Below are 54,927 nucleotides of genomic sequence, written 5' to 3'. Positions count from 1 at the left end.
ATGACGCCCTCCTTGTGGCGCAGGACGTCGGCGACGGTGGCGGTGGAGGTGTCCTCCAGGAAGCCGTGCCCGGCCATCCACTCGTCACTGAAGATCTTCGACATGTAGCCGCGGCCGGAGTCCGGCAGCAGCACGACGACGACGTCGTCGGGGCCGAGCTCCTTGGCGACCTCCAGGGCCGCGACGACGGCCATGCCGCAGGAGCCGCCGACGAGGAGGCCCTCTTCCTTGGCGAGGCGGCGGGTCATCTGGAAGGAGTCCTTGTCGGACACGGCGACGATCCGGTCCGTGACGTTCCGGTCGTACGCGGTCGGCCAGAAGTCCTCGCCGACACCCTCGACCAGGTACGGACGGCCGGAACCGCCGGAGTAGACCGAACCCTCCGGGTCCGCGCCGATGACCTTGACCTTCCCGCCGCTGACCTCCTTGAGGTAGTTGCCGGTGCCGGAGATGGTGCCGCCGGTACCGACGCCCGCGACGAAGTGGGTGATCTTCCCGTCCGTCTGCTCCCAGAGCTCGGGACCGGTGGTCTCGTAGTGCGAGCGCGGGTTGTTCGGGTTCGAGTACTGGTCGGGCTTCCAGGCGCCCGGCGTCTCACGCACGAGGCGGTCCGAGACGTTGTAGTACGAGTCGGGGTGCTCGGGGTCGACGGCCGTGGGGCAGACCACGACCTCGGCGCCGTAGGCCCGCAGCACGTTGATCTTGTCGAGCGACACCTTGTCCGGGCAGACGAAGATGCACTTGTAGCCCTTCTGCTGGGCCACGATCGCCAGGCCGACGCCGGTGTTGCCGGACGTGGGCTCGACGATGGTTCCGCCGGGCTTGAGCTCGCCGCTCTGCTCGGCCGCCTCGATCATGCGCACGGCGATCCGGTCCTTGACCGAGCCGCCGGGGTTGAAGTACTCGACCTTGGCCAGAACGGTCGCCTGAATGCCCGCTGTGACGTTGTTGAGCTTCACCAGCGGGGTGTTGCCGACGAGGCTGATCATCGAGTCGTGGAATTGCACCGTAATCTCCGGGGTCTCCGTAATGGTGTGGCCAGCGTATGCGTAGTCGGAGCGGGTTACGGGGCAGTTAGACCCTGAACGGCTTGAAGGAGGTGACGGCCCCCATGTCGAGGGCGAGGGTGGCGCGGCGGATCGCGGCGGGTGCGGCGTACGGCGGCGGGAGCATCGGGCTGATCGGGGTGGCGGCGGTGGGGGTCCTCCTGGCCGAGGCACAGCTGGCCAAGCGCACGGTCTACGGCGCACCGGCGCCGCTGCCGCCGGTGGCGGACGGCCTCTACGGCCGCGCGTTCGGCACGGAGGACCCGCTGCGGCTGGCCCTTCTGGGTGATTCCACGGCGGCGGGCCAGGGCGTCCGCCGCTCGGGTCAGACCCCGGGCGCGCTCCTCGCCTCCGGGCTCGCGGCGGTGGCGGAGCGGCCGGTGGTGCTGCGGAACGTGGCGCTGTCGGGGGCGCGCTCGGACGACCTGGAGCGGCAGGTCTCGCTGCTGCTCGCGCAGCCGCTCGGGCCGCCGGACGTGTGCGTGATCATGATCGGCGCGAACGATGTGACACACCGGCTGCCGGCGACGGAGTCCGTACGGCTCCTCGCCTCGGCCGTACGGCGCCTGCGGACGGCCGGCGCGGAGGTGGTGGTCGGCACCTGCCCGGATCTCGGCACGATCGAGCCGGTCTACCAGCCGCTGCGCTGGCTGGCCCGGCGGGCCTCGCGGCAGCTTGCGGCGGCGCAGACGATCGTGGTGGTGGAGCAGGGCGGGCGGACGGTGTCGCTGGGCGACCTCCTCGGGCCCGAGTTCGCGGCGAACCCGCGCGAGATGTTCGGGATCGACAACTTCCACCCCTCGGCGGAGGGGTACGCGACGGCGGCGATGGCCATCCTGCCGACGCTGTGCGCGGCGCTGGGCGTCTGGCCGGAAACGGACCGGCTGGAGCCGGAGCGGCGGGAGGACATGCTGCCGGTGGCGAAGGCGGCGGCGGAGGCGGTGAAGGAGGCGGGGACGGAGGTCACGGGGGCGCGTGCGCCGTGGGCCCTCCTGAAGCACCGGCGGCGTCGCCGGCTCCCGACCGCGGAGACGCCGGCCCCGACCCCGGAGGACGCCCAGACGTGACCCGCCGGGGCGGTGGCCACCCCGTTGTGGGCATGCGTTCCGCCGGGGCGGAACGGGTGGGCACAACGGGCCCGCGCCCTGCCGGCGCCCGAGGCTTCAGGGCCTGGACCGGCACCCTTTGGCGCGGCACGCTGGGGGTGCGGGTCAGGGCGCGGAACGCGGAGGCGCCGCTGAGGGCGCCGTCCCGTGTGCCCACCCTCCCCCAAGCTCTCGGCTTCGCTCGAGCAGGGGGGACCCCCATCGCCCCAGCGGGACGATTGCCCACACGGGCGTGGGCACCGCCCAGCGCGCGCGGAGGCCCGTCGACTGAGCGCTCGCTTAGAAAAGAGGTCCGCATCACATACCGGCAACGGTGACCCCGGCGGTACGTACGGGTAACTTCCCTTTCAGTCCGCCCACTCCGCACCCTCATGGAGCCGTGATGCCCGAAGCCGTGATCGTCTCGACCGCCCGCTCGCCCATCGGCCGGGCCTTCAAGGGCTCCCTGAAGGACCTGCGGCCGGACGACCTCACCGCCACGATCATCCAGGCCGCGCTGGCCAAGGTCCCGGAGCTGGACCCGCGCGACATCGACGACCTGATGCTCGGCTGCGGCCTCCCCGGCGGCGAGCAGGGCAACAACCTGGGCCGGATCGTCGCCGTGCAGATGGGCATGGACCACCTGCCGGGCTGCACGATCACCCGCTACTGCTCCTCCTCGCTGCAGACCTCCCGCATGGCGCTGCACGCGATCAAGGCGGGCGAGGGCGACGTCTTCATCTCGGCCGGTGTCGAGATGGTGTCCCGCTTCGTGAAGGGCAACTCGGACTCGCTGCCCGACACGCACAACCCGCTCTTCGCCGACGCCGAGGCCCGCACCGCGCAGGTCGCCGCCTCCGAGGGCTCCAACTGGCACGACCCGCGCGAGGACGGCATCGTCCCGGACGCGTACATCGCGATGGGCCAGACCGCCGAGAACCTGGCCCGCTGGAAGGGCATCAGCCGCCAGGAGATGGACGAGTTCGGCGTACGGTCGCAGAACCTCGCCGAGCAGGCCATCAAGAACGGCTTCTGGGAGCGCGAGATCACCCCGGTCACGCTGCCCGACGGCACGGTCGTGTCGACGGACGACGGCCCGCGCGCCGGCGTCACCCTGGAGGGCGTGCAGGGCCTCAAGCCGGTCTTCCGCCCCGACGGCCTGGTCACCGCCGCCAACTGCTGCCCGCTGAACGACGGCGCCGCCGCCCTCGTGATCATGTCCGACACGAAGGCCCGCGAGCTCGGCCTGACCCCGCTGGCCCGGATCGTCTCCACCGGCGTCTCCGGCCTCTCCCCCGAGATCATGGGCCTCGGCCCGGTCGAGGCCTCCAAGCAGGCCCTCAAGCGCGCCGGCCTGACCATCGGCGACATCGACCTCGCCGAGATCAACGAGGCCTTCGCCGCCCAGGTCATCCCGTCCTACCAGGACCTGGGCCTGGACCTGGACAAGGTGAACGTCAACGGTGGCGCCATCGCCGTCGGCCACCCCTTCGGCATGACCGGCGCCCGCATCACCGGCACGCTGATCAACAGCCTCCAGTTCCACGACAAGCAGTTCGGCCTGGAGACCATGTGCGTCGGCGGCGGCCAGGGCATGGCCATGGTCATCGAGCGACTGAGCTGAGCCGTAGCGGAGGGTAGGGGTCGCCTGAGGGACGAAGGCGGCACCTGCCCGCAGCGGTGGCGAAGCTCGGTGCGACCGAAGAAGCGAGCGACTGAGCCGACGCCCTTGCACTGAGCTCCCGCTCTCCACGCGCCGAGCGCGTCAACCACTCCGCGTCCGAGCCGTGACCGAATCTCCCCCAGGATGTGACCTACGTCCCGGGGGAGTTCGTTTTCCCAGGTCAGAGTGGTTTCGGGACTAAACGCCTGGCTGAAATACCTGTCCAATTCGTGACGTAATGCACTGACAGCGGGCACCACCCCAGGACAAGCTGATGTAGGAAGTCGGGGGATCGACTCGGAATCGGGAGTACGTCAGTGAGCGCCATGTCTCTTGCCCTGCTGCTGACCACGGCCGCTGCCACGGCCGTGGGCGCTGCTGCCCTGCACGCCGTCCACGGTCTCCGCAAGGAGGTCACCGCCCTCCGGGGCGAGCTGGCCGCCGGTCACGGCGCCACGGTCCCCGCGGCCCGCGCCACGCCCGCCGCCGAGATACGGGCCGCGGTCGCCGAGGCGCTGGCCGAGGAGCGTGAGCGCGAGCTCGCCGAGGCGCGCGCCTTCTGGGCCGCGCAGGAGGCCCGTGACGCGGCCGACGCCCCGTCCCTGCTGGGCGGTCTGGGCGGCCCGGTCGACGACGGCACGATGTTCGTGCCGCGCCAGGCCGACTTCGTGGGCCTGGAGGCGATGGCGCTGGAGGCCATGGAGGCGGAGGCCGCCGCGATCGACGGTCCCGACCCGCTGGACGCCTTCGACACCTTCGACGAGTACCCGGAGGACTCGGCGGAGCTCGCCGCGGCCCGCCGCCGGCACCCCTCGCACCCGGACTTCGTGCCGGTGCAGACGCCCGTCGTCACCGACCACGAGCGGACGGTGGCCCGCCTGGAGGAGCTCGCGGACACCCGTACCGCGCTCACCGACGTGCGCCCGGGCCCGCTCGGCACCCTCGACGTGTACGTCTTCGCGGACGGCACCACGCTCTGCATGACCCCGGGTCACCGCGAGACCGCGGAGCGCCTCGCGGAGGCCCTGCGTTCGGGCCGCACCCCGGTCCTGCTCGGCGGTTCGGGCGTCTCGGGCGCCTTCGCCCTGACCTTCTCGTACGGCGACTCGGACGAGGAGAACGTCTACATCCTCGCGGACCGCGTCATCGCGTCCCTCTAGAGCCGTACAGGGGCCCTCCTGGGCCCCGGAGGCGGCCCGTCAGAGCCCCGCGCGCTCCGCCGCCTCCCGTACCAGCCTCACGGCCTCGTCCAGCTCTCCCCCGGTGGAGCCGGCCGGGGCCGTTCGCAGGATTTCGGCCAGATCGTTCCCGGCGACGGCGAGCTGGTCCCCGACCACGAACAGACCCGCGTCCGGCATGGTCCTCGGCTCCCGGTCCGGGTCCTCGGCACGCTGGGCGCGCACCGCCAACTCCCTGGCCAGGGCGAGACCTTCGGCCGCCGCGGCCTGCTTGAGGCGGCTCTGCGGGGCCGCCCGCAGCCGGTCGGCGAACCGCTCGACGGCGGTGGTCAGCTCACTCGTATCGCGCACCCCGCGACCCTACGCGCCCTCCCGGGCCCCTTGCCAACGGCCGAAGGCTTCGGCACGGTGACGGGAACGAGTACGGGAAGCACACGGTACGAAGCGTCCGGAGGCGCCGATGTCCCACACTTTCTCCGAAGAGACCCACCGCAACCTCTTGGCCCGGATCCCGCGCCGCACCGGTCGTGAGATCGCCGACTGGATGCGCACCGTCGAGGAGGGCCCCTCCCTCCTCCGCTTCGAGGAGCGCGTCAGCTGGCTCCGCGGGGCGCACGAGCTGGCGTACGGCCATGCGAAGGCGATCATCCACGAGTACGACCTGCGGCGGGCGGCCCGCAGACTGCTCTGAGACCGGTCGCCCGTCACTTCACGTGCCGGCCGAGGAAGTCGCGGACGAGTGCGGCGATCTCCTCGCCGTGCGTCTCCAGGGCGAAGTGCCCGGCGTCCAGGAGGTGGATCTCGGCGTCCGGCAGGTCACGGGCGAAGGCCTCCGCACCGGCCGGCCCGAAGATCTCGTCGCCGCGCCCCCAGGCCGCGAGCAGCGGCGGCCGGTGGGTGCGGAAGTACTCCTGGAAGGCCGGGTAGCCGTCCAGGTTGAACTGGTAGTCCCAGAAGAGCTGGAGCTGGATCTCCTTGTTGCCGGGCCGGTCGAGGCCGGCCTGGTCGAGGGTCCAGGTCTCGGGGCCGATCCGGTCGAGCCGGTCGGCGGGGACCCCGTGGGTGTACTGCCAGCGGGTGGCCTCGGCGGTCAGCAGTTCCCGTACGCCGGCCTCGTTCGCCGCCCGGTCCTCGGCGTGGGCGAAGAGCACGTCCCAGAAGGGCGTGAACCCCTCCAGGTAGGCGTTGCCGCTCTGGCTGACGATCGCGGTGACGCGCTCGGGGTGGCGGGAGGCGATCCGCAGGCCGATCGGCGCTCCGTAGTCCTGGATGTAGAGCGCGAACTTCTCCACGCCCAGCCGGTCGAGGAGTCCGAGCGTGATCTCGGTGAGCCTCTCGAAGCTGTACGCGAAGTCCTCGACGGCCGGTGCGGCGGAGGCGCCGAAGCCGATGTGGTCCGGGGCGATCAGGTGGTACGCGTCGGCGAGCTCGGCGATGAGCCCCCGGTACATGTGCGAGCTGGACGGGAAGCCGTGCAGCAGGACGAGGGTGGGGTTCGCCGGGTCGCCGGCCTCCCGGTAGAAGACGTCGAGCCCGTCGACGGTGACGGTGCGGGCGCGCAGGGCGTATGCGGACATGGCTGACTCCCCGTTTCCGGTTTCCGATCGAGAGAACGAGCGTTCTCCCGATGCCCTGTAGACTACGAGAACGATGGTTCTCCACGCAAGGGGTGATCGGACGATGGACGCGGAAACCGCCGAGCTGAAGCTGCTCGACACCGCGGAGCAGCTCTTCGACGAGCGGGGGGTGCAGGCCGTCGGCATGGACGCCATCCGCACCGCCTCAGGGGTCTCCCTGAAGCGGCTCTACCAGGTCTTCCCGTCCAAGGAGCTGCTCGTCGAGGCCGTCCTGCGGCGCCGCGACGAGGCCGTCCGGGCCGCTCTCGCCGGGCATGGCGCACGGGCCGCCGACGGGCCGTACGAGCGGGCCCTCGCGGTCTTCGACTGGCTGGCCGGCTGGTTCGCGGAGCCCGGGTTCCGCGGCTGCGCGTTCATCAACACCTTCGGGGAGCTCGGCGGGGTCACCCCGGCGGTCGCCACGATCGCCCGCGACCACAAGGAGGCCCTGCGGGCCTACTTCGCGGAGCAGACGGACGCCCTCGGCGCCCCGCCCGTCCTCGCCGACCAGCTGGCCCTGCTCGCCAACGGCGCCATGGCCGTCGCGGGCATCACCGGCTCCCCCGAACCGGCCGCGCAGGCCAAGGCGGCCGCCCGCGTCCTCCTGGACGCCCGCTAGACATACGGAAGGGCCCGCCCGGCACGAAGCCGGACGGGCCCTTCCCCCCGAGTCAGGGGATGCGTCAGTCGTCGCCCTGCAGGATCGACAGCAGACGCAGCATCTCCAGGTAGATCCACACCAGCGTCATGGTGAGACCGAAGGCGGCCAGCCAGGCCTCCTCGCGCGGCGCGCCGTAGGTCACGCCGTCCTCGACCTGCTTGAAGTCGAGGGCGAGGAAGCAGGCGCCCAGGATGATGCCGACGATGCCGAAGGCGATGCCGAGGCCACCGCTGCGGAAGCCGAGGCCGTCACCGCCGGCGAAGACCGCGAACAGCAGGTTGGTCAGCATGAGCAGCGTGAAGCCGATCGCGGCGGCGATCACGAAGCCGTAGAAGCGGCGGGTGACGCGGATCCAGCCCATCTTGTAGGCGATGAGCACACCGGCGAAGACCGCCATCGTGCCCAGGACCGCCTGGATGACCACGCCGTCGGCGATGTACGTCGAGACGGCGGCCGAGATGACGCCGAGGAAGACGCCCTCGAAGGCCGCGTAGGCCAGGATCAGCGCGGGAGACGGCTTGCGCTTGAAGGACTGGACGAGCGACAGGACCATCGCGACCAGGCCGGCGCCGATGGCGATGCCGTAGGACTTGCCCAGGTTCGCCGGGTCGACCGGCAGCAGCAGCCAGGACAGGACGGCGGTGAGCACGACCGTGCCGAGCGTCATGGCCGTACGGCTCACGACGTCGTCGATCGTCATCACATTGCCGCGCACCTGCTGCGGGGCGCCGAGCTGGACGTCCTGCGGGGCGTACGGGTTGGTCGCGTACGGGTTCGTCGCACCCTGGGCGTACGGGTTGCCCTGGGCGTACGGGTCGGTTCCGACGGCGGGGCCCCCGGCCTGCGGCTGCTGCGCGTTGAAGCCCGCGTAGCCGGCGTCGCGGCTGAACCCCCGTCGCGAGAAGACCGGGTTGCTGCTCCTCATCTCACTCCTCCATGGCAAGACCGCGCGGCGCGGTCTTGCGTCAAGAGTAATGGGTAGGCAAAAGAAACTCCCTAGTGCTCGGGGAGGATCTTTTCCCGTAAGTTTTCGATCTTCGTCGGTGCCGGAGGTCCCCGCTCCACCAGGCTCACCCCTGTCAGGAACCACCCCCTCCACAGGAGAGCCCCATGGCCGCCGAACCGAACGAGACCTGGACCCTGCGCCACGCGACCGCGTGGGTCTTCCTCGCGGACAAGAACCTCACCAGGCCCGTGCTCCTGGTCGGCGACGCCGGCGTCGCACTCGCCGAGCTCGCCGCGGGCGCGGACCACGGCTCGTACTCGCTCCTCGCGGAACTGACGGCGCGCGGCCACGATCTGATCCTGCTCGGCCTGCCCGACGACGGCTCCATGACCGGCGACGGCGGGACCGTCCAGAACACCGTGACGCGGGCGCTCGCGCAGAGCGCGGGCGAGGCCCGGCTGGCCGTCGGCGGCACCGGGCAGGGCGCCCTCGCCGCCCGTTACGCCCTCGCGGGCATGGAGTACCAGCGGATCGACCACCGGACGGGTGTCTTCTTCTCCCACAACGGCGCCGCTCCCGAGCTGGAGGACGAGGCCGAGCTGAGCCGGATGGGCGGCAGGCCGCGAACCCCCGTGTTCCTGCGGCTGGTCGACAGCGGTGTGGACGACGGCCTGGACGAGGGGACTGCCGACGGGACGATCAGCGGCGGGGCGGGCGGGACCGGCCCCCTGCTCTCCAAGGAGTACGGCTCCTGGCTGCTGGACCGTCTGCCGTAGGAGACGCCCCAGGGATGCCGTAGGGATGCCGTAGAGGCGAAACCGTGGTGCCCGGAACCGGACTCGAACCGGTACGGCCCGAAGGCCAGCGAGGTTTAAGCTCGCCGTGTCTGCATTCCACCATCCGGGCGTCGCCGCGAAGCTCCGCGTTGGCACATGAGCCTATCGGGACGGTTTCCCCCGATCAGCGGAACGTCGGCCCGATGTTGTCTTATTTTATTGACGTCTGAGGGTGCGTCAGTGCAGGTGGGGGCCCTTTCGCCAAACTGTGACGGGGGTCGCAGGCGCAAAGCGGCACCCCCCGGAATGACGAAAAGTCGCCGCACTTCTGTCACGTCGACGCGACGGCGCCTCTCAGGGGCGCCGTCATACCTCAGGAGGACTCGACGGCCCTCCGGTCAGACTCGAGACTGCCCTGGGAACGGGCATGTGGACGGACGACCGGGGCCACAACGCTCGACACGATGGAGGGGTTCCCGAATCGCCGTCGCAGTGACAGGAGTCCTCCCGTGACCACCACCCCCACCGTGTCCCGCGCCACCGCGGTGGCCGCCCGCGCCACGGATCTCACGAAGGTCTACGGACACGGCGAGACCCAGGTGGTCGCCCTCGACCATGTCACTGTGGACTTCCGCCAGGGCGAGTTCACCGCGATCATGGGCCCCTCCGGCTCCGGCAAGTCGACGCTCATGCACTGCGTCGCCGGCCTGGACTCCTTCTCCTCCGGCTCGGTCCGCATCGGCGAGACCGAGCTCTCCACCCTGAAGGACAAGCAGCTCACCCAGCTGCGCCGGGACAAGATCGGCTTCATCTTCCAGGCCTTCAACCTGCTGCCGACCCTGACGGCCCTGGAGAACATCACGCTGCCCATGGACATCGCCGGCCGCAAGGCCGACAAGCAGTGGGTCCAGCAGGTCATCGACATGCTCGGCCTCTCCGCCCGGCTCAGCCACCGCCCGTCCGAGCTCTCCGGCGGCCAGCAGCAGCGCGTGGCCGTGGCCCGCGCCCTCGCCTCCCGCCCCGAGATCATCTTCGGCGACGAGCCGACCGGAAACCTGGACTCCCGCTCGGGCGCCGAGGTCCTCGGCTTCCTGCGCAACTCGGTACGGGAGCTGGGCCAGACCGTCGTCATGGTCACCCACGACGCGACGGCCGCCTCCTACGCGGACCGCGTGATCTTCCTCGCGGACGGCCGGATCGTCGACGAGATGCTCCGCCCGACGGCGGACGGCGTCCTCGACCGCATGAAGGCCTTCGACGCCAAGGGCCGTACGAGCTGACGCGGCTCCGAGCCGCTCCCGTCCGCCGCCTCCTCGAACTTCAGGACCCACCCATGTTCCGTACCGCCCTGCGCAACGTCCTCGCGCACAAGGCGCGGCTGCTGATGACCGTCCTCGCCGTGATGCTCGGCGTGGCCTTCGTCTCCGGCACCCTCGTCTTCACCGACACCCTGTCCCAGGCCTTCCGCAACCAGTCGGCCAAGAGCTACGACGACGTCGCGGTCGCCGTCGAGATGTACCCGAACCCCGAGGAGGCCCGGAAGACCCCCGGCCTCTCCCAGCAGGTCGTCGACAAGGTCGCGAAGCTCGACGGGGTCGCCTCCGTCTCCCCGCGCGTCGACGGCTTCGCCGGTGTGCCGGACAAGGACGGCCAGCTGATCGGTGCCGGCTGGGCCAACAAGGGCGCCAACTTCTCCCCCGGCAAGGACGGCAAGGACCGCGCGTACACCTTCGTCACGGGCAACGGCCCGACGCAGGACACGCAGATCGCGCTCGACAAGGACACCGCCGACAAGGGTGGTTACCAGGTCGGCGACACCGTCCGCGTCGCCACCAACGGCCCGGTGAAGGAGTACGAGCTCGCCGGTGTCTTCACCACCGAGGACGGCGCCGTCAACGCGGGCGGCAGCCTGGTCCTGTTCGACGCGCCCGTCGCGCAGAAGCTCTACCTGAAGCCCGGTTACTTCCAGAACCTGACCGTCACCGCCGCCCCCGGCGCCGACGCCGGCAAGCTCCTCGACGAGGTCCTGACGGTCGTCCCGAAGGCCGCCACCGCGCAGACCGGCACGGCCCTCGCCGACCAGCAGGCCAAGGACATCGAGGCCGGCATGGGCGCGCTCAACCAGATCCTCCTGGGCTTCGCCGGCATCGCGCTCTTCGTCGGGATCTTCCTGATCTCCAACACCTTCACCATGCTGGTCGCCCAGCGCACCAAGGAACTGGCCCTGATGCGCGCGGTCGGTGCCTCGCGCAAGCAGATCACCCGCTCCGTCCTCGCCGAGGCCGGGCTGGTGGGACTCGTCGCCTCCGCCGTCGGCTACGTCCTCGGCATCGGCCTCGCGGTCGGACTCCGCTCGGCCATGAGCGCCTTCGAGCTGAAGGTCCCGGACGGTGACCTGGTCCTCGGCGCCACCCCGGCCCTGGCCGCGTTCGGCGTCGGCGTCCTGATCACGATGCTCGCCGCCTGGCTGCCCGGCCGCCGCGCCGCGAAGATCCCGCCGGTCGCCGCGATGAGCAGCGTCCACGCCACCGCGAGCACCAAGTCGCTGGTCGTCCGGAACTCCATCGGTGCCGCGCTCACCGCGATCGGTGTCGTCCTGATCGTGCTCGGCGCCGGCCAGGGCGGCGACGACGGCCGCATGCTCATCGCGGGCGGCGCCTTCCTCACCCTCATCGGTGTGATCGTCCTGATCCCGTTCCTGTCCCGGCCCGTGATCGCCGTGATCCGCCCGCTCTTCGTGAACGTCTTCGGCGTCTCCGGCAAGCTCGCCGGCCTGAACGCGGTCCGCAACCCGCGCCGCACCGGCGCCACCGCCTCCGCCCTCGCCATCGGTCTGACCCTCGTCACCGGTCTCTCGGTGCTCGGCGCCACGGTCGGTACGGCCCTGGACAAGGCGACGACCGACCAGATCAAGGCCGACTACATGGTCACCATGGCCAGCGGCAACAGCCTCAGCAAAGAGGCGCTCACCGCCCTGGAGAAGGCCCCCGGCGTCACGGCGGTCTCCCCGCAGCAGGCGGGCGCCCTGGAGATCAAGGGCGACTACGTCTCGGCCTCCGGCGTCACCCCCGGCGACATCGAGAAGGTCCTCAAGCTCGACGTCGTGAACGGCTCGATGGCCTCGCTCACCGAGGGCAGGATCGCCGTCGACGAGAAGACCGCCACGAAGCGCGGCCTGAAGGTCGGCGACACCGTCCCCGTCGAGTACCTCGACAAGCAGAAGGGCGAGCTGACCGTCGGCGCCGTCTACGAGGCCAGCGACTTCGTCTCGCCGGTCCTCATCGACCACAAGCTGATCGACGCGCACGAGGAGCAGTCGGAGATCCGCCAGATCTTCGTCTCGACGGACGGCGGCGCGAGCGCGGCCCACGAGCGCGCCCTGTCGAAGGCCATGGGTGACAACCCGGCGATCACCGTCATGGACCACAAGGAGATCCGTGACTCCTTCGGCGGCCCGATCAACATCATGCTGAACATCATGTACGGCCTGCTCGGCATGGCCCTGATCATCGCCGTCCTCGGTGTGGTCAACACCCTCGCGATGTCCGTCTTCGAGCGCCAGCAGGAGATCGGCATGCTGCGGGCGATCGGTCTCGACCGGCGCCGGGTGAAGCGGATGGTCCGTCTGGAGGCCGTCGTCATCTCGGTGTTCGGAGCGGTCGTCGGCATCGGCCTCGGCTCGTTCCTCGGCTGGGCGATCGGCGAGACCTTCAAGAGCAGCCTGCCGGGCTACGCCCTGGTCCTGCCCTGGGACCGGATCGGGCTCTTCCTGGTCCTGGCCGCCCTGGTCGGCGTCCTCGCCTCCCTGTGGCCGGCCCGGAGCGCGGCGAAGCTGAACATGCTCTCCGCGATCAAGGCCGAGTAGTCCCCGTACGACAGGAAGGGCCGGTCTCCCGCACGGGAGACCGGCCCTTCGCGTGCGTCCGTCAGACCTTCTCGTTCCAGACGCGCGGCCGCAGCGCCGTGCCGCTCGCGCCCGACACCGGGGTCTTCACGGCGAGGAACTGGTTCACGCCGATCCGGTTGCGTTCGAAGGAGACCGCCGAGGCCGCCATGTAGAGCCGCCAGATCCGGGCCCGGCCGGGCGAGGTGAGCCGGACCGCCCGGTCCCAGTCCGCCTCCAGGTTGGCCACCCAGCGGCGCAGCGTCAGCGCGTAGTGCTCGCGGATCGCCTCCACGTCCCGGACCTCGAAGCCGGCGTCCTCCAGGGTCGTCAGGGTGCGGCCCATGGGGGCGAGTTCGCCGTCGGGGAAGACGTACGCGTCGATGAACGCGTCGACCTCGTAGGCCTCCTCGTCGGGTTCGGGGCGCCGGGAGATCTGGTGGTTCAGGAGCCGCCCGCCGGGCTTGAGGAGGGCGTACAGGTCGTCGGCGTACTCCCGGTACTGCGCGGCGCCGACGTGCTCGGCCATGCCGATCGAGGAGATCGCGTCGTACGGGCCGTCGGTGACGTCGCGGTAGTCCTGGACGCGGATCTCGATCAGGTCGGTGAGGCCCTCGTCGGCGATCCGCTTGCGGGCGTAGGCGGCCTGTTCGCGGGAGAGGGTGATGCCGACGACCCTGGCGCCGTACTCGCGGGCCGCGTGGAGGGCCATGGAGCCCCAGCCGCAGCCCACGTCGAGGAGCCGGTCGCCCTCCTTGAGGTTCAGCTTGCGGGCGATGAGGTCCAGCTTGTCGCGCTGGGCGTCCTCGAGGGTGCCCTCCTCGGTCCAGTACGCGCACGAATAGACCATCGAGGGGCCGAGGACCAGCTCGTAGAAGTCGTTGCCCACGTCGTAGTGGTGACTGATCGCCTGCTTGTCACGGCGCTTGGTGTGCCGGCTGCCGTGACGGCCGCGCATCTCCTCGACCGGGGGCTTCGGCGGCGGCAGGGGCCCGGCGAGCCTCAGCAGGGATCGGGCGGCGGCGCGGAGCCTGGGATCGCGTACGGAGTCGAGCAGGCCCCTGGTCTCCTCGCCGCGCTCCCACAGGAGGCCCGAGAGGCGGTCCAGGAGCGCGTAGAGGTCGCCCTCGACGTCGATCTCGCCGGCCACCCAGGCGCGGGCCAGGCCCAGTTCGCCGGGTTTCCAGATCATCCTCCGCAGGGCCCGGCGGTCGCGGACGATCAGGACGGGGCCGCCCGCGGGGCCGGCCTCACTGCCGTCCCAGGCTCGCAGACGGACCGGGAGCGGTCCTCCGAGGAGTTCCTCGGCGAGAGTCGTCAGCCGCGACGCGGCGTCGGCCATGGTGCACACCTCCGTGATCTCGTGCCCCAGAAATGCTCGTCACCAAGGGAACACCGTCCGTAGGCGTCGCAGTCCCGCCGCCGCGCAACAAGTCGGCAAAACACGCGAAGGGCCGTCCGCACCACGGATGGCGGACGGCCCTTTTACGGCCTTGCGTGTACTGCTGGTACTGCTTGGTACTGCGGGTGGTGCGGGCGGTGCTTAGGAGGCCTTGGCCTTCTCCTGCGCCGGGGCGGCCGGCGCCGGGGCGGGCTTGGCCGCCTCGTAGAACTCCTCGCGCGGCGTCTCCATGGCACCGAGCGACACGACCTCGCGCTTGAGGAACATGCCCAGGGTCCAGTCGGCGAAGACGCGGATCTTGCGGTTGAAGGTCGGCATCGCCATGCCGTGGTAGCCACGGTGCATGTACCAGGCGAGACGGCCCTTGAGCTTGATCTTCACCTTGCCCATGACGATCATCGCGACGCCCTTGTGCAGGCCGAGGCCGGCCACCGCGCCCTTGTTGGCGTGGCTGTACTCCTTCTGCGGGAAGCCGCGCATGCCGGCCACCACGTTGTCGCCGAGGACCTTGGCCTGGCGCAGGGCGTGCTGGGCGTTCGGCGGGCACCAGGCGCGCTCGCGCGGGACGCCGGCCTTGATCGCGGCCATGTCCGGAACCTGGGCGTTGTCGCCCGCGGCCCAGACGTAGTCCATGCCGTTGACCTGGAGCTTCTCGTTGCAGTCCACGTGGCCGCGGGGGCCGAGCGGCAGACCGAAGCGGGCGAGCGCCGGGTTCGGCTTCACACCGGCGGTCCAGACGATCGTGTTGGAGTCGACCTCGAGGCCGTTCTTCAGCACGACGTGACCGTCGACGCAGGAGTCCATGGAGGTCTCGAGGTAGATCTCGATCCCGCGGGACTCCAGGTGCTCCTTGCCGTACTGGCCGAGCTTGGGGCCGACCTCGGGAAGGATCTTGTCGGCCGCGTCGACCAGGACGAAGCGCATGTCCTCGCGCGACACGTTCTGGTAGTACTTCGCGGCGTCGCGGGCCATGTCCTCGACCTCGCCGATCGTCTCGGCGCCGGCGAAGCCACCGCCGACGAAGACGAAGGTCAGCGCCTTGCGGCGGACCTCCTCGTCGGTGGTCGAGTCGGCCTTGTCGAGCTGCTCGAGGACGTGGTTGCGCAGGCCGATGGCCTCCTCGATGCCCTTCATGCCGATGCCCTGCTCGGCGAGGCCGGGGATCGGGAAGGTGCGCGAGACCGCGCCCATCGAGATGACCAGGTAGTCGAACGGCAGCTCGTACGCCTCGCCGACGAGCGGCGCGATCGTGGCGACCTTGCGGTCCTGGTCGATGGTGGTGACCCGGCCGGTGAGCACCTCGGCTCCGCGGACGACGCGTCGCAGCGGGACGACGACGTGACGCGGAGAGATGCTGCCGGCGGCGGCTTCGGGGAGGAAGGGCTGGTAGGTCATGTACGACCGCGGGTCGACGACCGTGACGGTCGCTTCCGCGTAGCGCATCTTCTTGAGGATGCGCCGAGCTGCGTACAGGCCTACGTACCCGCCGCCTACTACGAGGATCCTGGGACGCTCCGTGGTGCTCATGGGATCGAGTATCCCCCCCTCCTCAGGGGGGTGCTCGTGCGCCCCTTCACAAGCTCTCTGGACACCTCTGCTACACTCCGCCGCCCACGTGATCCACGTCATGGTCCTGCAAAGGAACCGGGGTGCACTGGTGAACGTTGTTCACCCCCCGTGAACTGGCCTGGAGAGCGGCCGTTAACGCTGAACCGGACTCCCGCTTCACACGATGGAAACATCGAGCGAATCGGCCTCCGCGCCTGCGAAAGGGCCCCGAGGCGCCCCTCGGAGGGCCTCATGACCTTCCTCGGGCACCATCGGGGCCCTTTTCCTTGTGAAGAACTTCACGAACCTTTTCCGACGGGGTGTCGCCGGAGGGCTCGATAGCCGCCCGCTATGCCACGGATAGGGCGATCCCATCGAGAATGTCGTGCTCGCTGACGACGACCTCGCGGGCCCCGACGCGCTCCACGATCTCCCGCAGGACGAGGGCGCCGGCGATGATCACGTCGACCCGGCCGGGGTGGATGACGGGGATCGCGGCCCGCTCGGCGTGGGTGGAGGCGAGGAGCCGCTCGGTCACCTCGGCGACCTGCTCGGCGGAGATCCGGGAGTGGTGGACCTTCTCGGAGTCGTACTCCGGGAGCCCGAGGGCGATCGCGGCGACCGTGGTGACCGAGCCGGCGAGCCCGACGAGGGTCTCGGCCGCGTCGATCGGGACGGTCTCGGCGGCCAGGTCGAGCGCGGTACGGACGTCGGCGCGGATCGCGGCGACCTCCTCGGCGGTCGGCGGGTCGTGGCGGACGTGCCGCTCGGTGAGCCGGACGCAGCCGATGTCGACGGAGCGGGCGGCCTCGACGTGCCGGTTGCCGACCACGAACTCGGTGGAGCCGCCGCCGATGTCCACGACCAGGCGCCGGTCGTCCCCGTGCAGCTCGCCGGTGGCGCCGGTGAAGGAGAACTCGGCCTCCTGGTCGCCGGTGATGACCTCGGGCTCGACGCCCAGGATCTCCACGACCCCGTTCACGAAGTCCTGGCGGTTCTCGGCGTCGCGGGAGGCGGAGGTGGCGACGAAGCGGAGCTTCTCGGCGCCGAGCTCCTTGATGACCTCGGCGTACTCGCGGCAGGCCGCGAAGGTCCGCTCCAGGGCCTCGGGGGCGAGCCGGCCGGTCTTGTCGACGCCCTGGCCGAGCCGGACGATCGTCATCCGCCGGTCCAGCTCGATCAGGTCACCCGTCGACCCCGCGCCGGAGGCGCTGTCGGACACAGCGACGTCGGCGACGAGGAGGCGGATGGAGTTCGTACCGCAGTCGATTCCGGCGACCCGGGTCACTTGTCCTCGCCCTCCTTCTTCTCCGCGCACGGGTTCACGCACGGGCCCTTCGCCCACCACTCCGGCAGCATCGCGAGCGCCTCGTCGCCGAAGGGGTTCACGCCCGGGCCCGCGGCCAGCGAGTGGCCGACGAGGACGTGCAGGCACTTGACCCGGTCCGGCATGCCGCCGGCGCTCGGGAAGCCCTCCAGGACCTCGATGGCGTCACGGCGGGCGATGTAGTCCTCGTGCGCGGCCCGGTAGGCGGCGGCGAGCTCCGGGTCGGTGGCGAGCCGGGCCTGCATCTCCTTCATGACCCCGTTGGCCTCCAGGGTGCCGATGGCCGAGGCCGCCCGGGGGCAGGTCAGGTAGTACGTGGTCGGGAACGGCGTGCCGTCGGGGAGCCGGGGCGCGGTCTCGACGACGTCCGGGTTGCCGCACGGGCAGCGGTGCGCGATGGCGCGCAGGCCGCGGGGCGGGCGGCCGAGCTGGAGCTCGAAGGCGGCGATGTCCTGCTCGGTGGGCTCGGTGCGTTCGGTCTGCGGAGGGGGCGTTTCCATGTCTGCCTTGCTCGTCAGGTCGTTACGGGCGGTCGGCGTGGTCGACGCCGTCCCAGAGGTTGTCGTACCAGGGGCGGTCGGCCGCCCCCTGGTCGGCGCGGGGCCGTTGCTCCGCGTCGGGGTCGTTCACGGTGAAGCCGGTCTCGCCGGGGAGCAGGTAGTGCAGGTGCTCGCGGGCGAGGCGGCGGACGTAGGCCGGGTCCTGGAGGCGGGCCTTCTCGTCCTTCAGTTCCTCGACCCGCCGGGCGGCCTCGGCGGCCCTGCGCTCCTGCTCGGCGATCTCGCCCTGCTGGGAGACGTAGCTCCGCATCGGGTAGGCGAGGGCCACGACGAGGGAGCAGACCACGAGGGCGAGGAAGGCCGCACGGCCGGTGAGCCGGGAGCGGCGGGCCTGGCGGCGGGTCTGGGAGCGGTAGACACGGGCGGCGGTCTGCTCGCCGAGCAGTCTGATCCGGGTCGCGGTCGAGAACCGGTCCCGGTCCTTCGCGGCCATGTCGTGTCGCCTCCCCTGTTCAAACGTGCGTCCCCGCACACGGTACGGGACCGAGTACGGGGACGGACGGAAGCTGCCTTACGGGGCCGGTGTCAGCCCTTGAAGCGCGGGAAGGCGCTGCGGCCGGCGTAGACCGCGGCGTCGTCGAGGATCTCCTCGATGCGCAGGAGCTGGTTGTACTTGGCGACGCGGTCCGAGCGGGCCGGGGCGCCGGTCTTGATCTGACCGCAGTTCACGGCGACGGCGAGGTCGGCGATGGTGACGTCCTCGGTCTCGCCGGAGCGGTGGGACATCATGCACTTGAAGCCGTTGCGCTGGGCGAGTTCGACGGCGTCCAGGGTCTCGGTCAGCGAGCCGATCTGGTTGACCTTGACCAGGAGGGCGTTCGCGGTGCCCTCCTCGATGCCACGGGCCAGGCGCTCCGGGTTGGTGACGAAGAGGTCGTCGCCGACGATCTGGACCTTGGCGCCCAGCTTGTCGGTGAGGACCTTCCAGCCGGCCCAGTCGTCCTCGAACAGCGGGTCCTCGATGGAGACCATCGGGTACGCGGAGACGAGCTCCTCGTAGTACTCGGTCATCTCGGCGGCCGAGCGGGACTTGCCCTCGAACTCGTACGTGCCGTCCTTGTAGAACTCGGACGCGGCGACGTCGAGCGCGAGCGCGACATCGGAGCCCGGGGTGTAGCCGGCCTCCTTGATGGCCTCGACGATGAGGTCGAGGGCGGCGCGGTTCGACTCCAGGTTCGGGGCGAAGCCGCCCTCGTCGCCGAGGCCGGTGGAGAGGCCCTTGCGCTTCAGCACGCCCTTGAGCGTGTGGTAGATCTCGGCACCCCAGCGGAGGGCCTCGGAGAAGGACTCCGCGCCGATCGGGGCGATCATGAACTCCTGGATGTCCACGTTGGAGTCGGCGTGCGACCCACCGTTGAGGATGTTCATCATCGGAACGGGCAGCAGGTGCGCGTTCGGGCCGCCCAGGTAGCGGAAGAGAGGCAGGTCGCTGGCCTCGGAGGCGGCGTGCGCGACGGCGAGGGAGACGCCGAGGATGGCGTTGGCGCCGAGCGAGCCCTTGTTCTCGGTGGCGTCCAGGTCGAACATGGCCTGGTCGATCAGGCGCTGCTCGGTGGCGTCGTAGCCGACGAGCTCCGGGCCGATCTGCTCGATGACGGCGAGGACGGCCTTCTCGACACCCTTGCCCTGGTAGCGGTTGGGGTCACCGTCGCGAAGCTCGATGGCCTCGAACGCACCGGTGGAGGCGCCGGACGGAACAGCAGCACGACCGGTGCTGCCGTCGTCGAGGCCGACCTCGACCTCGACCGTGGGGTTGCCTCGGGAGTCCAGGATTTCCCGGGCTACGACGACGTCGATGGACGGCACGAGCATCTCCTTCTGGGATGTGACGCTGGATGTGACGCAAGGTCGTGCAGGGTCGCGTGGCCTTGCGACAAGAGCCTAACCGGCTCGGGGGCTCCGGCCCGCCGTGCGCCCGCCCCCTGGGACGAAAAAGGACCCAAGGGCACGCATCCCGGGACGAAGGACCCCAGATCTACTGGACGGTAACCGTGGAGTGCTCCCGGAAAAGGGGAAACCCCGGTCCGGCGCGCACGGGGGAAGGGGCACGCCGGACCGGGGTGGTCACCGCGGGAGGGTCGTCGGGGCCGCGTGAGCCGCCGGACTCACGCGAGCCGCCGGGCTCACTTCAGGTGGAGCTGCTGACCCGGGTAGATGAGGTCGGCGTTCTCGACGACGCCCTTGTTCAGCTCGAAGAGCTTGGCCCAGCCGCCCTTGACGCCGTGCGCCTGGGCGATCTTGCTGAGGGTGTCGCCGGCGACGACCTTGTACTCGCCGTCACCCTTCTTGACCTTCTTGCCGGTCGGGGTGGTGACGGTCTTGGGGGCCTTGCGCTGCTCGCTGCGGGTGGTCGGCTGCTCGGCGCGACGCTCCTGCTGCTTCGGGGCGGCCTGCTGCGGGGCGGCCTGCTGGGGCGCGCTCTGCTGCGGGGCGGTCTCGGCGGCGCCGCCGTCGTAGGAGGCGCTGGAGAGGCCGACGCCGCAGCTCGGCCAGGCACCCTTGCCCTGGCCCGCGAGGACCTTCTCGGCGATGGTGATCTGCTGGGCCTTCGAGGCCAGGTCGGCGCGCGGGGCGTAGGCGGTGCCACCGAAGGCGGCCCAGGTGGAGTTGGTGAACTGCAGGCCGCCGTAGAAGCCGTTGCCGGTGTTGATGGACCAGTTGCCGCCGGACTCGCACTGGGCGACGGTGTCCCACTCGGCGGTGGTGGCGGCCGAGGCGGTGCCCGCGGTCAGCAGCGGGGCGGCGACGGCGACACCGGTGACGCCGACGAGCGCGGCGACCTGGGTGGCCTTGGAGGGACGACGGTGTTTGCCCTTGGCGGAAAACAGCATGGGGATTCTCCTCACCGACGCCTGTGAGGTGAGCTGTCGGGTTCGGGCCGGAAAGTTGCCCGGCCGCGTGTCCTTGCACGCGGCTTCACCCCAAGCCGATCGTCGGCCGTCTGTCTCAACGGCCGGGACCGGCACTTACCTTGGGTCCCCCACTCCTGCCTTCGGCGCTTGCGCGACGACTGTTCCCATCGGCCGACGGCAGGATTCGGCGTTTCGGTCGACGGGGCCCGCGGTGGCGAGCGGTGACGACCGTAGACACAGACCCACCGGAAGTTCAAAGAGGCTCATTGCGGAAAAATCGCCCCTACTTGCCCTCCGGTGGGCGGTGTTTGCGCAGGTGAGAGGTGACAGAAGCAAAGTTTGCGGACGTGACACGCCAGTTGGGACGAAGAGACCCATGTCTCACTTGCCCAGAACCGGACATAAGCCCGCGAACTAGCCCGCCGTCGCCGTCGAACCGGCCGTCAGGTCGAGGCTCTGACCAGGCAGGATGAGGTTCGGATCGGTGCCCACCGTGTGCTTGTTGGCGTCGTAGAGGGCGGTCCAGCCTCCGGGGAGTTCGTTCTCCTCCGCAATTCCGGACAGGCTGTCACCCGGCTGCACGGTGTACTCGCCCGAAGTGCCCTGACTGTCCGTTGCGCCCGAATTCTTCGCTTCGTCAGTCACCGGCGTGGCGTCGACCTCCTCCCCGGACTTGTCCACACCCGAAGCGTGTCGACCGGTTTCGGACGAGCCGCCCGTTGTGTCGGATTCCTCCGGGGCGGCCTCGCCCCGGTGCTTACCGGTGCCGGGCATGGCCGACGGCACGTCACCCTTCGGCGTCTCGGACGAATCCGGCGTACCGGGCGTAACGGACGCGTCGGGGGTGACCGGGGTCGCGGGAGTGGTGGGCGTCGCCGGGGTGGCGGGCGTGGCGGAGGTCGCCGGGGCGGTCGGCGTGGCGGGCGTCGCCGGGGTGGCGGGCGTCGCGGACGCGGCGGACCGGCCCGCGGCCGAGCCTTCGTTCCCCGTGGTGCGGTTGGACTCGGGGAGGGGGCCCGTGGGGGTGGTCGGGACGGCGGCCGGGCCGGGGTTCACGCCGGTGGCCTTGCCGTCGTTCTTCAGGCCGGCGATCGGCGCGCAGGTGGCCCACTCGTCGCTGCCCTTGGCGAGCGCCTTCTCGGCCATCGCGATCTGCTGGGCACGGCTGGCCAGGTCGGGGCTGGGCGCGTACGTGAGGCCGCCGTTCCGCTCCCAGCTGTCCTGGGTGAACTGGAGGCCGCCGTACATGCCGTTGCCGAAGTTGGCGCTCCACTGGCCGCCGGACTCGCACTCGGCGACCCGGTCCCAGGTGGCGGCGTCGGCGGCGGAGGCGGATCCGGTGGCGAGCAACGGCAGCGCCATGGCGGATCCGGTCACGCCCGCGGCGACGACGAGGGCGGGGGCCTGACGGGGGCGACGGTGTCGTCCGTTCCCGGAGCGCATAGGAACGCCTTTCACGTGACGGCTGAGACTGCCGGGAAACGTAGCGGCATTCGAACGCCCGTCACAAGTCGATCGCCCCCCGATCACGTAAAGATCACATTCCTGATGGTCCGTCAGTAGCCAAGAGCGGTACGGAAGGGGAGAACTCCACCGGAAGCGTGCGCAATCCACGCATGATGAGCCCGCCGCGCCACCGGAGTTCGGACGGATCCGCGGCAAGTCGCAGGTCCGGCAGGCGAGTCAGCAGGGTCGCGAGCGCGGTCTGCCCTTCGAGGCGGGCGAGCGGCGCGCCGAGGCAGTAGTGGATGCCGTGCCCGTATCCGAGGTGCTGGTTGTCGCGCCGGGCGAGGTCGAGGGTGTCCGGCCCGTCGAACCGCTCCGGGTCCCGGTCGGCGGCGGCGAGCACCACGAGCACCGGGTCGCCCGCCGGGATCCGCTGCCCGCCGATGGTCAGCTCCCGCGTCGCGTACCGCCAGGTCGCCATCTCCACGGGCCCGTCGTACCGCAGCAGCTCCTCGACGCCGGTCTCCAGGAGCCCCGTCTCCCCGGCGGCGAGCGAGGCCTGGAGCCGGGCACGCTGCTCGGGATGCCGGAGAAGCGCGTAAAGTCCGTTTCCGACCAGATTGACGGTCGTCTCGAAGCCGGCGAAGAGAAGGATGAACGCCATCGCGGCGGCCTCGTTCTCGGTGAGGTGCTCGCCGTGGTCGGAGGCCTTGATGAGCCCCGAGATCAGGTCGTCCCCCGGCACTTCGCGCTTGCGGTGGATCAGCTCGGCGAGATAGCCGCGCATCTTCTTCACCGACCGGGCGACCCCGCCGCGCGGCCCTCCGCCGTGCCGGATCATCATCCCGGCCCAGTCCCGGAAGTCGTCCTGGTCCTCCGCGGGCACGCCCAGGAGGTCGCAGATCGCGTAGATGGGGAGCGGGAAGGCGAACTCGTGGATGAGGTCGGCGCTCCCCCGCTCCACGAAGGAGTCGATGAGCCGGTCCGTCAGCTCCTGCACGCGCGGCGCGAACTCGGCGACCCGGCGCGGGGTGAAGGCCTTCGACACGAGCCGCCGCAGCCGGGTGTGGTCCGGCGGGTCGATGTTGAGCAGATGCGTCATCAGCTCGGCCTTGCGCTCGCCCGGGATGCCCGTCTTCCCCTTCGCGTGCGGCGACTCGTCGTGGTGCGCGGGGTTCTTGGAGAGCCGCTGGTCGGCGAGGGCCTGCCGGGCGTCCGCGTACCGCGTCACGAGCCAGGCCTCGACCCCGCTGGGCAGCGTCGTCCGGTGCACGGGGGCGTGCTCCCGCAGCCAGGCGTAGGCGGGATACGGATCGCTCGCGAACTCCCAGGTGAACAGCTCGGGCGCGGGGGTGGGGCCGGGGGTCGTACTCACGGCACGACCGTACAGGGCGGGCCCGGGCGGCACGTTCGTGGAGAACCTGTGATCAAGCGGTACAGGCTGTGCCTTAGATTCTTGTCAGTGGATCCTCAACTGCTCAGAAGTACGTTCGCGGTCGTCGAGAGACGTGCCGAGCAAGCCGTCACGTTCTTCTACTCGCACCTCTTCTGGCACAACCCCGGCGTGCGCGAGCTCTTCCCCGAGGACATGCTCCCCCAGCGGGACCGGCTCTTCGCCGCGCTCACGCATGTGGTGACCCACCTGGAGGACCCCGGCCTCGCGACGTACCTGGGGCAGCTGGGCCGCGACCACCGCAAGTTCCTCGCCTCCCCCGCGCTGTACGCCGCCGTCGGGCAGAGTCTGCTCGCCGCGTTCGCGCACGCCGCCGGCGCCGTCTGGACCATCGAGGCGGAGAAGGCGTGGTCCGAGGCGTACGGCCTCGTCGCCGACCTGATGCTCGCGGGCGCCGACACGGCCGCCGGGGCCGGGGAGCCCGCCTGGTGGGACGCGGACGTCGTCCGGCACGAGCGGTACGGCGACGACCTGGCCGTCCTCACCCTCCGCCCCCGGCAGCCGCTGCCGTTCCGCCCCGGCCAGTACGTCAGTGTCAGCTCGCTGCGGGTCCCGCGCGTCTGGCGCACCTACTCCCTCGCCGACGCGCCCCGCCCCGACGGCACCGTGGAGCTGCACGTCAGCCGGGTCGCGGGGGGCGCGATGAGCACGGCGCTCGTGGAGGAGACGGGCCCGGGCGAGGTGCTGCGGCTCAGCGCCCCCGGCGGCGGGCTGACCGCGCGGACACCGACGGGCGGACTCCGTACCTATATATGCGGGGGTACGGGCTGGGCCCCGGTGCGGGCGCTGCTCGCGGAGGCCGCCGGGACCGAGCCGGAGCTCGAAGGCCGGCTGTTCGTGGTGGCCCGCGCCAAGGAGTACCTGTACGGGCGCGAGGACGCCGAGCTCCTGAGGGCGCGCCTCCCCAAGCTCAGCGTCACCTACATCACGGCCGCGCCCCGGCAGCGCAGGGACCAGGCGACCGAGCGGTTGCTCCAGGCCCTGCGGGCCTGCGTCCACTGGGCCGCGCACGACGTCTACCTCGCCGGGCCGCCGGCCTTCGTCACGGAGGTCCGCGAGGTCCTGGAGGAGCTGGGCACCGACCCGGCGCGGATCCACCACGACACCCTGCCGTCCGTGGGCCGCTTCGCCACCCGCCCGAACACCGCCGCCGAACGCCTCCTGGGCCCGCCGGCCCCGCTCTGGCACAACCCGGAGGCGCGTGCGCCGCGGGAGGGGTAAGTCGTAGGCCATGCGGCAGAGGGCACGCGTGTCCGGTCCGGCCGGGCCGTCGGCACGGGCCACGCTCGGGCCATGACACCCCCTCGGATGCGCGCGGCCGTGGTCACCGCCCTGGCCGCCGCGGTACTGGCGGTCACCGGCACCGCCCCGGCCCAGGCCCAGCCCCGGCCCCTGACGAAGGCCGCGGTCCCTCCCGCGGACCACAACTGCATCAGTCCCGACGGGACCAACCTCAACACCTTCCTCGGGATCAGCGAGCGGATCATCGGCCCGCCGGCCTGCCGCGAGGCGTTCGTCGGCGAGCGCTGGGTCCGGTCCATCCCGTCCTGGGGCACGGCGCCCGACGGCGACGGCGCCCACTACCCGCGGGACTACACGCCCACGCTCTTCGACCCGATGGACGACTTCGTCTCGAAGTTCCAGGGGATCCGGGTCGTGAGCGACCTCGGCACGGCCCGGGAGCAGAGCCGGACCTTCGGTCCCGAGGTGATCCGCCGGATCGCGCCCTTCAAGGGGAATCCGTTCGCCTTCTTCGCCTCCGACCCGCTCCCCTCGCTCACCGCCGGGGACCACACGTCGACGGTCTACATGCGGCTGAGCGCGCGACACTGCGACGGCCTCGGCCCCCGCCCGGCCGTGAACTGCCTGCCCGCGGGCGAGTTCGTGTACTCGGGTCCGACGCCGATCCGGTTCTTCCTCCGGCCCGCGTGAGGCCACGGGCCGGGCGTACGGCGTGACGCGGTGAGCCGGGCGTACCGCCTGACACGGTGGGCCGGGGCGTCAGCTCCGGTCCGCGTCCCCGCCCCGGGCGCGCCACACGGCGAACCGCACCAGCGACACGGCGCTCGCCAGCGCGATCAGCGCGGAGACAATCCGCATCCACACCGGGGTTCCGCCGCTCGCCGCCTCCCACCCGGAGAAGAGGAACAGGAGGGCCGTCACGCCCGGCGCTTCGGCGGCGCTCGGCCTCCGCCGACGCGGTGCCCGGCTCACAGACCCTCTGCCGCGCGGATCGCGTCCCGGTACGTGCGGGCCGCCGCGCGCAGGGCCGCCTCCGGGTCCACCCCGGAGGCCTCCGCGCGGGCCGCGAGGGCGAGGAGTTCGTAGCCGATGCCCTCGCCCGCCGGGAGCTTCACGTCGAGGTCGGACGCCCGGGCCCGGCCCGCGAGCTTCGCGGCGAGCGCGAGGCCCGGCTGGCCGAGCGGCACCCCGTCGGTGACGGACTCCCGCTGCTTCTCGATCGCCTTGGTGCGCAGCCAGTGCGCGTGGACGTCCTCGGGGGTCTCGGCGGTCGCGTCCCCGAAGACGTGCGGGTGCCGGTGGATCAGCTTCTCGACGAGCGTCCCGGCGACGTCGTCCACGGAGAACGGCTCCTCCGGGTCCTCCTCGGCGATCCGCGCGTGGAAGACGACCTGGAGCAGGACGTCCCCGAGCTCCTCGCGCAGCTCTTGCCGGTCGCCCTCCTCGATCGCCTCGACGAGTTCGTACGCCTCCTCGATGGCGTACTTGGCGAGCCCCTGGTGGGTCTGGCGCGAGGTCCAGGGGCACTCGCGGCGGATGCGGTCCATGATCTGCACGAGGTCGAGGAGGCGGGCGCCGGGCAGGTCGTACGAGCCGGGCAGCAGCTCCAGGTCGGGCATGGAGACGCGGCCGGAGCCGGCGAGCCGGGCGAGGCCGTCGGTCAGCGCCCTGTCCCCCTCGCCGGAGGGCAGCAGCAGGACCGTGCGGCCCCCGGCGCAGGCCTCGACGAGCTCCTGGGCGGTGGGCCGGGCGTGCTCGACGGCGACGCCGGCCTCCCGCAGGTAGGGCAGCTGGGGGTGGTCCTCATCGGGGCAGAGCACCCGGTCGGCGGCACCCAGCGCCTGCCAGGCGGGCCAGGACAGCAGTCCGGGGGCCACGCGGTGGCTGGCGGTGAGCAGAACGATGCGGCCGGGGCTCTCAGAAGTCACCCCTCGAACCTACCCCGGGTCACGCTCCGGACGGGACGGCCGCCGGGTCCTGGCTGATCTGGCGGAGCCAGGGCGCCGTGGTGTCGGAGAGCCGGACCTGGGTGTCGTCCCAGCGGCCGTAGCGCGGGTTCACGTCGACGGCGAGGTCCTTGGAGGCGGCGGAGAAGACCTCCGTCAGCTTCTTCTGGCCCGCGGCGTCGTTGGTGGCGCCCAGCTTCGTCGCGATCTTGTTCATGAGGACGTTGCGGCGGACGAAGGCGTCGATCTGGTCGGGCGCCACTCCCTGCTCCTGGAGGAGGACGGCCGCGAGCTGGTCCTCGCCACCGGCCTGGCGGACGAAGGAGGCCCGGGTCTGCTGGAGTTCGGCGCGGGTGGCGGTGACGCCCTGGTCCCGGGCGACCTTGTCGACGACCCGGTCGAAGATCATGACGTTGAGTTTGCGGCGGCCGAGGTCGCCGGTGGCCGCGACCAGCTGGGCGGACTGCGGCGAGGCCGCCTGCGCGGCCCGCACGTCCGCGACCTGGGCCTGGACGCTGGAGACCTCGATCCGTTCGCCGCCGACGACGGCCGCCGCTCCTGGGTGGGCGTCACTGCCGCAGGCGGTGAGCAGCGGGGCCGCGGCGAGCAGGGCGGCGGACACGGTGAGCGCAGTGCGGCGGTGCAAAGGAGCCTCCCGGGCTGGTCGTGCGTCAGTTGAACGACCTTGCGGTGATCGATGGTAGGGAGTCGCCGGGGCCGGAGCCACTACTTCGGAGCGACTGTTTCCCACAACGACTCACCCGTCACCCGGGTGTCGGCCGCCTGCGAACCTCCGCTCGTCTCCTTGAACAGGTAGTGCGGCCGCCGCTTCACCTCGTAGTAGATGCGTCCGACGTACTCGCCGATCAGTCCGGCCATCACCATCTGCACGCCGGCGAGCGCGGTGACGGCGACGAGGAGGGTGACGTAGCCGGGGGTGTCGACGCCGTTGACGAGGGCGTCGCCGACGATCCAGGCCGCGTAGCCGAGGGCGACGACGGTGAGGAGAAGGCCGAGGTGGACGGCGGCCCGCAGCGGCTTGTTGTTGAAGGAGAGGAGCCCGTCGAGGCCGTAGTTGAGGAGCTTGCCGAAGGACCACTTGGAGCGGCCCTGCTCACGGACGGCGTTCTCGTAGGAGAAGGTCGTGGTGCGGAAGCCGACCCAGGAGAAGAGGCCCTTGGAGAAGCGGTTGTACTCGCCGAGGCCGAGGACGGCGTCGACGGTGCGCCGCGACAGGAGCCGGAAGTCGCCGACGCCGTCGACGAGCTCGACGTCGACGAGCCGGTTGATCGCCCAGTAGTAGAGGCGGGCGGTGAGGGTACGGGTGACCCGGTCGCCCTCGCGGGTGCGGCGGGCGACGACCTGGTCGTACCCCTCGGCGTACAGGGCGACCATGCGGTGCACGAGCTCCGGCGGGTGCTGGAGGTCGGCGTCCATGATGACGACGGCGTCGCCGGCGGCGTGCCGGAGCCCGGCGAGCATCGCGGCCTCCTTGCCGAAGTTGCGGCTGAAGGAGAGGTAGCGGACCCGGTCCGGGTCACGCCCGGCGAGCTCCCGGAGGAGCGGGAGGGTCCCGTCCCGGCTTCCGTCGTCCACGTAGACGAGCTCGAACTCTCCGTCGAGACGGGCGAGTTCGGCGGTCACACGGTCGTGGAAGCGGGCGAGGACGTCCTCCTCGTTGAAGCACGGGACGACGATCGAGAGCAGCACACGGACCACGACAACGGAGCCCGGTGTCCCGGCCGGTCCGGGTGGATGGCGAGCAGGCGACCATCACGTGAACTGGCCCGCCGGACCCGTCGTTTCCCGCTCCTTCGCTGTCATATTCGATCCGCCATGCCGAAAACCAAGCACTCCTGTCTGCTCGCCGCCGTGCTGTCCGCCGTCGCCGTCTGCGGCGGGGACGCGGTCGCCCGGGTCTTCCCCTTCGGGCCGCGCCACCGGGCCGTCAACGACCTCGCCAACCAGTTCGTGCCGTTCCACGCGCACCTGTGGGACCTGCTGCGGGGCCGGGCGGACGGCGGGCTGCTGCTCGACTGGCAGGGCGGCCTGGGCACGAGCTTCCTGCCCGACTACGGCACCTATCTGTCGAGCCCCTTCGCCCCGCTGGTCGCGCTCTTCCCGCGCGGCGACATCGAGTACGCGGTGTACGGGATCACCGTCCTGAAGACGGCGCTCGCGGCGGCCGCGATGACGTTCCTGCTGCGGCGGACCGGCCCGGGCGGCGTGTGGTGGTGGGCGTCGGTCCTGGGCGCCTCGTACGCGCTGTGCGGCTGGTCGCTCGCGGAGGGCACGTACAACCCGATGTGGCTGGACGGCCTGATCGCCTTCCCGCTGCTCTGCCTGGTGGGCGAGTGGGCACGGGAGGGCCGGCGGCCGCTCCTGGGCCCGCTGGTCGTGGCGGTCTGCTGGCTCGCGAACTTCTACACCGCGTACATGGCGACCCTGGGCGCCGCCCTGGTGCTCCTGGTCCGCCTGGCGCTCACCGACTCCTTCCGGTGGCGGACGCTGCTCAGGGCGGCCGTGACGACGGCCCTCGGGATCGGCCTCGCGGCCCCGGTCCTCGTCCCGGTCTTCCTCGGCTCCCGGCACGCCTACCCGGGCGTGGTCCGGGACTTCGCGCCGGCGGCCGGTACGGACGTGCTTGCCCGGCTGCTCCCGGTGACGTACAGCTTCGCGACCCCGGCGGCCTTCGTCTGCACGGCGGTGCCGCTGCTCGCGGGGGCGCTGCTCTTCCGCCGGGACGCGCCGGGCCGGGAGCGGTGGCTGTGGGGCGGCCTGTGCGCGGCGGTGGCGCTGTCGATGCAGTGGACGCCGACGCACCTGCTCTGGCATGTCTTCGCCACCCCGAACGGCAGCCCCTACCGCCAGACCTTCGTCCTCTCCGGCGTCCTCGTGCTCGCCGCCTGGACGGGCCTCGCGCACGGCCTCCCGGACCGCAGGTCGCTCCTCGGCGGGGCGGCGGTCGTCCTGGCCCTCACGGCCGGGGCCCTGCCGAGCGACCTCCTCACCCCGTGGGCGCTGCTCCTCGCGGGCGCGGGCCTCGCGGCGGTGGCGGGCGCGCTGCTGCTCCCCCGCCGGGGCCGGTACGGACTCCTCGCCGCGCTCCTGGTCACGGCGACGCTCCTCGGGCAGGCGGCGGCGACGACGGCGTACGCGGACCGGGAGCGGCTCGCCCGGCTCGACGACTACCCGCCGTGGGGCGCGGAGCACGAGCGGCGGGCGGCGGCGCTCGCGGCGGCCGACGGCTGGCCCGCGTACCGCACGGACTCCGGCCTTCCCCGGGTCGCGGGCAACGATCCGCTGCTCCTGGGCGGCCAGGGCGCCGCGTACTACAGCAGCCACACCCCGGCGGTCCTGACCGAGACCCTGGCCGCGCTGGGCGGCGGCTGGACCTCGCGCGGCCGGAACCTGCTGAGCCTGGACAACCCGGTGACGGACGCGATGTTCGGGGTGGGCGCGCGCTGGCGGGACGGCGAGGTCGTCCGTACGGACGCGTACCTGCCGCTGGTGACGGTACGGCCCCCGGGCCCGCCCCCGGTCTACGGCCCGTCGCCCTTCCGCAACCAGGAACTCCTCCTCGGCGCCCGGGTGTACGAGTCCCCGCACGCGGGCGCGTGCCCGGTCGGTACGGAGGTCTTCCTCTGGTCCCCGAACGCGACGGGCACGGCACGCCTGGGCGACCACGAGACCCACCTCCTGGGCGGCCGGCCGAAACGCAGCGCGGCCCTGACGTCCCTGGGCGTGCAGCGGACACCCGGCCTGAAGCCGGTCCTGCCGGGTCGCGGCGAACTCGGCTGCCTGAACCACGACCGCCTGGACGCGGCGGTGGCGGCCCTCCGCGCGCGTGCGGCGACCTCGATCGAGGTCACGGCCTCCGGCATACGGGCCGCCCTCCCGCCCGGCTCCACGGGCGCGACGGTCGTGGCGACCCCGCACATCGCGGGCTGGCACTGCGAGGACGCCGAGCCCACCTCGTACGGAGGCCTCCTGGCCGTCCCGGCCCGGGACGGCCGACTCTCCTGCGCGTTCCGGCCCCCGGGACTTCGGGCGGGTCTGGCGATGGGGGCGGTGGCGGCGCTGCTGCTCGCGGGCGTGGTCGTGGCGCGTGTCAGGAGCGGGCGATCGCCTCGTCGACAGCCGCGCCCGTCGCGGGGATGACGAGCGCCGCCTCCCGGAGGCCCGGTGGAAGATGGTGCCGCTGGTCCTCGTGGAAGAGGAGCGCGGCGCCGCCCACGGGAAGGACGACGGCCCCGAGCGCCTCCGCGAGCCGGGCGACGACGTCGAGCATGGCGCCACTTGAGACGTGCATCGCCGTCAGGGAGGTCGGTCCGTCGGCGCCTCCGCCGCGTACGAAGAACTCCGCCGTCCCTCCGTCCTCCGCGCGCAGGACGACCTCACCGAGCTCCGGCGCCCCCGCCACCACGTACGGCTCGACCTCCCGGCGGAACCGCTCGACGTCCAGCTCCGCGAGTTCGCCGGCCACGAACCGGAAGAGGAACGTCTCCGCGCTCACGCCCCCTCGATCCCGAAGAACTCCTCGCATCCCTTCACGCCGTCCACGGTCACCGGCAGGTGGTCCTGGGCGGCCCAGTCCTCCCGGGAGAGGCGGAAGCGGAGGGATTCGACGACCTCGCCGTGGAGGACGTCGCGGGTGATGCCGTCGGGGCGGTAGCCGAGCTTGCGGGAGACGGTCGCCGAGGAGTGGTTGTCGGTGAAGGACAGCGACGTCGCCGAGACCGTGCCGAGCTCCGCGAACGCCAGGTGCAGCATGGCGACCCGCATCTCGGTGCCGAGGCCCTTGCCCTGGTGATCGAGGCCGAGCCACGAGCCGGAGACGATCTCGCGCCGGACGCCGAAGTCCACGGCCCGCACGTCCTGGATGCCGATGGGGCGCCCCTCGTGGAAGGCGACGAGGTTCAGTGCCCAGTCCCGCGGGGTCCACCGCCCGAGGCGGCTCCAGTGCAGCTGGATCACGTGCCGGGCCCGCTCGGCGGGCGGCAGGTCGGTCCACGGTGTCAGGAACGGCCGGGCGCCCGGGGCGTGCACGCCGCGCGCGGCGACGTCGGCCACCTCGGCGAGCTCCTCCTCGGAGGGGAGCCTCAGCTCCAGGCGGGGGGAACGGACACGGAGGGCCAGGAGCGGCCAGTGGTCGGTGAGCACGGGGCGAGTCTGCACAGCCGACCCGCCCGGCCGCACCTCGTTTACGGGGCGGTCCGCAGCTCCCAGCGGACCTCGCCGTCCTGCCGCTCGTCCGTCGGCGCGAGGCCCGCCGCGCGGGCCACGGCCGCCGAGGCCGTGTGGTCGGGGTGGACGTGGGCGACGACGGTACGGACGCCGCGGTCGACGAGCAGTCCGACGAGCGCCTCGGCCGCCTCGCGGGCGATCCCCCGCCCCTGCCACCCGGTCCCGATCACCCACGCGACCTCGGCGGTCCGCCCGCCCCCGGTGACCGTGGCCTGCACGGTCCCGGCGAGCCGGTCCTGGGCGCGGAGCCGCACCACCCAGTTGCACCAGACGACGGCCGGGTCCGGCGATCCGGCGACCAGCCGCTCGTACCGGGCCCGCAGTTCGGGCTCGGTCAGCGGGGTGCCGCCGATGAAGGTGTGCAGGGCGGGGTCGGCGAGGACCCCGGCCATCTCGCCGGCGTGCGCGACGGCGAGCGGGACGAGGTCGAGCCGTCCCGTACGTACGGTCGTCACGAGGTCTGTCCGTGCTGTGTTCACGCGTCGAAGTCCCAGATCGCCTGTCCGTTGTCGTTGCCGCTCATCGTGGTCCCTCCCCGTCCTCTCGAAGCCTGCCGGACGGCTCCGAGCCTAGGAACGCGGGCGCCCGTCCCGCTGTGCGTCAGGCGCGGGCCTCCTTGACGCTCAGCGCACGGAACTCGGTGGGGCTCAGTCCGTACGCCGCCCGGAAGGCGCGGCTGAAGACCGCCGGGCCGCTGAACCCCCACCGCGCGGCGACGGCCTGCACGGGACGCCCGAGGAGTTCGGGGCGGGCGAGGTCGGCACGGCACCGTTCGAGGCGGCGGCGCCGGATGCGGGCGTGGACGGTCTCCCCGTCGCCGTGCGCCTGGAACAGCTGGTGGAGGGTCCGTACGGAGACGTGGTGGGCGGCGGCGACCGCGGCCGGGGTGAGGTCGGGGTCGCCGAGGTGGGTGTCGACGAAGGTGCGGATCCGCTGGAGCAGCGCCCGTGCCCGGGCCTCGGCGGGGAGCTGTTCCTCGGCGTCGAGGTTCTGGGCGAGGCAGGCGGCGACGAGGTCGACGACGACGGAGCCGAGGCGTGGCAGGTCCTCGGGCGCGCACTGTCCGGCGTGGCCCTCCAGGGAGCCGAGGAAGGAGGCGAGGACCGCGCCGAGCCCGTGGCCGCCGGGGATGCGGCTGGCGAGCAGCCGGTCGATCCGCCGGGACCGCAAGGGCAGGACGTCACGCGGGAGTTGGAGCATCAGCAGGTGCACGGGCCCCGCGTCGGTGGGCATGGCCGCGTCGGAGGGCCGCGAGGTGTCCCAGAAGACGAGGTCGCCGGCGCCGACGCTGCAGTCGTTGCGCTGCTGGGACAGGACGGTGGCGCCCCGCCGCATCAGGCCCAGCTGGTACTGCTCCGGGTCGCCGCGCCGGATCAGCGCGGGCGTACGGCGGGAGCGCAGGGGCGAGAAGGCGAACCGCGCGACGCGGACGGTCTCCAGGTCGAGGACGGCCGCCTCGGCCTGGAAGTCGGCGGGCCGCTCGACGCTGAGCGCGGTGGGCATCACCTCCCGCGTGACCAGGTCGGCGAACCAGTCGAAACGTTCCCGCGCGGGCAACTCCCCTGCCGAGACCACGGACCACATCGCACGCTCCCCCGTCGATCTTCCTGTCGGCGGCCAGAATGCAGCGGCGGGAACGCGTTTGTCGCCGGGTTCCGCGATCGGCGTGGCGCGCCCGGGGACCCGCGGTGCGACGCTCCTCCGTCAGACGGTCACGGGGCCCCGAGGAAGCCGGGGTCGACGCCGTCGAGCTGCAGGGCCGTCTCGCGGCCGAGGCCGAGGAGCTGCTCCAGGGGGACGACCGCGCGGCTGGTCCCGGCCAGGTCCTGGTGCGCCTCGGCGGACCAGAGGGGCGGGTAGAGGCTGAGCCCCTCCCCGCCGGTCAGGCTCGGCACCTCGTCCCGCCAGCCGGGCCAGCGCAGCCCCTCGTAGAACTCCTCGACACCCCCGGCGAGCACCCACGACAGCCAGGCGCCGTACCCGGCGCCGATGGCGTCCCAGCGCAGCGAATCGGGCGCGAAGTAGACCATCTCGCCGGGGCTACCCGGGAGTCCGGTCTCCTCCTCCGTGCCGCCCTGGATCGCGAAGGCCCCGCCGAGCACGTCGTGTGCGACGACGAGCCCGGCGGCGGGGCGCCAGTCGGGGTCGGGCTCGGCGGGGTAGCCGTTGAGCCGGGCGAGGCCGGGCAGGCGCCGGTCGTTGTGGGCGGCGGGGCTTCCGTACACCCGCAGCCAGCCGTCGTCGACGAGCACGCCGCCGGTGTGGAAGAGGAACGCCCCCAGGTACGAGCGGACGGTGACCTGCGTCTGGAGGAGGGTGGCCGCCGCCTGTCCGGGGTCGGGGTCCAGCACCTCGACGGGCACCTTCGCGGCCCGCAGCTCCTCTTCGAGCAGCGGCCACGCCGGCTCGTCGACCCGGGTCAGCTCGTTCAGTCCACGCAGTTCTCGCACCCGGGCATCGTCGCATGCGGCTCTCCGTCGAGCGGCGGACGTTGATCGGCGGCACACTCGGGGGTATCTTGCATTACATGGTTCCTGGCGAAGCAAGATCCGAGGCGGCCGGAAAGGTCGCCAGTCAGCTGCGCAAGGGCGTACTGGAGTACTGCGTCCTCGCCCTGCTGCGCGACGGCCCGCGCTACGGCGTCGAGATCCTCGACGAACTGGCCGCGGTCAGCGTCATGACCACCAGCCAGGGCACGATCTACCCCCTGCTGTCCCGGCTTCGCCGCGACGGACTCGTCGACACCGAGCTGCGCGAGTCGGCCACCGGCCCCGCCCGCCGCTACTACACCCTCACCGCGCCGGGCAGGACCGCGCTCACCGAGTTCGCCGAGAGCTGGCCGCGCTTCCGCGACGGCGTCGACCACTTCCTGACCGCATCCCACGGAGGCTCCGCATGACCGGCACCGAACACCCCCTCGTGACCGACTACCTGGCCACGATCGAGCGGGATGCGTCCTTCCTGCCCGCGGGGCGCCGCGAGGAACTCCTCGCCGACCTGCGCGAACACCTCGCGGTCGCCGTCGGGGACGAGGAGGACCCGGAGGCCGTCCGCGCGGCCCTCGAACGGCTCGGCAGCCCCTCCGCGATCGTGGCCGCGGCCCGCGCGGAGGAGCCGGAGGCGCCGGCCGCCCCGGAGGCCCCGGAGGCCCCGAAGACCAAGACCCCGACGCGGAACGTCGTCACCGCGGTCCTGATCGGCATCACGGGACTCTCCGGCCTCGGCGGCTCCCTGCCCGCCGTGGCCGCCCTGATCGTGGGCCTGGTCCTGCTGTGGACGTCCGACGCGTGGGACCGGGCCACCAAGGTCCTGACGACCGCCCTGACCCTCGCGACCCCGGTCGTCGTCGCGCTCGGCGCCGTCCTCCTGGCCGCCCGCTTCGGCCCGACGGAGCTGCTGGTCGTCCTCGCCGTGGGCATCACGCTGCCGGCCGTGGCCGCCGTGCGCCTGCTCCGCACCCGGCCCAAGGCGGCCTGACCAGGCCCGGAGCGCGAGGGACCACCCCCCTCGCCCGACCAAGATCATCATGGGTACAGAATGACCCGTATGCCCATAGCAAACACACCGAAGACGGCCACGATCGACGACGCTCGCATGGTCGGCCACACCCTGGCCTCCGCCTTCGGCGACGACCCGATGATGCAGTGGTTCTTCCCCGACGCCGCCACCCGCGAGACGGGCCTCGTCCGCTACTTCACGACCCTCTTCACCCGGCAGTACGGCCTCCACGGCGTCTGCGAGCGGACCGACGCGGCCGCCGCCTTCTGGGTGTCTCCCGAGGGCGCGGACAAGGCCGTCCCCGACGCGGAGACCATCGGGCAGCTCGTGGAGATCCTCGGCGACCGCGCCCCGGTCTTCCAGCAGGCCGTCATGGCGGCCGCCGAGCACGGGCCGACCGAACCCCACTGGTACCTCGCCGTCATCGGCGCCGGCCCCGCCGCCCGCGGCCTGGGCCACGGCTCGGCCCTGCTCCGCTCCGGCCTCGCCAAGGCCGACGCGGACGGCCTGCCGGTCTACCTGGAGTCCTCCAAGCCGGACAACCTGCCGGTGTACGAGCACTTCGGCTTCGTCGTACGCGACGAGTTCGAACTGCCGGGCGGCGGCCCGACCCTGTGGGCCATGAAGCGGGACCCCCGCGGCTGAGGGTGGTCCGGAGTCACCAGCGCTGCGCGGGGCCGGTGACCTGTCGGCCGATCCGTTCGGCGAGCCACTTCGCATGGCGTTCCGCGTAGGGCATGCGGCCGTCGCGCATGTCGGTGGCACGAACATGGACGAGGACCAGGTGCGTGTCGGCGGGGACGGTGAGTTCGCGCGAGCCGTTGTTGAGGACGAGCGTGACCTCGGCGTGCGTGGCCTCCTCGCCGTACACCCCGTCCTCCGGCGCCGCCGGCCAGACCAGGTGCTCCCAGCGGAGCTCGGCCGGGGCGGCGCCGGCCGCGCTCACGAAGCGGTCCTCGACGCTACCGAGGGGCTGTTCGTTGATCGCGAAGGCGAGCGGGAGGTACGGCTCCGCGCCGGTCAGGTCGTCGGGTAGTTCGTGGGCGCGGAGCGGGTGCGTCAGGTCCGGGAGGCCCGGCGGCGGCTCGGCGGGCGCGCCCCTGTCGTCCCAGCAGATGACCCACGCGTCCGGCAGTTCGCCACGCAGCCGCTTGAGCTCGTCCAGGGTGTGCGCCTCGGCCTCCACGCTCACCTCGCACCCCGGCTGCAGGCCGACGGCCACCATCTCCCGGGCCACGCGCAGGGCTTCGGAGCGTCGGAGCTGCGGAAGATCGGATACGCGACGTCATTGGACATGCCCCGACACTGCCACGCCCCGGGCCGCCCGCTCCTCCCCTCTTTGCGGCCTCCCTTCAGGGATGGTCCTCGCGTGGGCGGCGTTCGTCGGCGGGGTCACGTGCGCTGCGCGGGGCCGATGATCCCGTGGCCGATCCGTTCGGCGAGCCACTTCGCGTGGTGGTCAGAGTCGGGCATGCGGCCGTCGATCACGACGCTGCGGACGTGGACGAGTACCAGGTGGGTGTCGGCGGGGACATCGAGTACGCGCGAGTCGTTGTTGAGGACGAGCGTGACCTCGGCGTGCGTGCCCTCGCCGTAGATGTCGTCCTCCGGCGCCGCCGGCCAGAGCAGACCCTCCCAGCGGAGCAGGGCCGGGGAGGGCCCGGCGGCGTCGACGAAGTGGTCCTCGACGGTGCCGACCGGCTGCTCCTGGACCTCGAATTCGAGCGGGAGGTACGGGTCCGCACCGGTCAGGTCGGCGGGTAGTTCGTGGGCGCGGAGCGAGTGGGTCAGGTCCGGGAGGCCGGGCGGCGGCTCGGCGGGCGCGTGCCTGCTGTCCCAGCAGGTGACCCACGCGTCCGGCAGCCGGTCGCGCAGCCGCTTGAGCTCGTCCAGGGTGTGCGCCTCGGCCTCGACCGTCACACAGCTGAACGGCTGGAGGCCGACGGCGGCCATCTCCCGGGCCACGCGCAGGGCTTCGGCGCGGTCGGAGCTGCGGAATATCGGATACGCGACGTCGACGGACATGCCCCGACACTGCCACGCCCCGGGCGACCCGGTCGCCCCGTTTTCCGGCGGCGGCTCAGCGCCTGAACCTTCGGACCAGCACGAGGTCGCCCGCTGTACTGAGTACATCGAGCCGCCCCCCATGACCGGGCATCCTGAACGAGCCGCAGCCCGTCACAGCAGTCGGGCGGCCGGCGATTCGTGTACATCTGCATGCGCACTAAGCCGCGTCGGCGACGAGCCCGGCCCTCGCCGCCGCCTCGTCCGCGTCCGCGTCCGCCTCGCAGTCGGGGCACCGGCCTGGTTCCCAGGCGCGGAAGGCGACCTCCTCGCAGGTGACGCAGGTCTGGATGGGCGGCGGGCCCTGGGCGGGGATCACTCTGGGGAGCGGGGGCGGCAGCAGAGTGTTCAGGCGGTGGGAGAGCAGGCCCGCCGGGTGCTTGAGGGTGTCCGGGAGGGCGGCGAGGAGCGTGCGGCGGATGGCGTCGGGGGTGGCGCCCCGGGCGAACCAGGCGTCGACGGCCGGGGCCAGGTGCCGGATGTCCCGTGCGGAGAGCAGGAAGCGGGCGTCGTGGCGGCGGAGTTCGAGCAGCAGCTCGGTGGCCGGGTTCGCGGGAATGGCGGGGGTCTCGTCCCGTACCGGCTCCGGCGTCGGGTCCGCTTCCGGGCCTGCTTCCGGGTCCGGGTCCGGCTCGGGGTCGGGGTCGGGGTCCACATCCGGCTCCGGAGGCTCGACCGCGCCCGGATTGTTGTACGAGACCGTACGGGTCACGATCCGGCCGCTGGGGAGGCGCTCGCGGGTTCGGGACAGGCAGCCGTGGGCCTCCAGTTCGCGGAGGGCGGCGGCGATGCGGATCTCGCCCTCGGGGAAGCGCCCGGCGAGGGTCTTGATGCCGATGCACGTACCGGCGGACAGCGACTGGATGTGGGCGGCGAGGCCGATCGCGGTGAGCGAGAGGTGCTCGTGCTGCGCGAGGTGGTTGCCGACGACGGTGTAGCGCGTCGTGTGGGTGACGTTGGCGTGGATGACGCCCGCGACGGGAAAGGGCGCGCTAAGGTTCTGGACATCCATGGGGAAGGTTCCGCTTCCTCGTGGCCAGGCCCCCGTCGTGGATTGCGAGTCCCGTCGGGGGCCGAGCATTTTCAGTTCGGGTCGCCGCGAGCATATGCCAAGCAACCACCCTGAAATCCACCCGAGTTGGCACAGTCCCCTCGTGTGGGTGACCCCCTCGCGCGACGCGCGCCCTCAGCTGTGACCACCTAGAACAGGTGGGGTGGGGTGGGGTACTTGCCCTCGGTACTTAAGGGACGTCGGCGCCGGCCGGTTCGTGGAACCGGGCGACCCGGTGCGGGGGTTGCCCATGGCAACAACCTGCGACACCCCAGCCCACGCACGCCCTGACGCGCCGACTTAACTCCCCCCAGCGGCAGAGGGGCTCGCGAGCGAGCTGCGGCAGGCCTGGTTCAAGGGCCCTCAGTCACGCCCCGCCTGGGCGGCCAGTCCGGCGACGACGACGTCGAGGCCGAAGTCGAAGCGTTCGTCGGCGTCGCCGGTCATCAGCGTGCCGGCAAGGGCCACGAGGTGCGGAAACCGTTCGGGAGGGAGCGAGGCGAAGTAGGCCTCCATCTGATCGCGCTCCGCGCCCTCGCCCTCGTCCTCGCCCTCACCTTCGCCTTCGCCCGAGGAACGGGAGTGCCCCTGGGCATGGCTTTCCTCGAGGATGCAGGCCGAGACGTAGTTGCCGATCACGTCGGCCCCGTAGGCCGCAGCGCGGTCGGACAGGCCGCCGGCCCGGAGGATGCCGAGCAGCCCTTCCAGGACCATGATCGCGCTGGGCCCGACCGGGATCTGGCCGAGTGCGATGCGGGCCATGTCGCGGTGGGCGAGCATCGCCCGCCGGGACTCCCGGCAGAACTCCTTGATCTGCTCCTGCCAGCGCTCGGGATCGGGCGCGGCCGGCAGCACCTCGCCCGACACCCGGTCGAAGAGGAGGGCGAGCAGCTCTTCCTTGTTCGCCACGTGTGCGTAGAGGGAGGCGGCGCCGGTGCCCAGTTCCTGGGCGACCCGTCGCATGCTCAGCGCGTCGAGCCCCTCCTTGTCCACGAGGGCCAGCGCCGCGTCCACGATCGCCTCGCGGCTGAGCGGCTGCCGTACCTGCACCTTCTTGGCGGGTCGGGCCCAGGGCAGGGGGGGCAGGTCCGCGGGATCGCGGGGTGCCTGTTCGGCCTTCGTCATTCTTCGCCGCCTCCTTCGTCTCGAACATCGTACTTGACGCGAACGCTGTTCGTCACTAAAACAGTGTTCGCGAACGAACGCCGTTCGTCGCGAGAACGTCGTTTCTGCGATCGCGTCCCGTCCGCCCAACCGAAGGGATCCGCCATGACCACCGTCCTCAGCCGGCCCGAACCGGCCGCCGAAGGCCCTGCCTCCACCTCGGCCCTGCGCCGCTGGCTGATCCTTTTCGTCGTCCTGTCGGCTGACTTCATGGATCTGCTCGACGGCTCGATCGTCAATGTGGCGATGCCGTCCATCCGCGACGATCTGGGCGGTGACTACGCGTCCTTCCAGTGGATCTCCGCGGGCTACATGCTGTCCTTCGCGGTGCTGCTGATCAGCGGCGGGCGCCTCGGCGACGTCTTCGGACGCAAGCGGATGTTCCTCGCCGGTGTCGCCGGGTTCACCCTGTTGTCACTGGTGTGCGGACTGGCCACCTCGACCGAGATGCTGATCGCGGGCCGGGTGCTACAGGGGGCCTGCGCGGCGGTGATGGTGCCGCAGGTCCTCGGCATCATCCGGTCCGCCTTCCCGGCCAAGGAGACCGCCGCCGCGTTCGCGGCCGTCGGCCCCTTCATGGGACTCGCCGCGGCGAGCGGGCCGGTGCTGGGCGGCGTACTGATCAACGCCGACCTGTTCGGTCTCGGCTGGCGCACGATCTTCCTCGTCAACATCCCTCTCGGACTGCTCGCCCTGGGCGCCGCCGCCAAGCTGCTCCCCGAATCGCGTTCCGCCCAGGCCTCCCGCCTGGACTGGACCGGCATGGCGCTGGTGTCAACCGCCGTGCTGCTGCTCGTCTACCCGCTGGTGCAGGGCCGTGAGCAGGGCTGGCCGACCTGGATGTTCGGGATGATGCTCGCTTCCGTGTCGGCCTTCGGGCTCTTCGCCTGGCAGCAGTACCGCAAGCAGGCCGCGAACGGCTCGCCGCTCATCGTCACGAGCCTGCTGCACAAGCGGCCCTTCGTGGCCGGTATCGCCGTCGCCGTGCTGTTCTACTGCGCCATGGCCGGGTACTTCCTCATCTTCACGCTCTACATGCAGATCGGGCTCGGCTACTCGGCCATCCGTACCGGCCTGACCACCGTGCCCTGGGCCGTCGGCATCGTCGTCGGCGCGGGCATCGGCGGAGGCTTCCTCTCCGGGAAGATCGGCCGCAAGGTCATCCACATCGGTCTCGTCATCAAGTCCGTCGGTGTGCTGGGCATCCTGTGGGTCATCAGCCACTACGGAACCGACGTCACCTCGCTCCAGATCAGCCTCCCGATCTGGGTCTGCGGCGTGGGCATGGGCTTCGTCGTCGCCCCGCTGTTCGACATCATCCTGGCCGGTGTGGACGACGCGGAGGTCGGTTCCGCCTCCGGTCTGCTGAGCGCCACCCAGCAGCTGGGCAGTGCCATCGGCGTGGCCATCCTGGGCAGCGTCTTCTTCGGCCTCCTCGGCGGTGCGTCGGGACCCGCGGCGGACTCGGTCACCCCCGCCCTGCGCCACGAACTGACCGCAGCCCACGTGGCCGGCGCCGACCAGGACCGCCTCATCGGGGACTTCCGCTCCTGCCTGCACGACAGCACCACCTCGGAGGACGAGAAGGCCACGCCCGCCGGCTGCGGCGATCTGGAGAACACCGCGCGCCAGGTCGTCACCTCGGGCGAGGCCGGGCAGCAGGTGGGCAAGGCGATCGGCGAGTCGGTGTCGACCACCGGCAAGAAGGCGTTCACCCACTCGATCCAGTGGGTCGCCTGGATCACGGTCGGCCTCTTCGGCGCCACGTTCCTGCTGGCCTTCCTGCTTCCGCTGCGGGCCAGGGACGAGGACGAGGTACTGGAGCTGGTCGCGACAGGCAGCTGGAGCTAGAACCCGGTACGCCGAAGCGGCCTCCGCCCAGCAGGGCGGAGGCCGCTTCGTACCGTCTCGAACGATGCTCAGTCGAGGCAGAACTCGTTGCCCTCGATGTCCTGCATGTTGATGCAGGACTCGTTCTCCCCGTCGGCGTACAGCGTCTTCAGGTGCGTCGCGCCCAGCCCGACCAGGCGCTCGCACTCGGCCTCCAGCGTGGCGAGGCGCTCGTCACCCACGAGTCCGGTGCCGGCCCGCACGTCGAGGTGCACCCGGTTCTTGACGACCTTGCCCTCGGGAACGCGCTGGAAGAGCACGCGCGGGCCCTTGCCCGTGGGGTCGGTGCACGCGAAGTAGCGGTCCTGCTCCTCGATCGGCACCGAACGGCGGTACTCCTCCCAGGTGTCGAACCCCTCCGGGGCCGGCGGCAGGACGTACCCCAGGACCTCGCACCAGAAGGTGGCGAGGCGCACGGGCTCCGCGCAGTCGAACGTGACCTGGAATTCCTTGATCGATGCCATCCGGTCACCGTAGCAAGGGGCTCCTCGGCGGCTCATTCCCTTTTCGGGAACGCCCGTCAGGACGTCAGGACCACCAGGCGCTGGGTCGCGCGGGTCATCGCGACGTAGCGGTCGACCGCGCCCTCGACGCCCTCGCCGAAGGAGTCCGGGTCGACCAGGATCACCAGGTCGAACTCCAGGCCCTTCGACAGCGAGGGGGTGAGCGAGCGGACGCGGGGGCGCTCGCGGAAGGCGGGCGCGCCGATGACGCAGGCGACGCCCTCCGCGTTCTCGTCGAGCCAGCCGCCGAGGATCTCCTCCAGGTCCGCGACCGGGCCGCGGGTGACCGGGATGCCGTTGCTGCGGATGGACGTCGGCACGTTGGCGTCCGGGAGCGCGGCGCGGATGACCGGCTCGGCCTCCGCCATGACCTCTTCCGGCGTGCGGTAGTTGACGCTCAGGGACGTCATCTCGATACGGTCGAAGCCGGCCCGCTCCAGGCGCTCCCGCCACGGCTCGGTGAAGCCGTTCCGGGCCTGGGCGCGGTCGCCGACGATCGTGAAGCTCTTCGAGGGGCAGCGGAGGAGCAGCATCTGCCATTCCGCGTCGGTGAGCTCCTGCGCCTCGTCGACCACGATGTGCGCGAACGGGCCGTCCAGCGGCTCCAGTTCGGCCGTGGGCAGGGCACTCTCGTCGATCAGGCTGTCCTGGAGGTCCTTGCCGCGCAGCATCGTGACCGCGCCCTCGCCGTCCGCGTCGGCCGCGACGATGCTGTCGATGACCCCGGCCATCCGCTCGCGTTCGGCGGCGACCGTGGCCTTGCGCCGGAGCTTGAGCCGGGCGGTCTCCGGGTCGCCGAGCCGCTGCCGGGCCGCGTCCAGGATCGGCAGGTCCGACACCGTCCACGCCTGGGCGTCCGCCCGCCGCAGCCGCTTCACCTCGTCGGGGGTCAGCCAGGGCGCGCACATCCGCAGGTACGCGGGGACCGTCCACAGGTCGCCGACGAGGTCGGCCGCCTCCAGCATCGGCCACGCGCTGTGGAGGGCCCCGGTCAGCTCCCGGTCCTGGCGCAGCGACTTCCGGAACTGCTCCTCGGGGACCTCCTCGCCGTCGTACTTGTCGAAGAGGATCGAGACCAGGTGCTCCCAGATCTGCTCGCGCGCCTCGTTGTGCGGGGTGCCGGGCTCCGCCGCGTCGAAGGCCTCCGCCCAGTCGGCGGCGGTCAGCGGGATGTCCGACCAGTGCGTGGAGACGGTCATGCCCTCGGTGGGCGGCTCCTCGTAGAACGCCACGGCCTTCTCGATCGCCCGCACCATGTCCGCGGAGGACTTCAGGCGGGCCACCTCGGGGTCGGTCTCCGCCGGCGCCTTCGCGCCCTCGGCGACCAGATCGCGCACGGTGCAGGTCCGTACGCCCTCCTCGCCGAGGCTGGGCAGCACGTCGGCGACGTAGTTCAGGTAGGGCTGGTGCGGGCCGACGAACAGCACGCCGCCCCGGCGGTGGCCGAGCCGCGGGTCGGAGTAGAGCAGGTGCGCGGTGCGGTGCAGGGCGACGACCGTCTTTCCCGTACCGGGGCCGCCGTCGACGACGAGGGCGCCGCGCGAGCCCGCGCGGATGATGGCGTCCTGGTCGGACTGGATCGTCGCGAGCACGTCCCGCATCCGGGGCGAGCGGTTGCCGCCGAGGCTGGCGATGAACGCGGACTGGTCGTCGAGCGCGGCATGCCCTTCGAGGCCCTCGGCGGTGAAGACCTCGTCCCAGTAGTCGGTGATCCGGCCGCCGGTCCAGCGGTAGCGCCGGCGGCTCGCCAGGCCCATGGGGGTGGCGTGCGTCGCCGCGAAGAAAGGTTCCGCCGCGGGGGAGCGCCAGTCGATGAGCAGCCGGCGGCCGGTGCTGTCGGTGAGGCCGAGGCGGCCGATGTACACGGGCTCGGGCTCGTCCGTGCCGACCACGCGCCCCAGGCACAGGTCCAGGCCGAAGCGGCGCAGTGTCCGCAGGCGGCCGCTCAGCCGGTGGATCTCCGCGTCCCGGTCCATCGCCTCCCGGCCGACGCCGCCGGGCGCCTTCCGCTCGGCGTCGAGCCGCTCGGACAGCTCGGCGATCGTCTCGTCGAGGCAGCGGGCGATGGCCGCGAAGTGCTGCTCGTCGGCGGCGATGAGCGCCGGGTCGGCCTTGGGAGAGAGGTTGCCGGAGAGGTCGAACACACCGGCAATGAGGGACGTCATGTAGTGAATCGCTCGCTTTCGCATCTGCTGGCTTTCGAGGAGCGATTCTGTGCCACGACGGGGGCCTTGCCGCAAGCCCCCCTGTGCGCTATACGTTGAAAGTGCGAGAGGTGCGTACTCCCTCTCACTCTCCCTCCCTCTCCTGGCAGTGCCTGATCGCCTTGTCGCAGGATCAGATGTCGCCTTGGACGAGAGCGTGCAGGTGCTCGTCGTGCCATCCGTCGGCATGCAGCAGCGCGCTGCGCATGGTGCCTTCGAGCGAGTATCCGGCCTTGTCGGCCACACGGCAGGATGCCGGGTTGGCCACCGAGTGGCACAGGCGCAGGCGATGCAGGCCGAGATCGTCAAGGGCCCACTCGCCGAGGCGCTTCGCGGCCTCGACCGCCGATCACCTCCGGGTCGGTCTTCTCGTGCCCGGTGGATGGGCCGGCCGCCGCCGCTCCTCCCACTCCCGCGCCTTCCGCGGTCTCCGCCTGTATCTGGTGTGCACGCCGACGGGCATGCCGAAAGATTTCCGACGCCAGCCGCAACCTCGGGCGGTGCCGCACGTCTGGTGGGTTGAAGGCGCCCTTCAGCTGATGTTCCAGACCGTGTTTCCGACACTTCCTCGGGAGAGCCCCATGTACAGCCACGCCAAGCGGAACTACCGTCCCCGTCCCCGGATCCTGGGCGTCGTCACCGGTGCCGCGCTGCTCCTCGGCGGCGGCTTCGCCGCGCAGGCCGTCGCCGACTCGGGCCCGAAGCCGGCGGTCGTCGCCCCGGAGTCCGCCCCCGTCGCCCCGAAGCCGGAGGCCGCGCCCAAGCCGGTGGCCCAGCCTGTCGCGCCCAAGGTCGTGACCGCACCGAAGTCCGCGCCCAAGCCGGTTCCCGCCCCGGTCCCCTCCACCGCCGGCGACGCGCCCCGCGTGATCGCGCCCGGTAGGTAGCAGCGCCGGGCGAGCGGGCGGGTCCGCTTCTCCGGGTCCGCCCGCTCGCCCGCTCGCCCTCCCGCCCCTCCTCCCTCCCCCAACGGATCGAGGCCCATGCCGTACGCCCTCACACTGCCCCTGGCGCCGCCCTGGTGGTCCCGGCTGCTCGCGCGGGTGTCCCGTGCGGCCCGGGACGAGCGGGTGCCGGTACGGGAACGTCATCTGCGCGTCGTCGGGGCTCCGTACGGCGACAGGTCCACGCCCACCCTCACCGAGCTCTACCTCGCGCGGCGGCTCGACATGGTGCGGCTCGCGCTCTTCCTGGTGGACGACCTCCCGACCGCCGAGGACGTGGTGCAGGACGCGTTCGCCGCCGTGTGCCGTGCCTACGGCACCTCCCTCCACGGGCTCCAGGACCCCGGGGCGTACCTGCACACCGCCGTCGTCAACGCGGCCCGCTCCGTGCTGCGCCGGCGCCGTACCGCGCGCGCGTACACCCCGCCCCACCCGGGCGTGGGCGCTCCCGTCGACGAGGGGCTGCTGCTCGCCGAGGAGCACCGGCAGGTGCTCGACGCGCTGGCGGAGCTGACGCGGCGGCAGCGCGAGGTGCTGGTGCTGCGCTACTGGTCGGAGCTGACCGAGGCGCAGATCGCGCAGACGCTCGGCCTCTCGCGCGGCACGGTGAAGTCCACCGCGAGCCGCGCCCTCGATGCCCTGGAGAAGAAGTTGGAGGCGGGTCGATGAGATCCCCTGCCGAGGAACGACTGCGCGCCGCGTTCGCCGCCCGCGCCGCCCTCGTCACCCATCGCGACCTGCGCCGCGACGCTCCTCCGCAGGGGCGCCGCCGGGGCACCCGCCGGGTCCGGGCGCTCACCTTCGCGGCACTCGGGGCGGCGGCCGCCGTGTGCGTCCTCGTTCTGCTCCCGGACGGGCCCGTGCCCCCCGCCCCGGTGCTGCCCGCCCGTACCCCGGCGCACACCCTGGTGCCGCCGGTGCCCACGCCGGCCCCGGTCGCCCCGTCTGTCGCGGTGCCCAGGCCGGTGGAGTCGCCGTGACACGGAGAAGGGCCGGAACCTGTCGGTTCCGGCCCTTCTCGGAAGTGCGGCGCGCGCGATTACTTCGCGACGACCTCGTCCAGGCAGAGGACGAACTTGTCCGAGCCCAGCTGCTGGGCGAGCGCCGAGAGCTCCTCGCCGCACTTGTTCAGGTCGAAGGTGTTGTCGACGACCTTGACGACCTTGAACAGGTCGGCCTTCCCGGAGGAGCAGTCGACGGTGTCGACCTTCGGGTCGTTGTCGGGGCCGGTGACGGTGACGCACTCGCCGGCCTCGGCGTGCACCGGGGCGTCGCCCGTGAGGTGCGGGAGGCCGAGCTTCACCGCGACGGCGACGACGATCGCGACGACGATGCCGCCGACCTTCTTCAGGAGGGCGCCACCCTTCTTGGCGGGGGCGGCGGGCTGCTGCTCGGGGGTGAGGGGAGCGGAAGGCGTCGTCATGGGAAATTCCTTGAGGGCCGCGGACATGATCAGACGCGAACGTTACATGTGCCAAAACGGTCAAAAAGGATCATGAAGATCCACTACGTGATCAGTTGCCGAGTCGTGACCCTGCCACCCCGTCAGGGCCGCTGCCCCAGCTGCCGCTGATGGTCCAGCGCCCGCCGCAACTCCACCGGAAGCGGGTGATACGGCCCGTACGCACGCTCCGCGTCGAACAGCAGCCGCTGGAGCTCCTCCTGACCCGCCGCGTACTCGCCCGCCGCCAGGAGCAGCAGCCCGATCCGCTGCCGGATGTCGAAGGCCCGAGCCAGATCCCGCTCGTAGTACGGCAGGACCGCGCGGAACTCCGCGAGCGCGGCGGCCGTCTCCCCCAGCTGCTCCAGGCACAGCGCCGCGTCGTAACGGAACTGCAGGAACTGCGGATCCGCCGGGCCCGCCTCGGCCCCGCGGTCCTCCGCGAGCCGGCGCAGCTCCGGCAGCGCGCGCCGGTACTGGCCGTCGTCCATCAGCGTCGACGCGTACTGCTTGCGCAGGATCCGGACGACCGGCGACCCCTCGCCGTGCTCGGCCGCCGCGGCCGGCAGGATCCCGCCGAGCATGTCCACGGCCTGGGTGAGCGAGCCCTCCCCGAGCAGCCGCTTCACCTCGTCGACGGCCGCGGCCACGTCGGGACGCGCGGGCGGCGCCCCGCTCGCGTACACCCGGGGATCGGTACGGGGATCGGTACGGGGATCTGCCGGCGCGGACGGCGGCGCCACAGGGACCGGCGGCATCGGGACCGGCGGGACGGGGACCGGCGGCAGGGGCACGACCCGGTCCGTCGCCCGGTCCGGCCAGGGCGCGTGCGGGCGCAGGAACGGCCGGGTCGGGTCCATCGGCCCCGCCGGGGCACCGCGCGCCGGGAGCAGCGGCAGCAGGTGCTCGTACACCTCGTGCGCGCCGGACGGACGTGCCTGCGGGTCCTTGGCGAGCAGCCGCAGGACCAGCGCTTCGAGCGCCTCGGGGACCTCGGGGCGCAGCTGCCGGAGCGGCGCGGGCGGCTCGTGCAGGTGGCGGTGCAGCACGCCGAGCGCGGTGGAGCCGGCGAACGGCACGTTCCCGCTGAGGAGTTCGTGGAGCAGGACACCCAGCGCGTACAGGTCGGTGGACGGGCCGACGGCGCCGCCCATGGCCTGCTCCGGCGCCATGTACGCCGGGCTGCCGATGGGCGAACCGGTCTGCGTGAGCCGGGTGGTGTCCGTGTCCAGGACGGAGGCGACGCCCAGGTCGAGGACGGTCAGCGCCCCGTCCGGGCGGATCATCACGTTCCGCGGCTTGAGGTCGCGGTGCACGATCGGCACCGCGTGCACGGCGGCGAGCACCGCGCAGAGCTGCGCGGCGACGCTGACCGCCCACTCCCAGGGGTACGGGTCGTGCTCGGCGAGGTGGTCGGCGAGGTCCGCGCCCTCCACGTACTGCATGACGAGGTACAGGTCGTCGCCGTCGCTGCCCGCGTCGTGCACGGTCACCAGGCCGGGGTGGTCGACCTGCGCGGTCACCCGGCACTCCCGCACGAAGCGGCGGCGCAGCTCCTCGGCTGCGGTGGCGGGGCCGGTCATGGTGGCGGGCCGGAGCAGCTTCACCGCGACCCGGCGGTCGAGCCGTCCGTCGTACGCCGTCCAGACCTGGCCCATCCCGCCCTGGCCGATGACGGTGGCGAGCTCGTAACGCCCGCCGATGACCCGCCCGTTCATCTGCCGCCCGCGCCTTCCCCGCCGTTCCCGGTGTCCTTCCTGAGCAGGTCGCTGAGCTCGTCGAGCTCGGCGCGGACCTGGTCGATGCGGGGCGCGGGCGCGGCGGGCGGCGCGACGACGGGGCGGGTGTACGGATTCGGGTTCGACAGCGCGCTCGGGACCGTGACGGCGGTGGCGTGGCCGTGGTCCGGCGGGCGGAACGCGGGAGCCGCACCGGGCCGGTCGAGCCGGCGGATCTCCGTCACCAGGTAGTACGTGATCGAGCCCGCCACCAGAAGCACCATGACCCCGACGCCGATGAAGGACTCGGCGGTGGTCGGCTCCTGGTCGCCGGTGACCCCCGCGTACGTGAAGAGGCCGCCCGCCACCAGGAACGTCAGGCCGAACAGCGTCCAGTCCAGCGCCCGGCGGGTGACGCTCGCCAGGTGCAGCATCGGCGCCCAGGCCAGCAGGCCGCAGCTCAGCAGCGCGAGGGCGGAGAAGAGGACGAGCAACGCGATCCGGCCGCCGGAGACGGGGCTCTTCGGCGGCTGCGGAACCTGCGGGGCCTGCGGGGGGCCGTACATCCTGCTGCTCCTGCTCGAACGGATCGGGTGCGGAGACGAGCGTATACACCCCCGCGGACAACGGTTCCGGGATACCCGGAACCGTTGTCGAACAGATCAGAAGCGACTGCCACCCAGGGGGCCCTACGGAGCCACCGTGCCGTCCGCCAGACCGTCGTACAGGCCCTGGACCAGCTGGTCGCCGAGGCGGGCCGCGAGCCGCAGCGACTCCTCGAACTCGGCGAGCGCCCGGAACCGCTCCCCGAACCTGCGCTGTTCGGCCAGGGGCAGGCGCGGCAGCTGGAGGCGCCGCACATCGAGCCGGGTCGCGGTGGAGGCGTAGCTGCTGGCCTGCCGGGTGTTGGCGGTGGCCCGGAGGAAACCGGCCAGGAACCAGGGGTCGAGGGCTGCCGGATCGGGGCGCAGCAGCTGGAGGTTGCGGCCGAGCGCGGCGCCCTCGGCGGAGGCGTCGACGACCCGGACGGCCGCGCCGCCGCCGAGGACCGGGACGACGACGTCCCCGGCGGCGAGGAGGACCGGCTCCTCGGGCGGGCCGTCGGGCAGCGTCCCGGAGGGCGGCTGGGCGGCGAGGACGTCGTGGTCGGTGAGGACGGCGACCGGGGCGGAGGCGGGGGCCGTGCCCACGCCGCCCGCGCGCAGGGCGAGGGCTCCGGCGCGGGCGAGTTCGCCGACGGTGGTCGTGGGCCGGCCGGACCCGGTGCCGGAGCCCGGCTCGGTCACGGGCGGCGGGGTCAGTTCACGGGTCCGGTGCAGCGTCTCGGTCAGCCGCTCGCGCACCCCGGCCAGCTGCACGGCGCCCTCGGCGGCGGCGGGCGGCGGGAGGTGGCGGGCCGGGGCGAGGTCGACGTCGTCGTCGAGGAGCTCGATGACCGGCACGGAACGGCTCGCGCCCGGGGTCACGGGCAGGGTCCCGTCCCGGTCGAAGGGCGTCCAGGCGTCCAGTACGGCGGAGTGGACGGCCGGCCAGTCGAGCCGGTCGCGGCCCTCCCGGCCCGGCCCCGCCTGCTCGGACGCGGCGTCGACGAGGAGCAGTTCGGCGGCGGGGCGCTCGCCCTGGACGGGCCGGCGCAGCACCCACAGGTGGAGCGCGATGCCGTACGGCGGGGCGGCACCGGCCGGCAGGGCGACGACCGCGCGCAGGGCGCCCCGGCGGAGCAGATCGGCCCGGATGCGGCGGCCGGAGCGGCGGGAGGCGGCGGCGGGCGGCATCAGGAGAACTGCGGTGCCGCCGGGGCGGAGGCGGGCCAGGGCGTGCTGGACCCAGGCGAGCTCGGACTCCGTGCGGGCCGGGAAGCCGTACTCCCAGCGCGGGTCGTAGGCCAGCTCGTCGTGGCCCCAGTTCCGCTCGTTGAACGGCGGGTGGCAGAGGACCGCGTCCGCCGCGAGCGTCGGGAAGGCGTCGGCGCGGAGGCTGTCGCCGGACCGGACGCGGATGTCGGCGTCGCTGGCGAGCGCCAGGCGCAGGGCGGTGAGCGCGGCGAGGTCGTGGTCGGCGTCCTGGCCGCAGACGGCGCCGGGGCGCTCGACCGCGCTCAGCAGGCCGCCGGTCCCGGAGGCGGGGTCGAGGACGGTGAGCGGGGCGCCGTCGCGGCCCGTCTTCGGGGGTGCGGCGAGCGCCGCCATGAGGGCGGCGGGGCCGGGCGGAGTGAGGGTGTACTGCCGGGGGTTGGCGTCGAGGTGACGGCCGAGCAGGAACTCGAAGGCCCCGCGGACGCCGGTCCCGGCCGCGAGCTCGGCGGCCCCGCGCAGGAGCGGGACGGAGGCGGCGAGCGCGGAGCTGTTGGGGGTGAGGACGGCCCGCTCGGGGCCGAGGCGCTCGGTGAGCGTCTCCTCCAGGGCGACGGGCAGCACCTCCGCGAGCCGCTCGTCGGAGAGCTCGGCGAGCGCGGGCCAGGCCGCGGACCTGTCCCGTACGAGGAGGAGGGCGCAGCCCGCGTGGACGAGGGCGGTGACGGCGCCGGCCGGGTGGCCCGCGACCTGCTGCCAGACGCGCTCCTTGAGCGGGACCTCGGCCAGCTTGCCCTGGGCGCGGAGCCACCGCTCGACGTCCGCGAGGGCGAAGGACGGGCTGGTCTCCGTGCCGCCGACGGGCTTGGGGAAGTCGGGGTGGCGGCGGCGCCAGTTGCTGACGGCGGCCCGGCCGACCCCGGCGAGCCGGGCGATCCCGGCGGCGGTCACCTCGGCGGCGGGCGTCTCCGTTGTGGGCGTCTCTGCGGCGGGCGTCTCCGCGGCGGGCGTCTCTGCGGCACCGGATTCCGTGCCGCTCGTGTGCTCCGCACCCGCCTCTGCTGCGTTCTCCGGCACGTGACCCAACTCCCCTGGCTCGCCCCTGTGGCTGTGACACCAATCCTAGCGACGAACGCGCGCCGCACCACTTCACAGTGTGAGTCGACCCGTTTTCCGTGAACCGTGTTGACTCGGTTCACAAGCTCTGCTGTGATTGACCCATCGCACCAGACATCGCCTTCGTCCGGGAGGACACACCCATGTCGTACGACACCCAGGTCCCGCCCACCGCCCCGCGGGTCATGCGCAACGGCCTCGGTACCGCGGCCCTGATCCTCGGCATCATCGGCACGATCTCGGGATTCATCCCGCTGTTCTTCTGGCTGGCCGGCATCCTCGGCCTGATCGCGCTGATCCTGGGTCTCGTCGGCAAGGGCCGCGTGAAGCGCGGCGAGGCGAACAACAAGGGAGTGGCGCTCACCGGCGTGATCCTGGGCCTCGCGTCCCTGATCCTCTCGGTCGTCGGCCTGGTCATCGTGATCAGCGCCGCCAGCGACCTGGCCGACGAGCTCGACAAGTCCATCAAGGACACCGCCCCGAAGGACCCGGCGAGCTCCGCCCCGGCGAGCAAGGCTCCGGCGGGCGACGCCGGCAAGGCCGACAAGAACAAGGGCCAGGGCCTGGAAGACGGCGACAGCTCGGTCTACGACGACGACCTCACGGTCACGGTCTCGGACCCGAAGCCGTACTCCCCCGGCGAGTACGCGTCGGGCCACACCAAGGGCAACAAGGCCTACCAGGTCACCGTCGTCATCGAGAACAAGGGCAAGGAGAAGTTCGACACCACCCTCGTCGACCTGAGCGCCACCGCCGGCAAGAACGGCGTCGCGGCCGAGAAGATCTACGACGACAAGGTCGGCGCGGGATTCGAAGGCACGATCATGCCCGGCAAGAAGGCCACGGTCACCTTCGCTTTCGACGCCCCGAAGGACGCCAAGAACCTGACGGTCGAGGTGAACCCGGGCTGGGACTACGACGCCTCGCAGTGGGAGCTGAAGATCGGCTGACCCTGGCCGGACACACACCACGCACCACAAGGACCGGGGCCCTTCGGGGCCCCACCCCCCGTACACCCCCTCTCGGAGACACCACCATGCTTGCCGCCCCCCGCCGAACCGCCCTCGTCGCCGTCCTGAGCGCCGCCTTCGCCCTGGGTGCCACCGCCTGCGGCCCGCTCGCGGACGACGCGAAGCCGGCCGGGCCCTTCGGGGAGCTGACCGGGTCGCAGATCGTCGACAAGGCCTTCGCGGCGACGAGGACCGCGAAGTCCCTGACCGTGGACGTCGACGAGCAGGGACCCGTCGAGCCGCTCAAGGCCTATCTGTCCCTCGACACCCGGGGACGGTGCACCGGCACGCTCACGATCGGCGCGACCGGCACGGTCGAGGTGATCAAGCCGGGCGACAAGAACGCGTACCTGCGCTTCGACGAGGCCTTCCTGCGCCAGCAGGTCAAGGAGGACGGCCCGGAGGCGCAGGACGCCATGGTCAAGGACCTCAAGGGCCGCTGGCTGAAAGGGCCCGTCTCCGACCCCGACAACAAGGGCATGCTCGGGCTCTGCGACCTGAAGGAGCTCCTCAGCGGGTTCGAGCCGGGCGCGAGCGAGATCGTGAAGGGCGCGGAGACCACCGTCGGCGGCCAGAAGGCGCTGGCTCTGACGGAGCCGGGCGACGACGGCGAGACCAACACGGTCTACGTGGCCACGCAGGGCACTCCGTACGTCCTGAAGATCGTCACGAAGGGCGGCGAGGAGCCGGGGACGATCACCTTCTCCCACTACGGCAGGCCGGTCGAGGCGAAGGCCCCGGCGGCGAAGGACGTCGTCGAGACCGACTGACCGATACGCGGGAGGGGGCCGTCACCGGGTGACGGCCCCCTCGCACGTGAGTCAGGCGATGCGGTGGCGCACCCACACATTCGGCTCCACGTACACCGCGTACCCGCGCGCGGCCTCGCAGTGGACCGGCACCAGGGCGCCCTTGACCTCGACCGGGCCGTCCGTGTCGAAGGGGAGGCCCGTCCACTCCCGCCACTGCTCGACGGAGCCGGAGACCGTCATCGACGCCGGGGCCACCGCCTCGATCACGCCGCCCGCGCGCACATGGACGCGGAGCCACGGGTCGTGCGGCAGGCCGTCGGCCTCACGCGTACGGAAGGCGTACTCGTGGATGGAGGCCCCGGGCTCCAGGTGCTTGCCGTTGGGGCGGACCGGGGCGACCAGCTCGGCGAAGCCGCGCTTGCCGACGTTCTCCCGCATGGCGGCGAGCATCGTGTGCGAGATGCCCTTGCCGAGGTGGCCGAGGTCGACGGTGATCTCGATCGCGCTCACCGTGTCGGCCTCCCGGCCGTGGCGCAGGTCGGAGAAGGCCCAGTTGAGGACCTCGTCCCAGCCGCGGGCGGGCAGCTCGCGGCGGCCCTCGGCGTCCAGCCGGAAGGGCACGCTGAAGCCACGGGCGACGACCGCGCCCGCGGTGTCGGTGGCGACGAGCACGAACTCCGGGAACTCCCGGACGATCCGGCCCATGTTGGCCCAGCCGACCGGGTCGTACATCATGAACTCGGGCCAGAGGTCCTTCATGGACCACATCGCCCCTTCGAGCTCGGGTCGTTCGGCGAGGGTCGATATGTTCAGGTCCATAGGGCCAGGTTAAAGATCGTTCACGGAGCGCCCAACCGTTTTTCCTACGGCAGCCTCTCCTGCGGGCAGCCGCCGAGGACCCGCTTCATCGCGTCCCGCTCCCCCGCCGTCACCCACACCCCGTACTTCTTCTTCACCGCGACCTGCCGGGCCACGTACGTGCAGCGGTAGGCGCGGTTCGGGGGCAGCCAGGTCGCGGCGTCGCCGTCGGACTTGCGGCGGTTGGTCGCCGCGTCGACCGCGAGGAGGTTGAGCGGGTCGTTGGCGAAGCGGCGCCGGGTCTCGCCGTCCCACTTCTGCGCACCCTTCTGCCAGGCGTCGGAGAGCGCGACGACGTGGTCGATGTCGACCTTGGAGCGGCCGCGGACGTAGCGGACGGTGGTGCCGGTGTACGGGTCGTCGGTGAGGGTGCCGGAGGCGACCTTGCAGTGGCCGTCCGTGAAGCGGACGCCCGTCAGGTCGCGCTTGAGTATGTCGTCGCGGGTGCCGCAGCCGTTGCCGTCGACGTCCACCCAGGCGCGGCCGAACTTCTCCCGCTCGTAACCGGTCTTCGGGGCGCGCCCCTTGACGGTGAGGGTGTCCACGGCGGCGAGCGCCGTCCCGCGCGCGGTGGGCCGTCCGGCGGCGCCGCCGGACGGCTCGCCCCCTCCGCCCGGTGAACAGGCGCCGGCCGTGAGCGCGGCGGTGGCGGCGAGGGCCGCGGGCAGGGTCATTCGACGTGTCAGCACCCTGGGATCCTAGGCCGGGGAGTGCGGGACCCTTCGGATCTTTGGTCCCGAATCGGACGGCCCGAAGGCCCGGGAGGCGAGGTCGCGTCAGATCTTGCCGATACCGAGGGTGTTCTCGGAGGGCAGCAGGCCGGAGCCGATGATCGTGAGCCAGGGCCCGCCCAGGAGCTCGGCGAGCCGGGCGGTGGACTCCGGGCCGAGGGTCTCCCAGGGGCCGGCGGCCAGTTCGTCCGTGCGGCGCTCGACCTCGCCGCGCAGGGCGCGGCCGGTCTCGGTGGCCGTCCCCTCCGGGTCGAGGAGACCTCGGGCGGTGAGGCGCTCGCGGGCGGCGGCCCATGCGGCGGCACTCCACCCC

Annotated in this window: 55 protein-coding genes, 1 tRNA gene, 1 pseudogene and 1 riboswitch (2 of these 58 running past the window's edge); of the genes and pseudogenes, 20 read left to right on the top strand and 37 right to left on the bottom strand. The window is 72.1% G+C overall.

The features are described 5' to 3' along the window. Positions 1-1,007, bottom strand: the 5' portion of a protein-coding gene (locus AC07AW_RS32970) for a cystathionine beta-synthase (protein ID WP_478819132.1). The gene continues 382 nt to the left of window position 1, outside the view; 1,007 of the gene's 1,389 nt are visible here — the first part of the coding sequence; its start codon is at positions 1,005-1,007; its stop codon lies off the left edge, out of view. Positions 1,008-1,126: 119 nt separating this feature from the next. Here AC07AW_RS32970 and AC07AW_RS32965 point away from each other — a divergent pair, with 119 nt between their 5' ends. The 3 genes from AC07AW_RS32965 to AC07AW_RS32955 all read left to right on the top strand — a co-directional run bounded on the left by AC07AW_RS32965 (position 1,127) and on the right by AC07AW_RS32955 (position 4,954). Next, positions 1,127-2,113, top strand: coding sequence for an SGNH/GDSL hydrolase family protein (locus AC07AW_RS32965; protein ID WP_478819172.1), 987 nt, complete (start codon positions 1,127-1,129; stop codon positions 2,111-2,113). A 421-nt stretch (positions 2,114-2,534) separates the two neighbouring features. Beyond that, a complete protein-coding gene (locus tag AC07AW_RS32960) occupies positions 2,535-3,755 on the top strand; it encodes an acetyl-CoA C-acetyltransferase (protein WP_478819131.1) in 1,221 nt (406 codons plus the stop codon). Positions 3,756-4,120: 365 nt separating this feature from the next. Continuing rightward, on the top strand, positions 4,121-4,954 hold the full coding sequence (locus AC07AW_RS32955; RefSeq protein ID WP_478819130.1) for a hypothetical protein: 834 nt from the start codon (positions 4,121-4,123) through the stop codon (positions 4,952-4,954). A 39-nt stretch (positions 4,955-4,993) separates the two neighbouring features. On the opposite strand, the gene AC07AW_RS32950 is transcribed toward AC07AW_RS32955, so the two are convergent. Next, the gene (locus AC07AW_RS32950) at positions 4,994-5,323 is read right to left on the bottom strand and encodes a hypothetical protein (RefSeq protein WP_478819129.1); all 330 of its coding nucleotides are present in this window, start codon (positions 5,321-5,323) and stop codon (positions 4,994-4,996) included. 109 nt (positions 5,324-5,432) lie between these two features. On the opposite strand from AC07AW_RS32950, the gene AC07AW_RS32945 reads away from it, so the two are divergent. Next, complete coding sequence (locus AC07AW_RS32945) at positions 5,433-5,663, top strand: DUF4287 domain-containing protein (RefSeq protein ID WP_189805629.1); 231 nt, start codon at positions 5,433-5,435, stop codon at positions 5,661-5,663. Between the two features lie 13 nt (positions 5,664-5,676). Here AC07AW_RS32945 and AC07AW_RS32940 read toward each other — a convergent pair whose 3' ends face one another. Then, on the bottom strand, positions 5,677-6,549 hold the full coding sequence (locus tag AC07AW_RS32940) for an alpha/beta fold hydrolase (protein ID WP_478819128.1): 873 nt from the start codon (positions 6,547-6,549) through the stop codon (positions 5,677-5,679). Positions 6,550-6,652: 103 nt separating this feature from the next. On the opposite strand from AC07AW_RS32940, the gene AC07AW_RS32935 reads away from it, so the two are divergent. Continuing rightward, complete coding sequence (locus AC07AW_RS32935) at positions 6,653-7,207, top strand: TetR/AcrR family transcriptional regulator (RefSeq protein ID WP_478819127.1); 555 nt, start codon at positions 6,653-6,655, stop codon at positions 7,205-7,207. 64 nt (positions 7,208-7,271) lie between these two features. Here AC07AW_RS32935 and AC07AW_RS32930 read toward each other — a convergent pair whose 3' ends face one another. After that, positions 7,272-8,174, bottom strand: a complete 903-nt coding sequence (locus AC07AW_RS32930; protein ID WP_478819126.1) for a Bax inhibitor-1/YccA family protein — start codon at positions 8,172-8,174, stop codon at positions 7,272-7,274. A 185-nt stretch (positions 8,175-8,359) separates the two neighbouring features. On the opposite strand from AC07AW_RS32930, the gene AC07AW_RS32925 reads away from it, so the two are divergent. Continuing rightward, the gene (locus AC07AW_RS32925) at positions 8,360-8,971 is read left to right on the top strand and encodes a hypothetical protein (RefSeq protein WP_478819125.1); all 612 of its coding nucleotides are present in this window, start codon (positions 8,360-8,362) and stop codon (positions 8,969-8,971) included. A gap of 45 nt (positions 8,972-9,016) precedes the next feature. Here the strand turns inward: AC07AW_RS32925 and AC07AW_RS32920 are convergent. Next, positions 9,017-9,101: transfer RNA gene (locus AC07AW_RS32920), tRNA-Leu, on the bottom strand. A 379-nt stretch (positions 9,102-9,480) separates the two neighbouring features. Here AC07AW_RS32920 and AC07AW_RS32915 point away from each other — a divergent pair. Together AC07AW_RS32915 and AC07AW_RS32910 are read left to right on the top strand one after the other, a co-directional pair. Beyond that, complete coding sequence (locus AC07AW_RS32915; RefSeq protein WP_478819124.1) at positions 9,481-10,251, top strand: ABC transporter ATP-binding protein; 771 nt, start codon at positions 9,481-9,483, stop codon at positions 10,249-10,251. 53 nt (positions 10,252-10,304) lie between these two features. Then, positions 10,305-12,836: an ABC transporter permease gene (locus tag AC07AW_RS32910; RefSeq protein WP_478819123.1), complete on the top strand. Its 2,532-nt coding sequence runs from the start codon at positions 10,305-10,307 to the stop codon at positions 12,834-12,836. 61 nt (positions 12,837-12,897) lie between these two features. Here the strand turns inward: AC07AW_RS32910 and AC07AW_RS32905 are convergent, their stop codons facing one another. The 9 genes from AC07AW_RS32905 to AC07AW_RS32865 form a co-directional block, all read right to left on the bottom strand. Further along, positions 12,898-14,196 carry a class I SAM-dependent methyltransferase gene (locus tag AC07AW_RS32905; protein ID WP_478819122.1) on the bottom strand — a complete coding sequence of 433 codons (1,299 nt, stop codon included), beginning with the start codon at positions 14,194-14,196 and terminating at the stop codon, positions 12,898-12,900. A gap of 201 nt (positions 14,197-14,397) precedes the next feature. After that, positions 14,398-15,783, bottom strand: coding sequence for an NAD(P)/FAD-dependent oxidoreductase (locus tag AC07AW_RS32900; RefSeq protein ID WP_478819121.1), 1,386 nt, complete (start codon positions 15,781-15,783; stop codon positions 14,398-14,400). A 370-nt stretch (positions 15,784-16,153) separates the two neighbouring features. Then, positions 16,154-17,092 carry a Ppx/GppA phosphatase family protein gene (locus AC07AW_RS32895; RefSeq protein WP_478819120.1) on the bottom strand — a complete coding sequence of 313 codons (939 nt, stop codon included), beginning with the start codon at positions 17,090-17,092 and terminating at the stop codon, positions 16,154-16,156. After that, positions 17,089-17,631: a DUF501 domain-containing protein gene (locus AC07AW_RS32890; protein ID WP_478819119.1), complete on the bottom strand. Its 543-nt coding sequence runs from the start codon at positions 17,629-17,631 to the stop codon at positions 17,089-17,091. Before AC07AW_RS32890 ends, AC07AW_RS32895 begins: the two co-directional genes overlap by 4 nt. 22 nt (positions 17,632-17,653) lie before the next feature. Next, entirely contained in the window at positions 17,654-18,124 is a 471-nt protein-coding gene (locus tag AC07AW_RS32885; protein WP_478819118.1) for an FtsB family cell division protein, read from the bottom strand. A 92-nt stretch (positions 18,125-18,216) separates the two neighbouring features. After that, positions 18,217-19,503, bottom strand: a complete 1,287-nt coding sequence (gene eno, locus AC07AW_RS32880) for a phosphopyruvate hydratase (protein WP_478819117.1) — start codon at positions 19,501-19,503, stop codon at positions 18,217-18,219. Positions 19,504-19,814: 311 nt separating this feature from the next. Then, positions 19,815-20,522 carry a transglycosylase family protein gene (locus AC07AW_RS32875; protein WP_478819116.1) on the bottom strand — a complete coding sequence of 236 codons (708 nt, stop codon included), beginning with the start codon at positions 20,520-20,522 and terminating at the stop codon, positions 19,815-19,817. Between the two features lie 3 nt (positions 20,523-20,525). Next, positions 20,526-20,699: riboswitch (cyclic di-AMP (ydaO/yuaA leader) on the bottom strand. Between the two features lie 258 nt (positions 20,700-20,957). Continuing rightward, positions 20,958-21,986, bottom strand: a complete 1,029-nt coding sequence (locus tag AC07AW_RS32870; protein WP_478819115.1) for a transglycosylase family protein — start codon at positions 21,984-21,986, stop codon at positions 20,958-20,960. Positions 21,987-22,080: 94 nt separating this feature from the next. After that, positions 22,081-23,364, bottom strand: coding sequence for a cytochrome P450 family protein (locus AC07AW_RS32865; RefSeq protein ID WP_478819114.1), 1,284 nt, complete (start codon positions 23,362-23,364; stop codon positions 22,081-22,083). 87 nt (positions 23,365-23,451) lie between these two features. On the opposite strand from AC07AW_RS32865, the gene AC07AW_RS32860 reads away from it, so the two are divergent. Together AC07AW_RS32860 and AC07AW_RS32855 are read left to right on the top strand one after the other, a co-directional pair. Beyond that, complete coding sequence (locus tag AC07AW_RS32860) at positions 23,452-24,663, top strand: globin domain-containing protein (RefSeq protein WP_478819113.1); 1,212 nt, start codon at positions 23,452-23,454, stop codon at positions 24,661-24,663. 72 nt (positions 24,664-24,735) lie between these two features. After that, complete coding sequence (locus AC07AW_RS32855) at positions 24,736-25,374, top strand: hypothetical protein (protein ID WP_478819112.1); 639 nt, start codon at positions 24,736-24,738, stop codon at positions 25,372-25,374. A 69-nt stretch (positions 25,375-25,443) separates the two neighbouring features. Here AC07AW_RS32855 and AC07AW_RS32850 read toward each other — a convergent pair whose 3' ends face one another. From AC07AW_RS32850 to AC07AW_RS32835, 4 genes are all read right to left on the bottom strand, one after another. After that, positions 25,444-25,605, bottom strand: coding sequence for a hypothetical protein (locus tag AC07AW_RS32850; protein ID WP_478819111.1), 162 nt, complete (start codon positions 25,603-25,605; stop codon positions 25,444-25,446). A 47-nt stretch (positions 25,606-25,652) separates the two neighbouring features. Further along, positions 25,653-26,612 (bottom strand): nucleoside triphosphate pyrophosphohydrolase, encoded by a 960-nt coding sequence (locus tag AC07AW_RS32845; RefSeq protein WP_478819110.1) that lies wholly within the window; start codon positions 26,610-26,612, stop codon positions 25,653-25,655. A gap of 19 nt (positions 26,613-26,631) precedes the next feature. After that, positions 26,632-27,276, bottom strand: a complete 645-nt coding sequence (locus tag AC07AW_RS32840) for a SurA N-terminal domain-containing protein (RefSeq protein ID WP_478819109.1) — start codon at positions 27,274-27,276, stop codon at positions 26,632-26,634. A gap of 80 nt (positions 27,277-27,356) precedes the next feature. Further along, a complete protein-coding gene (locus AC07AW_RS32835; RefSeq protein WP_478819108.1) occupies positions 27,357-28,340 on the bottom strand; it encodes a glycosyltransferase family 2 protein in 984 nt (327 codons plus the stop codon). Between the two features lie 126 nt (positions 28,341-28,466). Here AC07AW_RS32835 and AC07AW_RS32830 point away from each other — a divergent pair, with 126 nt between their 5' ends. Continuing rightward, positions 28,467-30,791 carry a YfhO family protein gene (locus AC07AW_RS32830; RefSeq protein WP_478819107.1) on the top strand — a complete coding sequence of 775 codons (2,325 nt, stop codon included), beginning with the start codon at positions 28,467-28,469 and terminating at the stop codon, positions 30,789-30,791. Here AC07AW_RS32830 and AC07AW_RS32825 read toward each other — a convergent pair. The 5 genes from AC07AW_RS32825 to AC07AW_RS32805 all read right to left on the bottom strand — a co-directional run bounded on the left by AC07AW_RS32825 (position 30,742) and on the right by AC07AW_RS32805 (position 34,327). Continuing rightward, complete coding sequence (locus tag AC07AW_RS32825) at positions 30,742-31,146, bottom strand: hypothetical protein (protein ID WP_478819106.1); 405 nt, start codon at positions 31,144-31,146, stop codon at positions 30,742-30,744. The two genes, AC07AW_RS32830 and AC07AW_RS32825, sit on opposite strands and share 50 nt — an antisense overlap. After that, positions 31,143-31,793 (bottom strand): GNAT family N-acetyltransferase, encoded by a 651-nt coding sequence (locus AC07AW_RS32820; RefSeq protein ID WP_478819105.1) that lies wholly within the window; start codon positions 31,791-31,793, stop codon positions 31,143-31,145. Before AC07AW_RS32820 ends, AC07AW_RS32825 begins: the two co-directional genes overlap by 4 nt. Positions 31,794-31,834: 41 nt before the next feature. After that, entirely contained in the window at positions 31,835-32,332 is a 498-nt protein-coding gene (locus tag AC07AW_RS32815; RefSeq protein ID WP_478819104.1) for a GNAT family N-acetyltransferase, read from the bottom strand. A gap of 145 nt (positions 32,333-32,477) precedes the next feature. Further along, entirely contained in the window at positions 32,478-33,461 is a 984-nt protein-coding gene (locus AC07AW_RS32810; protein WP_478819103.1) for an AraC-like ligand-binding domain-containing protein, read from the bottom strand. 128 nt (positions 33,462-33,589) lie between these two features. Then, entirely contained in the window at positions 33,590-34,327 is a 738-nt protein-coding gene (locus tag AC07AW_RS32805; protein WP_478819102.1) for a DUF2625 domain-containing protein, read from the bottom strand. Positions 34,328-34,404: 77 nt separating this feature from the next. Between AC07AW_RS32805 and AC07AW_RS32800 the strand changes: the two genes are divergently transcribed. From AC07AW_RS32800 to AC07AW_RS32790, 3 genes are read left to right on the top strand one after another with little or no spacing between them, the layout of a single operon-like run. Continuing rightward, on the top strand, positions 34,405-34,776 hold the full coding sequence (locus tag AC07AW_RS32800) for a PadR family transcriptional regulator (RefSeq protein WP_190105300.1): 372 nt from the start codon (positions 34,405-34,407) through the stop codon (positions 34,774-34,776). Next, on the top strand, positions 34,773-35,354 hold the full coding sequence (locus AC07AW_RS32795; RefSeq protein ID WP_478819101.1) for an HAAS signaling domain-containing protein: 582 nt from the start codon (positions 34,773-34,775) through the stop codon (positions 35,352-35,354). Before AC07AW_RS32800 ends, AC07AW_RS32795 begins: the two co-directional genes overlap by 4 nt. A gap of 60 nt (positions 35,355-35,414) precedes the next feature. After that, entirely contained in the window at positions 35,415-36,020 is a 606-nt protein-coding gene (locus AC07AW_RS32790; RefSeq protein WP_478819100.1) for a GNAT family N-acetyltransferase, read from the top strand. 13 nt (positions 36,021-36,033) lie between these two features. Here the strand turns inward: AC07AW_RS32790 and AC07AW_RS32785 are convergent, their stop codons facing one another. The 4 genes from AC07AW_RS32785 to AC07AW_RS32770 form a co-directional block, all read right to left on the bottom strand. Continuing rightward, positions 36,034-36,612 (bottom strand): hypothetical protein, encoded by a 579-nt coding sequence (locus AC07AW_RS32785; RefSeq protein ID WP_478819099.1) that lies wholly within the window; start codon positions 36,610-36,612, stop codon positions 36,034-36,036. Between the two features lie 155 nt (positions 36,613-36,767). Continuing rightward, positions 36,768-37,400 carry a hypothetical protein gene (locus tag AC07AW_RS32780; protein ID WP_478819098.1) on the bottom strand — a complete coding sequence of 211 codons (633 nt, stop codon included), beginning with the start codon at positions 37,398-37,400 and terminating at the stop codon, positions 36,768-36,770. 199 nt (positions 37,401-37,599) lie between these two features. Next, positions 37,600-38,451: a helix-turn-helix domain-containing protein gene (locus AC07AW_RS32775; protein ID WP_478819097.1), complete on the bottom strand. Its 852-nt coding sequence runs from the start codon at positions 38,449-38,451 to the stop codon at positions 37,600-37,602. Between the two features lie 402 nt (positions 38,452-38,853). Beyond that, positions 38,854-39,615 carry a TetR/AcrR family transcriptional regulator gene (locus AC07AW_RS32770; protein ID WP_478819096.1) on the bottom strand — a complete coding sequence of 254 codons (762 nt, stop codon included), beginning with the start codon at positions 39,613-39,615 and terminating at the stop codon, positions 38,854-38,856. 144 nt (positions 39,616-39,759) lie between these two features. Here AC07AW_RS32770 and AC07AW_RS32765 point away from each other — a divergent pair, with 144 nt between their 5' ends. Continuing rightward, positions 39,760-41,505 carry an MFS transporter gene (locus tag AC07AW_RS32765; protein ID WP_478819095.1) on the top strand — a complete coding sequence of 582 codons (1,746 nt, stop codon included), beginning with the start codon at positions 39,760-39,762 and terminating at the stop codon, positions 41,503-41,505. Between the two features lie 68 nt (positions 41,506-41,573). Here the strand turns inward: AC07AW_RS32765 and AC07AW_RS32760 are convergent, their stop codons facing one another. The 3 genes and pseudogenes from AC07AW_RS32760 to AC07AW_RS32750 all read right to left on the bottom strand — a co-directional run. Then, entirely contained in the window at positions 41,574-42,008 is a 435-nt protein-coding gene (locus tag AC07AW_RS32760) for a VOC family protein (RefSeq protein WP_478819094.1), read from the bottom strand. Between the two features lie 56 nt (positions 42,009-42,064). Beyond that, positions 42,065-44,212: an RNA polymerase recycling motor ATPase HelR gene (gene helR, locus AC07AW_RS32755; RefSeq protein ID WP_478819093.1), complete on the bottom strand. Its 2,148-nt coding sequence runs from the start codon at positions 44,210-44,212 to the stop codon at positions 42,065-42,067. Positions 44,213-44,384: 172 nt separating this feature from the next. Continuing rightward, positions 44,385-44,594 (bottom strand): annotated as a pseudogene (locus tag AC07AW_RS32750) (GNAT family N-acetyltransferase); the annotation flags it as partial. 238 nt (positions 44,595-44,832) lie between these two features. Between AC07AW_RS32750 and AC07AW_RS32745 the strand changes: the two are divergent. From AC07AW_RS32745 to AC07AW_RS32735, 3 genes are all read left to right on the top strand, one after another. Further along, complete coding sequence (locus AC07AW_RS32745) at positions 44,833-45,138, top strand: hypothetical protein (protein ID WP_478819092.1); 306 nt, start codon at positions 44,833-44,835, stop codon at positions 45,136-45,138. 96 nt (positions 45,139-45,234) lie between these two features. Next, positions 45,235-45,864, top strand: a complete 630-nt coding sequence (locus AC07AW_RS32740) for an RNA polymerase sigma factor (protein WP_478819091.1) — start codon at positions 45,235-45,237, stop codon at positions 45,862-45,864. Then, complete coding sequence (locus AC07AW_RS32735) at positions 45,861-46,175, top strand: hypothetical protein (protein ID WP_478819090.1); 315 nt, start codon at positions 45,861-45,863, stop codon at positions 46,173-46,175. Before AC07AW_RS32740 ends, AC07AW_RS32735 begins: the two co-directional genes overlap by 4 nt. A 59-nt stretch (positions 46,176-46,234) precedes the next feature. Here the strand turns inward: AC07AW_RS32735 and AC07AW_RS32730 are convergent, their stop codons facing one another. From AC07AW_RS32730 to AC07AW_RS32715, 4 genes are all read right to left on the bottom strand, one after another. Then, entirely contained in the window at positions 46,235-46,618 is a 384-nt protein-coding gene (locus AC07AW_RS32730) for an LppU/SCO3897 family protein (protein ID WP_478819089.1), read from the bottom strand. 122 nt (positions 46,619-46,740) lie between these two features. Further along, on the bottom strand, positions 46,741-48,354 hold the full coding sequence (locus AC07AW_RS32725) for a protein kinase domain-containing protein (protein WP_478819088.1): 1,614 nt from the start codon (positions 48,352-48,354) through the stop codon (positions 46,741-46,743). Beyond that, positions 48,351-48,920 carry a hypothetical protein gene (locus tag AC07AW_RS32720; protein WP_478819087.1) on the bottom strand — a complete coding sequence of 190 codons (570 nt, stop codon included), beginning with the start codon at positions 48,918-48,920 and terminating at the stop codon, positions 48,351-48,353. Before AC07AW_RS32720 ends, AC07AW_RS32725 begins: the two co-directional genes overlap by 4 nt. Positions 48,921-49,043: 123 nt before the next feature. Continuing rightward, the gene (locus tag AC07AW_RS32715; protein ID WP_478819171.1) at positions 49,044-51,098 is read right to left on the bottom strand and encodes an N-6 DNA methylase; all 2,055 of its coding nucleotides are present in this window, start codon (positions 51,096-51,098) and stop codon (positions 49,044-49,046) included. Between the two features lie 308 nt (positions 51,099-51,406). Here AC07AW_RS32715 and AC07AW_RS32710 point away from each other — a divergent pair, with 308 nt between their 5' ends. After that, on the top strand, positions 51,407-52,213 hold the full coding sequence (locus AC07AW_RS32710) for a DUF4190 domain-containing protein (RefSeq protein ID WP_478819086.1): 807 nt from the start codon (positions 51,407-51,409) through the stop codon (positions 52,211-52,213). 86 nt (positions 52,214-52,299) lie between these two features. After that, complete coding sequence (locus AC07AW_RS32705) at positions 52,300-53,043, top strand: hypothetical protein (RefSeq protein ID WP_478819085.1); 744 nt, start codon at positions 52,300-52,302, stop codon at positions 53,041-53,043. A gap of 51 nt (positions 53,044-53,094) precedes the next feature. Here the strand turns inward: AC07AW_RS32705 and AC07AW_RS32700 are convergent, their stop codons facing one another. The 3 genes from AC07AW_RS32700 to AC07AW_RS32690 all read right to left on the bottom strand — a co-directional run. After that, positions 53,095-53,844: an N-acetyltransferase gene (locus AC07AW_RS32700; protein ID WP_478819084.1), complete on the bottom strand. Its 750-nt coding sequence runs from the start codon at positions 53,842-53,844 to the stop codon at positions 53,095-53,097. A 44-nt stretch (positions 53,845-53,888) separates the two neighbouring features. Then, positions 53,889-54,557, bottom strand: coding sequence for an HNH endonuclease family protein (locus tag AC07AW_RS32695; protein ID WP_478819170.1), 669 nt, complete (start codon positions 54,555-54,557; stop codon positions 53,889-53,891). A 102-nt stretch (positions 54,558-54,659) separates the two neighbouring features. Next, on the bottom strand, positions 54,660-54,927 hold the end of the coding sequence (locus AC07AW_RS32690) for an SCO6745 family protein (protein ID WP_478819169.1). 572 nt of this gene lie beyond the right edge of the window; the window shows 268 of its 840 coding nt (coding positions 573-840); its start codon lies off the right edge, out of view; it ends in the stop codon at positions 54,660-54,662.

It is taken from the genome of Streptomyces sp. NPDC044003 (assembly GCF_056435185.1).
The sequence above is the reverse complement of the archived record's forward strand: the minus strand, read 5'-3'. Positions and strand labels throughout refer to the sequence as shown.

Coding starts and splice junctions, on each gene's coding strand:
- AC07AW_RS32960 (WP_478819131.1), top strand. CDS start 2,535: ATGCCCGAAGCCGTGATCGTCTCGACCGCCCGCTCGCCCATCGGCCGG.
- AC07AW_RS32955 (WP_478819130.1), top strand. CDS start 4,121: ATGTCTCTTGCCCTGCTGCTGACCACGGCCGCTGCCACGGCCGTGGGC.
- AC07AW_RS32945 (WP_189805629.1), top strand. CDS start 5,433: ATGTCCCACACTTTCTCCGAAGAGACCCACCGCAACCTCTTGGCCCGG.
- AC07AW_RS32940 (WP_478819128.1), bottom strand. CDS start 6,549: ATGTCCGCATACGCCCTGCGCGCCCGCACCGTCACCGTCGACGGGCTC.
- AC07AW_RS32935 (WP_478819127.1), top strand. CDS start 6,653: ATGGACGCGGAAACCGCCGAGCTGAAGCTGCTCGACACCGCGGAGCAG.
- AC07AW_RS32930 (WP_478819126.1), bottom strand. CDS start 8,174: ATGAGGAGCAGCAACCCGGTCTTCTCGCGACGGGGGTTCAGCCGCGAC.
- AC07AW_RS32925 (WP_478819125.1), top strand. CDS start 8,360: ATGGCCGCCGAACCGAACGAGACCTGGACCCTGCGCCACGCGACCGCG.
- AC07AW_RS32910 (WP_478819123.1), top strand. CDS start 10,305: ATGTTCCGTACCGCCCTGCGCAACGTCCTCGCGCACAAGGCGCGGCTG.
- AC07AW_RS32905 (WP_478819122.1), bottom strand. CDS start 14,196: ATGGCCGACGCCGCGTCGCGGCTGACGACTCTCGCCGAGGAACTCCTC.
- AC07AW_RS32900 (WP_478819121.1), bottom strand. CDS start 15,783: ATGAGCACCACGGAGCGTCCCAGGATCCTCGTAGTAGGCGGCGGGTAC.
- AC07AW_RS32890 (WP_478819119.1), bottom strand. CDS start 17,631: ATGGAAACGCCCCCTCCGCAGACCGAACGCACCGAGCCCACCGAGCAG.
- AC07AW_RS32885 (WP_478819118.1), bottom strand. CDS start 18,124: ATGGCCGCGAAGGACCGGGACCGGTTCTCGACCGCGACCCGGATCAGA.
- eno (WP_478819117.1), bottom strand. CDS start 19,503: ATGCTCGTGCCGTCCATCGACGTCGTCGTAGCCCGGGAAATCCTGGAC.
- AC07AW_RS32875 (WP_478819116.1), bottom strand. CDS start 20,522: ATGCTGTTTTCCGCCAAGGGCAAACACCGTCGTCCCTCCAAGGCCACC.
- AC07AW_RS32870 (WP_478819115.1), bottom strand. CDS start 21,986: ATGCGCTCCGGGAACGGACGACACCGTCGCCCCCGTCAGGCCCCCGCC.
- AC07AW_RS32855 (WP_478819112.1), top strand. CDS start 24,736: ATGACACCCCCTCGGATGCGCGCGGCCGTGGTCACCGCCCTGGCCGCC.
- AC07AW_RS32830 (WP_478819107.1), top strand. CDS start 28,467: ATGCCGAAAACCAAGCACTCCTGTCTGCTCGCCGCCGTGCTGTCCGCC.
- AC07AW_RS32810 (WP_478819103.1), bottom strand. CDS start 33,461: ATGTGGTCCGTGGTCTCGGCAGGGGAGTTGCCCGCGCGGGAACGTTTC.
- AC07AW_RS32800 (WP_190105300.1), top strand. CDS start 34,405: ATGGTTCCTGGCGAAGCAAGATCCGAGGCGGCCGGAAAGGTCGCCAGT.
- AC07AW_RS32795 (WP_478819101.1), top strand. CDS start 34,773: ATGACCGGCACCGAACACCCCCTCGTGACCGACTACCTGGCCACGATC.
- AC07AW_RS32790 (WP_478819100.1), top strand. CDS start 35,415: ATGACCCGTATGCCCATAGCAAACACACCGAAGACGGCCACGATCGAC.
- AC07AW_RS32780 (WP_478819098.1), bottom strand. CDS start 37,400: ATGTCCGTCGACGTCGCGTATCCGATATTCCGCAGCTCCGACCGCGCC.
- AC07AW_RS32775 (WP_478819097.1), bottom strand. CDS start 38,451: ATGGATGTCCAGAACCTTAGCGCGCCCTTTCCCGTCGCGGGCGTCATC.
- AC07AW_RS32770 (WP_478819096.1), bottom strand. CDS start 39,615: ATGACGAAGGCCGAACAGGCACCCCGCGATCCCGCGGACCTGCCCCCC.
- AC07AW_RS32765 (WP_478819095.1), top strand. CDS start 39,760: ATGACCACCGTCCTCAGCCGGCCCGAACCGGCCGCCGAAGGCCCTGCC.
- AC07AW_RS32760 (WP_478819094.1), bottom strand. CDS start 42,008: ATGGCATCGATCAAGGAATTCCAGGTCACGTTCGACTGCGCGGAGCCC.
- helR (WP_478819093.1), bottom strand. CDS start 44,212: ATGACGTCCCTCATTGCCGGTGTGTTCGACCTCTCCGGCAACCTCTCT.
- AC07AW_RS32745 (WP_478819092.1), top strand. CDS start 44,833: ATGTACAGCCACGCCAAGCGGAACTACCGTCCCCGTCCCCGGATCCTG.
- AC07AW_RS32740 (WP_478819091.1), top strand. CDS start 45,235: ATGCCGTACGCCCTCACACTGCCCCTGGCGCCGCCCTGGTGGTCCCGG.
- AC07AW_RS32735 (WP_478819090.1), top strand. CDS start 45,861: ATGAGATCCCCTGCCGAGGAACGACTGCGCGCCGCGTTCGCCGCCCGC.
- AC07AW_RS32730 (WP_478819089.1), bottom strand. CDS start 46,618: ATGACGACGCCTTCCGCTCCCCTCACCCCCGAGCAGCAGCCCGCCGCC.
- AC07AW_RS32725 (WP_478819088.1), bottom strand. CDS start 48,354: ATGAACGGGCGGGTCATCGGCGGGCGTTACGAGCTCGCCACCGTCATC.
- AC07AW_RS32720 (WP_478819087.1), bottom strand. CDS start 48,920: ATGTACGGCCCCCCGCAGGCCCCGCAGGTTCCGCAGCCGCCGAAGAGC.
- AC07AW_RS32710 (WP_478819086.1), top strand. CDS start 51,407: ATGTCGTACGACACCCAGGTCCCGCCCACCGCCCCGCGGGTCATGCGC.
- AC07AW_RS32705 (WP_478819085.1), top strand. CDS start 52,300: ATGCTTGCCGCCCCCCGCCGAACCGCCCTCGTCGCCGTCCTGAGCGCC.
- AC07AW_RS32700 (WP_478819084.1), bottom strand. CDS start 53,844: ATGGACCTGAACATATCGACCCTCGCCGAACGACCCGAGCTCGAAGGG.
- AC07AW_RS32695 (WP_478819170.1), bottom strand. CDS start 54,557: ATGACCCTGCCCGCGGCCCTCGCCGCCACCGCCGCGCTCACGGCCGGC.